Genomic DNA, 44,929 nt, shown 5'->3' with positions numbered 1-44,929 from the left:
CGGGGTCAGGGCCGGGGAGATCTCGGCCAGCTCGGCATCGGTGAGCTCGTGCAGCTCGATCCCCCGCTCCTCGCAGCGTCGTACGCAGGCACCGGCCAGCTCGTGCGCGACCCGGAACGGGACGTTCTGGCGCACCAGCCACTCGGCGATGTCGGTGGCCAGCGAGAACCCCTCCGGAGCGAGCTCGGCGAGCCGCTCGCGGTCGAAGTCCAGCGTCGCGACCATGCCGGTGAACGCCGGCAGCAGCACCTCGAGGGTGTCGACGGAGTCGAAGACCGGCTCCTTGTCCTCCTGGAGGTCGCGGTTGTAGGCCAGCGGCAGCGCCTTGAGGGTCGCGAGCAGCCCCGCCAGGTTGCCGATCAGCCGCCCGGCCTTGCCGCGGGCGAGCTCGGCGATGTCGGGGTTCTTCTTCTGCGGCATGATGCTCGACCCCGTCGACCAGGAGTCGTGCAGCGTCACGAACCCGAACTCGCGGGTGGACCAGAGGATGACCTCCTCGGCCAGCCGGCTGACGTCGACGCCGACCTGGGCGGTCACGAACGCGAACTCCGCGACGAAGTCGCGCGCCGCGGTGCCGTCCAGGGAGTTGGCGGTCGACCCGGTGAACCCGAGCTCGGCGGCCACGCCGGTCGGGTCCAGGCCGAGGCTCTGACCGGCCAGCGCCCCGGAGCCGTACGGCGAGTCCCCCGCGACGCGGCGGTCCCAGTCGGCCAGCCGGTCGACGTCGCGCAGCAGCGGCCAGGCGTGCGCCATCAGGTGGTGGGCGAGGAGCACCGGCTGCGCGTGCTGGAGGTGCGTGCGCCCCGGCATGATCGTCGGCCGGTCCCCGAGGTGCTCCCCCGCGGACGTCGCGAGGACGTCGACGAGGTCGAGCACCTGCCCGGCGATCACCGCCGCGTGGTCGCGCAGGAAGACCTTGAACAGCGTGGCGATCTGGTCGTTGCGGCTGCGCCCGGCCCGCAGCCGGCCACCGATGTCCGGCCCCACCTCGTCGAGCAGCAGTCGCTCCAGCGCGCCGTGCACGTCCTCGTCGGAGGGGTCCGGGTGCAGCTCGCCGGCGGCGTACCGCTCCCCGAGGACGTCCAGGCCACGACGCAGCTCGGCGTGGTCGGCGTCGGTGAGCAGGCCCGCACGGTGCAGCGCGTTGGCGTGCGCCCGCGACCCGGCGAGGTCGTAGGGCGTCAGCCGCCAGTCGAAGTGCGTGGACCGCGAGAGCGCGTCCAGCTCCGGGGACGGGCCGCCGGCGAACCGGCCGCCCCACAGCTTCCCGGTGTTCGTGCCGCCCGTGCCCGGCCCGGCGGAGGTCTGCTCGCCCATCAGTCGGTCCCGAACTCCATCGCGGCCGCGTCCAGCGCCTCGTCGTCGAGGTCGCCCGGCAGCACCGGGTTCTCGGCGATCCGGTCGCCGCCGCCCGCCGGGAGCGCGCCGAACAGGGTGCCGTGCTCGACCAGCACCTGGCCCTGGTCCAGCGGCTGGGAGGCGTAGCGCTCGAGCATCGAGCGGGAGTCGGCGATGTCCAGGTTGCGCATGGTCATCTGGCCGATCCGGTCCAGCGGCCCGAACGCGGCGTTCTCGGTGCGCTCCATCGACAGCTTGTCGGGGTGGTAGGAGAACATGTCGCCCTCGGTGCGCAGGATCGTGTAGTCCTCGCCGCGGCGCAGCCGCACCGTCACCTCGCCGGTGACGACCGAGGCCACCCAGCGCTGGAGCGACTCCCGCAGCATCAGCGCCTGCGGGTCCAGCCAGCGGCCCTCGTAGAGCAGCCGGCCCAGGCGGCGCCCGCTCTGCGCGTAGCTGGCGGTGGTGTCCTCGTTGTGGATCGCGTTCAGCAGCCGCTCGTAGGTCAGCCACAGCAGCGCCATGCCCGGTGCCTCGTAGATGCCGCGCGACTTGGCCTCGATGATCCGGTTCTCGATCTGGTCCGACATGCCCAGGCCGTGGCGCCCGCCGATGGCGTTGGCCTCCATCACCAGCTGCACCGGGTCGTCGTACCGAACGCCGTTGATGGCGACCGGGCGGCCCTGCTCGAAGGCGACCGTGACGTCCTCGGCGTCGATCTCCACCGACGGGTCCCAGAACTTCACGCCCATGATCGGCTCGACGACCTCCAGGGAGGTGTCCAGGTGCTCGAGCAGCTTGGCCTCGTGCGTGGCGCCCCAGATGTTGGCGTCGGTGGAGTAGGCCTTCTCCTGGCTGTCGCGGTAGGGCAGGCCGTGCTCGGTGAGCCACTGGCTCATCTCGGCCCGGCCGCCGAGCTCCTGGACGAACTCGGCGTCCAGCCACGGCTTGTAGATGCGCAGGTCCGGGTTGGCGAGCAGGCCGTAGCGGTAGAACCGCTCGATGTCGTTGCCCTTGAACGTCGAGCCGTCGCCCCAGATGTCCACGCCGTCCTCGTGCATCGCGCGGACCAGCATCGTGCCGGTCACCGCACGCCCGAGCGGGGTGGTGTTGAAGTACGCGCGGCCCCCGGACCGGATGTGGAAGGCGCCGCACGCGATCGCGGCCAGGCCCTCCTCGACCAGCGGCAGCCGGCAGTCCACGGCGCGGGCGATCTCGGCGCCGTACTCCTTGGCCCGGGCCGGCACCCCGGAGATGTCGGGCTCGTCGTACTGCCCGATGTCGGCGGTGTAGGTGCACGGGATCGCACCCTTGTCGCGCATCCAGGCGACGGCCACCGAGGTGTCCAGTCCTCCGGAGAACGCGATGCCGACGCGCTCGCCGGCGGGGAGGGAGGTCAGGACCTTGCTCACGAGATGTCTTCTTCCTGTTCGGGGGTGGTGGGGTGACCGGCGGACCGGTCGGAGTCTGGCTCGGTGGGTGCTCCGGGCGGGAGGTCGCCGGGGCCGGCCTCGCGCAGCTGGTGGGGCGAGGGCGCCTCGTCGACCGCGTGTGTCTCGGCGAGACCGAGGAAGCGGCGGGCCAGCGCCGGGCCGCCGGCCGGGTCCCGGCCGATCACCAGCAGCGTGTCGTCGCCGGCGATCGTGCCGAGGACGTCGGCGAGCTCGGCCTTGTCGAACGCCGAGGCGAGGAACTGCGCAGCCCCCGGAGGAGTGCGGAGCACTACCAGGTTGGCGCTGGAGTCCGCGCTGACCAGCAGCTCACCGCAGAGCCGGGCCAGCCGGCTGACGGCCGCCGCGGTGTCGCGCGGTGCCCGCGGGCGCCGGTCGCCGCCCTCGCCCGGGACGGCGTACACCAGGGCGCCGGACTGGGCGCGCACCTTGACCGCGTCCAGCTCGACCAGGTCGCGCGAGAGCGTGGCCTGGGTGACGTGCACGCCGTCGCCGGCCAGCAGGTCGGCGAGCTCGGGCTGGGAGCGCACCTCGTGGCTGGAGACCAGCTCGATGATCCGCTGGTGCCGGGCGTTCTTGGTGGCCGGGCGGACCGCCGTGTCGCGGCTGGTGGTCACGGGCGCTCCCCGGCGTGGCGGAGCAGGAACGCGAGCACCGCCTTCTGGGCGTGCCGCCGGTTCTCCGCCTCGTCCCACACCACGCTCTGGATGCCGTCGAGCACCTCGGCGTCGATCTCCTTGCCGCGGTAGGCCGGCAGGCAGTGCATCGCGATCGCGTCGGGCCGCGCCAGCTCGAAGAGCGACTGGGTCAGGGAGTACGGCCCGAAGACCTCGGTACGGGCCTGGGCCTCCTCCTCCTTGCCCATCGAGATCCAGGTGTCGGTCACCATCACGTCGCAGCCCTCGGCCGCCGCCCGCGGGTCCTGCTCCCAGACCGCGGTGCCGCCGGTCTCGGCGCCGATCTCCCGGGCCCGGTCGAACACCTCCGGCGCGGGCGTGTAGCCCGCCGGCGCGCTGATCCGCACGTGCATGCCGGCTAGGGCACCGGCGAGCAGCCAGGAGTTGCCCATGTTGGAGGCGCCGTCGCCGAAGAACCCGACGGTGAGCCCGGCCAGCTGCGGCTTGTGCTCCAGGACCGTCATCAGGTCCGCGAGCAGCTGGCAGGGGTGGAAGTCGTCGGTGAGCGCGTTGACGACCGGGACGCCGGCGTGCTCGGCCATCTCCGCGAGGTCGGCCTGGGCGTAGGTGCGCCAGGCGATCGCCGAGACCTGCCGGCCCAGCACCCGGGCCACGTCCGCGACCGACTCGCGCTTGCCGATGCCGGCCAGCTGGCCGTCGACGAGCATCGGGTGGCCGCCGAGCTCCGCGATGCCCGCCGCGAAGGACGCCTGGGTGCGCAGCGTGGGCTTGTCGAAGATCATCGCGACCGACTGCGGGCCGGCGAGCGGCTTCGCGTCGTACGGCGCGGCCTTCATGGCCGCCGCCAGCTCGAGGACCTCGGCCTGCTCGGCCGGGCCCAGGTCGTCGTCGCGCAGGAAGTGGCGCAGGTCGGGGAGCATCACTGCACCCCCGCCGCGTCCAGGATGCCCGGCCACGCCGCGAGCAGCGCCTCGGCGTCGTCGGTGGTCAGCACCAGCGGTGGCGCGAGCCGGATCCGGCTCGGCGTCGGGGCGTTGAGGATGAACCCGCGCTCCTGGGCCGCGGCGACGACCTGCGCCGACGACTCCGAGACCAGGTCCAGCCCGATCAGCAGACCCTCACCGCGCACCTCGGCCACCCGGGAGTCGGCCGCCAGCCCGTCACGCAGCTTGTGGCCCAGCACGGTGACGTGCTCGAGCAGACCCTCGTCCTCGATCGTCGCGATCACGGCCAGGGCCGCGGCGCACGCGACCGGGTTGCCGCCGAACGTGGTGCCGTGGTTGCCGGGCTGGAGCAGGTCGCCGGCCGCGCCGAGGCCCAGGCAGGCCCCGATCGGGAAGCCCCCGCCCAGCCCCTTGGCGACGGTCAGCACGTCGGCGCGCACGCCCTCGCTGGCGAACCAGCGCCCGACCCGGCCCAGGCCGGTCTGCACCTCGTCGATCCACAGCAGCGAGCCGTGGTCGTCGGCGATCGCGCGGGCCGCGGCCAGGTAGCCCTCGGGCGGCACCACGACCCCCGCCTCGCCCTGCATCGGCTCCAGGAGGATCGCGGCGGTCCGGTCGGTGACCGCGGCGGCCAGGGCCTCGGCATCGCCGTACGGCACGAACGTGACCTCACCGGGGAGCGGCTCGAACGGCGCGCGGTAGGCCTCCTTGGAGGTCAGCGCCAGGGCGCCCATCGTGCGGCCGTGGAAGCCGCCCTCGGCGGCGACGATGTGGGTCCGCCCGGTGCGCCGGGTCAGCTTGAACGCGGCCTCGTTGGCCTCGGTCCCGGAGTTGGTGAAGAACACCTTGCTCCCGGCGGGCGCGTCCGCCAGCGCGAGCAGCCGCTCGGCCAGCTCGACCTGCGGCACGGTGGCGAAGAAGTTCGACACGTGGCCCAGCGTCGAGAGCTGGGTGGTCACGGCGTCGACCAGCGCGGGGTGGGCATGCCCGAGGGCGTTGACGGCGATGCCGCCGAGGAAGTCGACGTACTCGGTGCCGTCGGCGTCCCAGACGTGCGCCCCCGCGCCGCGGGTCAGCACCAGCTTCGGCGGCCCGAAGGTGTTCATCAGGGCGCCGGGATAGCGCTCGAGGTAGTCGGACATCCCGGACATCCCGATCTGTCCGGTCGCGTCGCTCGTTGCGGAACTGGTCACTGCGAGTCCCTCACCTTCCGGGTCTTGGTCTCCACTCCGGGCAGCACCTGGGTGCCGACCCCCTCCTGGGTGAACAGCTCCAGGATGACCGCATGCGGCTCCCGGCCGTCCACGACGGTCGCCCGGGGCACTCCCCCGCGGACCGCCTTCAGGCAGGCGCCCATCTTCGGGATCATCCCGCTGGCGAGGCCCGGGAGGATCTCCTCGAGTGCCTCGGGGCTGATCTCGCCGATGACGTCGGTCGGGTCCGGCCAGTCGAGGTAGAGCCCCTCGACGTCGGTCAGCACCAGCAGCTTCTCGGCCCCCAGCGCGACCGCGAGCGCGGCGGCGGCGGAGTCGGCGTTGACGTTGTAGACCTCGCCGTTCTCGTCCGGCGCCACGCTCGAGACGACCGGGATCCGGCCTGCCTCGATCAGGTCGAGCACCGACTCCGGGCGCACCGAGGTGACCTCGCCGACCAGGCCGAGGTCGACCTCCTCGCCGTCGACGACCGTCCGGGCGGGCTCGGCGGTGAACAGGCCGGCGTCCTCACCGGAGCAGCCGACCGCGAGCGGGCCGTGCTCGTTGATCAGCCCCACGAGCTCACGCTGGACCTGGCCGACGAGCACCATCCGGACCACGTCCATGGCCTCGGGGGTGGTCACCCGCAGCCCGCCGCGGAACTCCGAGTCGATGCCGAGGCGGTCCAGCATCGTGGAGATCTGGGGCCCGCCGCCGTGCACGACGACCGGCTTGAAGCCGGCGAAGCGCAGGAACGCGACGTCCTCGGCGAAGGCCCGCTTGAGGCCGTCGTCGGTCATCGCGTTGCCGCCGTACTTCACCACGACGATCTTGCCGTGGTACTGCTTCAGCCACGGCAGGGCCGCCGCGAGCGTGCGGGCCTTGGCCTGGTCGGGGCGGCTGGTGTCGAAGGTGCCGTCGAGGGCGCCGGTGCTGGAGTCGTTCATGAGGAGTACGCGCTGTTCTCGTGGACGTAGGCGTGGGTCAGGTCGTTGGTCCAGACAGTGGCCCGCTCGGACCCGGACTTCAGGTCGATGGTCACGCTGACCTCGCGGGCGGTCAGGTCGACCTCGGCCGGGTCGGCGTGCGGGGTGGACTGGCGGCAGACCCACACGCCGTTCATGGCGACGTCGAGGTCGGCGGGGTCGAAGGTCGCGTCGGTGGTGCCGATGCTGGCCAGCACCCGGCCCCAGTTCGGGTCGTTGCCGAAGATCGCGGCCTTGAACAGGTTGCTGCGGGCCACGCTGCGGCCGACCTGGACTGCCTCGTCCTCGGTGGCGGCGTTGAGGGTCGTGATCGCGATCTCGTGGTCGGCGCCCTCGGCGTCCTTGAGCAGCTGCATCGCCAGGTCGGTGCAGGCCTGGGTGAGCGCCTCGGTGAAGTCGTCCAGCGAGGGGGTGATGCCGCTCGCCCCGCTGGCCAGCACCGTGACCGTGTCGTTGGTCGACATGCAGCCGTCGGAGTCCAGCCGGTCGAAGGACACCCGGGTGGCCGCACGCAGCGCCCGGTCGAGGTCGGCCGCGTCGACCACCGCGTCGGTGGTGAGCACGACCAGCATCGTCGCGAGCTGCGGGGCCAGCATCCCGGCGCCCTTGGCCATCCCGCCGATGCTCCAGCCGGCGCCCTCGACCACCACCTGCTTGCTGACGGAGTCCGTGGTCATGATCGCCTCGGCGGCCTGCGGGCCGCCGTCCTCGGCCAGCCCGGCGTACGCCGCGTCGACGCCCGCGAGCACCTGGTCGCGGTCGTTGACCAGCCCGATCAGGCCGGTGGAGCAGACGACCACGTCGATCGCGCCGACGCCCAGGTGGTCGGCGACCCGCTCGGCCACGGCGTGGGTGGTCTGGAAGCCCTCCGGGCCGGTGTAGCAGTTCGCGCCGCCGGAGTTCAGCACCACCGCGCGGACGGTGCCGTCCTTGACGACCTCCTGGCTCCACAGGACCGGGTTCGCCTTGCAGCGGTTGGCGGTGAACACGGTGGCGGAGTCGTGGTGCGGCCCGTCGTTGACGACGAGGGCGACGTCCTTGCCGCCGCTGGCCTTGAGGCCGGCCTGGACGCCGGCGGCCCGGAAGCCCCGGGGAGTGGTGACTGTCATTTGCTCTTCTTCTGCTTTCGAGACGGTGCGCCCTTGGCGGACGCGGCACGGGCGGGCTTGGCGGGGACGGCGGCGGCCACGGTGTGTCCGCGTCGTCGCCAGGCCTCGGCCGCCTTCTCCGCGTCGCGCTGCGGGACCAGGATCCAGTCGGTGTCGAAGGTCGAGAGCGTGAAGACGCTGATCCGGGCCTCCGCGAGCGGGGCCAGCAGCTCGGCGAGCACGCCGACCAGCTCCAGGTCCAGGGGGCCCTTGACCGCGAAGCCGGTCAGCGGCTTGTGGGACACCGCCTTGGTCGGGACGTTGCGCCCGGCACAGACCACCGAGGTCTCGGTGGCGGTCGCCGTGACCGAGAAGATCGAGGACGACTCCGCCCAGGCCGGGATCTCCGAGCCCGGCGCGAGCCGGACCACCGCGAGCCGCTCCGGGAACTCCTGGAGGGTGTACGTCGGCCGGTCGGCGGAGGTCGGGGCCTCGGCGCCGGACTGGTCGGCCACCTGCGGGGACTCCTGCTCCGGGGTGCTCACGGCGCCAGCCCGACGGTGGAGAGGCCGGTGGTCTCGTCGAGGCCCAGGGCCAGGTTCATGCACTGCACAGCGGCGCCGCCGGTGCCCTTGGCGAGGTTGTCGACGGCCCCGACCGCGACCAGCCGGCCGGCGTCGGCGTCGACGGCGACCTGGAGGTGGACGGCGTTGGAGCCGGTCACCGCCTGGGTCTGGGGCCATTGGCCCGGCGGCAGCAGGTGCACGAACGGCTCGTCGGCGTACGCCTTGGCGTAGGCGGCCCGGGCGTCCTCGGCGCTCACGCCGTCGACGACGCGCGCCGAGCAGGTGGCCAGGATGCCGCGGGACATCGGGACCAGCAGCGGGGTGAAGCTGACGCCCACCCGGGCGTCGGTGAGCTGGGAGAGGTTCTGGGTGATCTCGGGGGTGTGCCGGTGACCGCCGCCCACGCCGTACGCGCTGGCGTTGCCGAGGATCTCGCTGCCGAGCAGGTGCGGCTTGGGGGCCTTGCCGGCGCCGCTGGTGCCGGAGGCGGCGACCACGACCACGTCGGGCTCGACCAGGCCGGCAGCGACCGCGGGAGCCAGGGCGAGGGTGGAGATCGTCGGGTAGCAGCCGGGCACCGCGATCCGGGTCGCCCCGGCGAGCTGCTCGCGCTGGCCCGGGAGCTCAGGCAGGCCGTAGGGCCAGGTCCCGGCGTGGGCGCCGCCGTAGAAGCGCTCCCACTCCCCCGCGTCCCGCAGCCGGAAGTCGGCGCCGCAGTCGATGACGACAGTGCCGGGGCTGACCTCCTCCAGCTGCGCGGCGAGCGCCCCGGACTGGCCGTGGGGCAGGGCGAGGAAGACCAGGTCGTGGCCGGCGAGCACCCCGATCTCGGTGGGTTGGAGGGTCCGCTCGGCGAGCGGCAGCAGGTGCGGCTGCAGGCTTCCGAGGAGCTCTCCGGCGTTGGATCCGGCGGTGAGCGCCCCGATCTCGACCTCTGGGTGGCCCAGGAGGAGACGGAGGACCTCTCCTCCGGCGTACCCGCTGGCTCCGGCGACGGCGACGGTGTGCGGCATGTGCATGATCATACATGGCACTGCATGACCATGTGCGACCGGGCGTCGGGGTGGCGGCCGTCACATCGCCGGCCTAGATTCTCGTCATGGGAACCAAGGAGACCTCGCTCGGCGCGAGCACGCTGCTGGAGTACCCGGCGTACCTCGATCACATCCGTCGTGACTCCCGCCGGTTCCGCGAGGTGCTGACCGACTGCGACCCCGCGACGCCCGTGCCGGGCTGTCCGGACTGGACGGCCGCCGACCTGCTCTGGCACCTCACCGAGGTGCAGTCGTTCTGGGCGCAGACCGTCCGCTCCCGTCCGGCCGCTCCCCCGCAGGAGGGCCCAGGGCCCGCCCGGCCGACGGCGTACGCCGACCTGCTCGCGACGTTCGACGAGCGCTCCGCGGCGCTGGTCGACGAGCTCGCCGCCGCCGACCCCCGGGACCCCGCCTGGCACTGGGCCCCCGAGCAGACCGTCGGCACCTCCTACCGCCGCCAGGCCCACGAGGCGCTGATCCACCGCCTCGACGCGGAGCAGACCGCCGGCGCCGTCACCCCGCTGGACCCGGTGCTCGCGGCCGACGGCGTCCACGAGGCGCTCGACGTGATGTACGGCGGCAAGCCGCCCGCGTGGGGACGCTTCGAGCCGGGGCCGCACCACGTCCGGCTGGACCTGGTGGACCAGGGCACGTCGATCTGGGCCCGGCCGGGCAGCTTCCACGGCACCGACCCGGAGTCCGGTCGCCGCTACGACGACCCCCACCTGCAGGTCGTCCCCGCGCCGGACGCCCCGCCCGCCGCGGTGATCTCCGGCCGCGCGGCGGACGTCGACGCCTGGCTGTGGCACCGACTCGGCGAGCACGTGGTCGGCCCGGTCCTCAAGGTCACCGGGGACCGGGCCGCCTACGACGCCCTGCTGACGGCGGTCAGCGAGTCGGTGGACTGAGCTCTCCTCAGGTGCGCTGGACCGCGCCGGTCCGCTCGGCGGCCAGCCGCACCGCGGCCTCGCGGGCGGCGGCCGTCTCCTCGTCGGTGAGGGTCCGGTCCGGCGCCCGGAAGCGCAGCGCGAAGGCCAGCGACTTGTGGCCGGCACCCACCTGCTCGCCGGTGTAGACGTCGAAGAGCCGCACGGACTCCAGCAGCTCGCCGGCACCCTCGCGCAGCGCCGCCTCGACCCGCACCGCGGGCACGTCGGCGTCCACGACCAGCGCGACGTCCTCCTTCGCGACCGGGAACGAGGAGAAGGCCGGCCCGGGGACCACAGGGGCGGCCGCGCGCATCAGCACGTCCAGGTCGATCTCGACGGCGACCGCCCGGGCCGGGAGCCCGAACGCGGCGCAGACCTTGGGGTGCAGCTCGCCGGCGTGCCCGAGCACCTCGCCCGCGACCGAGAGCTCCGCACAGCGTCCCGGGTGCCACGGCTCCCGGGAGCTGGAGGCGACCTCCAGCGGCACGCCGAGCTCGCCGGCGAGGCGGCGCACGACGTCGATCGCGTCGGCCCAGTCGGCCGCGCGTCCGGCTCCCCACCAGCCGGAGCGCACCCGCTCTCCGGCCAGGACGACCGCGAGGTGCAGGGGCTGGGCCGGCAGCGCAGCGAGCAGTGCCGCGAGCTCGTCGTCGCTCGGACGGTGGTCCACGCCGTAGATCGGGGCCGAGCCCGCGCCGGTCGGGAAGGCGACGGTGCCGGTCTCGAACAGCGCGACGCCGCCGGCGCCGCGGCCGAGGTTGCGCCCGGCGGCGCGCAGCACGCCGGGCAGCAGCGTCGTGGTGTACGACGGCTCCTCGGTCGAGAGCGGGTTGGCGAGCCGGACGGTGCGGCGCCGGCGGTCGTCGGCCGGCAGGCCGAGGGCGTCGAGGGCGGCCTCGCCGACGAACGGGAAGCTCACCACCTCCACGCAGCCGGCGCCGGCCAGGGTCCGGCCGATCCGGCGGCGCAGCCGCTGGTCGCGGGTCAGGCCGCGGCCGGCGGGCGGCGTCGGCAGCACCGAGGGGACCTCGTTGTAGCCGACGATCCGCGCCACCTCCTCGACCAGGTCGAAGGGGTCGGTGAGGTCCGGACGCCACGGCGCCGGCGTCGCCAGCACGCCGGTGTCCTCCTTGATCAGCGCGCAGCCGACCGCCTCGAGGTGCGAGACCACGAGGTCCGCGCCGATCTCGAGCCCGGTCACCCGGGCCGGCAGCTCGTAGGCCATCGCGATCTCCACCGGCGCCGGCGGGGCGCCGACGACCGTCACGTCGGGGTCGGCGGTGCCGCCGCCCAGCGTGGTCAGCAGCTCGACGACCCGGTCGGCCGCGGCCTCGCAGATCGTCGGGTCCACGCCGCGCTCGTTGCGCCGGCCGGCCTCGGAGGAGATCTTGTGGCGCTTGCCGGTCCGGAACATCGAGGTGGCGTCCCAGTGCGCGGACTCCACGAGGATCCGGGTGGTGGTGGCCGAGATCTCCGTGGTCGCGCCGCCCATCACCCCGCCCAGGCCGATGATGCCGGAGTCGTCGGTGACGACCAGGTCCTCCGCGGCGAGCTCGCGGTCGGTGCCGTCGAGCGTGGTGAGCCGCTCGCCGGCGACCGCGCGGCGTACCCGCACGGTGCCCTGGAGCTTGTCGGCGTCGTAGCCGTGGATCGGCCGGCCGAGCTCGAGCATCACGTAGTTCGTCACGTCGACGGCCAGCGAGATCGGGCGCATGCCGGCCTGGGTCAGCCGGCGGGCCATCCAGCCCGGCGTGGGCGCGGCGGGGTCGAAGCCGCTGACGGTGCGCGCCACGAAGACCGGGCAGCCGACGGGGTCGTCGATCTCGACGGGGAACCCGCGGCGGCTGGCGCGCGGGACGTCGCGCAGCGCCGGGTCGCGGTACGGCGCGTCGTAGGCGAGCGCCGCCTCGCGGGCGATGCCGCGCAGCGAGAGCGCGTAGGCGCGGTCGGGGTTGATCTCGAACTCGATGACCTCGTCGTCGAGGCCGAGGAGACCGAAGGCGCTCTGACCCGGCTCCCCCGCGTCCGGCGCCAGCACCATGATGCCGTCGGCCGAGCCCAGGGCGTCCTCGGCGAGCCCGACCTCGCGGGCCGAGCAGATCATGCCGGTCGAGACGTGGCCGTAGGTCTTGCGCGCCGAGATCGCGAAGTCGCCCGGCAGCACGGCGCCGGGCAGCACGACCACGACGAGGTCGCCGGGGGCGAAGTTGTGGGCACCGCAGACGATGCCGACCCCGTCGGCGGGCTCGCCGCTGCCGTGCGCGGCGTTCAGCTCCGGGCCGACGTCGACGGTGCACCAGTTGATGGTCTTGCCGTTCTTCTGCGGCTCGGGGCTCATCGTGAGCACCCGGCCGACCACCAGCGGGCCGGTGATCTGGTCGGCGCCGCGCTCGATGCCCTCGAGCTTCAGCCCGAGGTCGGTCAGGCGGCCGGTGAGCTGCTCGGTGGTGACGTCGGCCGGGAGGTCGACGTACTCGGTGATCCAGGAGATCGGGGCCTTCATTGCTCTACAGCTCGCTTCCGAATGCCGTGGTGAACCGGACGTCGCCCTCGAAGAACCCGCGCAGGTCCTCGACCCCGTGGCGGAACATCATGATCCGGTCGATGCCGAACCCGAACGCGAAGCCGGTGTAGCGCTCCGGGTCCACCCCGCAGGCGGTCAGCACGCGGGGGTTGACCATCCCGCAGCCGCCCAGCTCGATCCAGCCCTCGCCGCCGCAGGTGCGGCAGGTCGCGCCGGCGCCGGCCGCCCCACCGGGGGCCGCCAGCCCGGTGCCGCGGCACACGAAGCAGACCATGTCCATCTCGGCCGACGGCTCGGTGAACGGGAAGTACGACGGCCGGAACCGGGTCTCGATGCCCTCGCCGAACAGCGTGGAGACGAGGTGGTCCAGGGTGCCGCGCAGGTGGGCCATGGTCAGGCCCTCGTCGATCGCGAGCCCCTCCACCTGGTGGAAGACCGGGCTGTGCGTCGCGTCGTACTCGTCGGTGCGGAAGACCCGCCCCGGGCAGGCGACGTAGATCGGCGGTTCCTGGCCGAGCATGGTCCGGGCCTGCACCGGCGAGGTGTGGGTGCGCAGCACGATCCCGTTGTCGGACGGCTCGGTCCAGAACGTGTCGTGCATGGTCCGGGCCGGGTGGTCCGGGCCGAGGTTCAGCGCGTCGAAGTTGAGCCACTCCGCCTCGAGCACCGGCCCCTCGGCGATCGCCCACCCCATCGCGACGAAGATGTCGGCGATCAGCTCCGAGCCGGTGGTCAGCGGGTGCCGGGCGCCCGGGACCGTCCGGTCGGTCGGCAGCGTGACGTCGACGGTCTCCTCGACGAGCATCCGCTCCTCGTGCTCGGCCTCGAGCACGGCCTGACGCTCGGCGATCGCCTGGTTCACCGCACCGCGGGCCTGGCCGATGCGCTGCCCGGCCTCCTTGCGGGCCTGCGGCGGGAGCGCCCGGATCTCGCGGTTGGCCAGGGCCAGCGCGGAGCGGTCGCCGGCGTGCTCGAGGCGCGCCTGCTTGAGCTGCTCGAGGTCGCCGGCCGCGGCCACGGCCGCCAGCGCGGCGTCCCGTGCGGCCGCCACCTCCTCGGGCTTCAGCGGGGTGACCTCGACGGGGTCGTAATCGGTGTTCGGTCCCGACATGACTGCCTTTCCAGCTCAGGGCGTCATCCGCAGCGCGGGCGACCGGGCAAGTCTAGGAAGCCCCTCGCGAGCGGGGCGAACCGGTTCGGCATCCGGCCCTGCTCAGCCCGGCTGCCGGGGCGCCGAGGCGCTCTCGCGCACCACCAGCCGGTGCGGGACGACGAGGCTGCGCCCGGGCAGGGTCCGGTCCCGCACCCGAACGCCGCGCCGGGCGCAGGACCGCAGGGCGGCCAGGGCGAGCTGGTCGGTGAAGCAGAACAGCGCGCCGGGGCCGGCGGCGCGCCAGGCCCACGGCGAGCCGTTGCACCTCCCGCTTTCAACGTTGCAACATGGGTGGTCCAGGTCCCGCGCAGGAGGAGGCCCCATGAGCGCCGCAGCACTCGACGTCCCGATCGACCGCGAGCAGATCCGGACCGCTCTGGAGACCGACGGCATCCTCGGCTGCCGGCAGGCGTTCTCCCGCGCCTGGGTCGAGCAGCTGCGCGAGGACGTCGAGGCCGCCTTCGAGGAGGCCCGCTCCCGGGAGGGCGGCGCGGTGGGCCGGGGCCCGAACCGCTACTACGTCGAGATCCACCCCGAGGCGCTGCGCGGGTTCGTGGACCTCGTCGACCACCCGTGGGTGCGCGCCGTGTGCGAGACAGTGCTCGGCCCGGCGTACACGATCGTCGAGGTGGGCTTCGACATCCCGTTCGCGGGCGCCGTGAACCAACCCTGGCACCGCGACTTCCCGAGCCCGCGGGAGACCACCGAGGAGCACCGCCTGACCTCGCTGGCCTTCAACGTGACCTGCGTGGACACCGCCGAGGACATGGGCCCCTTCGAGGTCGCTCCCGGCACCCACTGGGACCCCGGCACTCACTTCGAGCACGGCATGTTCCCGGCCCGGTCCGACTATCCGCGCTTCGAGGAGCGGGCCGTGCGCAAGTACCCGCAGATGGGCGACATCTCGGCCCGCTCGGCGCTGACCGTCCACCGGGGCACCCGCAACGACTCGGCGCTGTCCCGGCCGGTGCTGGTCCTCGGCGTGGACGCCCCCGGTGCGGGCAACGACGAGAAGCACGACCTCGCGGTCACCCGGGCCTGCTGGGACCGGCTTCCGCCGCGGGTCCGCGACCACCTCGCCTGTCCGGTGGTGGACCAGCTCACGCCGATCACCCAGAAGCACACGATCGAGGGCCTGGTGATGGGTGAGGCCTGAGGGGCGGGGGGCGGGGCCGAGGATCCCCGGTACACCGAGGATCCTCAGGGTTCTCGGCCACTGCACGGCCCCGGAAGCGCGGGGACTGCCCCAGGAGTCGGACCCGTCGACGGGTCCGCGAACGGTACGCCGGCGCCGCGCGGCTTTGCCCGGAGGATCGGTCCCGGGTCAGGATGGGCGCCCAGCGGCCGGCGTCCACCGCTGCCTGCGTTTCCGCGCGGGACCGACCCGGCCCACGAACCCGAGGGGAGCCGGTCGTGAGTGACGGCGGCGCCGAGCACCTGCTGACCCACGGCCCCTACCGGGCCGTCGCGACCGAGGTCGGCGGCGGGCTGCGGCTGCTGAGCCACGAGGGACGCGACCTGATCCGGCCCTACGAGCCCGGCGAGGTCCGGCCCCGCTTCCGCGGCGCGATCCTGGCGCCGTGGCCGAACCGGGTGGCCGACGGCCGCTACCGCTTCGAGGGCGCCGAGCACCAGCTGCACCTCTCCGAGCCCGAGCGGGCCAACGCCCTGCACGGCCTGGTCTGCTGGGCCCGGTTCGCGGTGGTCGAGCAGACCGAGGCCGCGGTGACCGTGCGCCACGACCTGGTGCCCCAGCCCGGCTACCCGTTCGCGCTCCGGCTCACCGTGCGCCACGAGCTGGGCGACGACGGCCTGACCACGACCGTCACCGCCCGCAACGACGGCCGGCGGGCCGCGCCGTACGGCGTGGCGCCGCACCCCTACCTGGTCGCCGGGCCCGGCCGGCTCGACGCGTGGACCCTGCGGCTGCCCACCACGACCATGCTGGAGGTCACGCCGGACCGGCTGCTGCCCACCGGCCGGACGGACGTGGAGGGCACCCAGCGGGACTTCCGGTCCGCCAGGACGATCGGGACCACCGAGCTGGACCACGCCTTCACCGGGCTGCGGGCCGACGCCGACGGGCGCGCCCGGGTCCAGCTGCACGACGACAGCGGCCGGGGCGCCGAGTGCACCTGGGACCCCGCCGTGCTGCCCTGGCTCCAGGTGCACACCGGCGACCTGCCCGAGGAGCCGGAGAACACCCGGCGCGGGCTGGCCGTGGAGCCGATGAGCTGCCCGCCGGACGCGTTCCGCTCCGGCGAGGACCTGGTCACGCTGGCCCCGGGGGCCGAGCACGTCGCCTCCTGGACGCTCGCCGCGCTCTGAGGCCGACCGGTCCCTCCGAGCCCGCTGGCGCCGGTCAGTGCGGTCAGTGGGGCGTGGGGCGGTAGACCAGCTCCTGGGTGCGCCCGTCGAGGGTCCGGCTCTCCAGCAGCTCCAGGTCGAAGTCCCCCGCACCGCCGAAGACCGGCGCCTCCCCGGTCCGGCCGGTGAGCACGGGGAAGATCGTCACCTGCACCCGGTCGACGAGCCCGGCGGCCAGCAGCGCCCAGTTGAGCGCGAGGCTGCCGTGGGAGCGCAGCGGCACCGTGGACTCCTCCTTCATCCGGGTGACGATCTCGACGGCGTCGCCGGCCTCGATCGTCGTCTCCGCCGTCGACCAGTCGAGCGGCTCCCGCAAGGTCGAGGACAGCACGGTGGTCGGCATGCTGCGCATCCGGTCGACCCAGAGATCGCCGATCCCGGACTCGGCGGTGCTGGAGGCCAACAGCTGCGCGAACTCCCGGTAGGTGGTCGCCCCCAGGAGCATCCGCTGCTCGTCGCCGAACGAGTCCAGCCTGCGCTCGAGCAGCTCGGGGCCCTGCTTGCCCCAGTAGCCGCCCCAGTCGCCGGTGCTGCCGTAGGACCCGTAGCCGTCGAGGCTGGAGAAGACGTCGAAGGTGTAGGTGCCGGTCATGGCGATCCCTTCCGAGGTGCGGCGTCGGTCAGGGAGAGGGACCGGCGCGGTCCGGGGAACTCATCGCCTGGGCCGGCCGCCGCTCAGCCGGGCTGGGTGCCGACCGCCGGCCAGGTCACGCTGATCCGCGCCCCGCCGCTCGGGGCGTCGCCGATCGTGACGGTGCCGCCGTGCGCGCGCACCAGCCCGTGCACGATGTAGAGCCCGAGACCGGAGCCGCCGCGCGCCCCGCCCTTCCAGAACTTCGTGAAGACCCGCTTGCGCAGCTCCACCGGGATGCCGCCGCCCTCGTCCTCGACGGTGATCCGGACCCCCGTGGTCTCGAGGTCGGACTCCAGCCCGGTCTCGAGGTGGGCGGGGGTGACCTCCACCCGCACCGTGCCATCGCCGTGGCGTACGCCGTTCTCGACGAGGTTCGTGACCACCTGCGTGAACTTGTCCGGATCCACCTCGACCTGCGGCAGGTCGGTCGCGACCACCAGCTCCACGGGCCGCGAGGTGCCGGCCCGCACCGACTCCACGATCCGGGTCGTCAGCACCGCCACGTCGGAGGGCCGGGGATAGAGCTGGAGCCGCCCGGTGTCGATGCGCGCCACGTCGAGCAGCTCGGCGATCAGCCGGCTGAGACGGTCGGCGTCCACGCTGACCGTGGTGAGCATCAGCTTCTTCTGCTCGTCGTTGAGCTTGTCCCAGCGGTTGAGCAGCGCCTGCACGAACCCCTTGACGCCGGTCAGCGGCGAGCGCAGCTCGTGCGCGACCGTGGCCACCAGGTCCGAGCGCTCCCGGTCCAGGCGGGCCCGGCCCCGGCCGGAGCGGATCGTCACCGCGACCGACCGGACCGGCTGGTCGAGCGCCGGACGGTGCACGCGGGCCACGGTCAGCACCTCGGTGCCGTCGGGAAGCAGCCAGGACTGCTCGGGCACCCCGGTACGGGTCGCCAGGCCCTCGTAGGGCCGGTTCACCGAGCACCAGGTGCGCCCGTCGTTGTCTTGGAGGGCGAGCACCTCGCCCAGGTCGCGGCCCAGGCAGTCGTCGGCGTCGAGGCCGAGCATCGCGGCCGCCCCCGCCGAGATCAGCGTGACGGTCCGGTCCGGTCCGGCGAGCACGACGCCGTCGGGCAACGCGTCGGCCAGCTGCTGCGCAGTGAGAGGCACGGCGGTCACCCTACGGCCTGCGCGCCCGCGCGTGCCGGACCGTCTGGAGGCTAGGAACGCCGGTGCGCGCGGGCGCTCGCGTAGAGGCACAGCGCGGCGGCGGTGGAGAGGTTCAGGCTCTCGGCGCTGCCGTGGATCGGGATCCGCACCCGGTGGTCGGCCAGCGCGGCCAGGTCGTCGGGCAGCCCGTGCGCCTCGTTGCCGAGCAGCCACGCGGTCGGCCCGGCGAGCAGCTGGTCGGCCTCGAAGAGGTCCACCTCTCCCCCGCCGTCCGCCGCGAGGACCACCAGGCCGGCGGTCTGGAGGGCGCGGACCGCGGCCGCCGGGTCGGCCTCGACCGCCACGGGAAGGTGGAACAGGCTGCCGACGGTCGCCCGGACGGTCTTGGGGTTGTAGGGGTCCACCGAGCTGCCCGCGATCACGACCGCGTCGGCGCCCGCGGCGTCGGCGCTGCGGATCACGGTGCCGGCGTTGCCGGGGTCACGGACGTCGGCGCAGAGCGCCACCAGTCGTGGCGCGCGGTCCAGCAGGTGCGCCAGGGGCCGGTCCAGGAACCGGCACACCGCGACCACGCCGGCCGGCGTGACGCTGTCGCTGAGCGAGGCCAGGGCCCGGTCGTCGACCAGGGTCCAGGGCGCGCCGGCGGCCTGACCCGCCCGGGCGAGCCCGGCGTACTGGTCGGTGGCGGCGGGGGTGGCGAAGACCTCGAGCACGCAGCCCTCGACCGAGAGCGCGCCCTCGACAGCCTTCGGGCCGTCGGCAAGGAACAGCCGCCGCTCGGAACGAACCGAGCGGCGGCTGAGCTTGCGTGCTTCCTTGACCCGGCTGTTCCCCGTGGTCAGGGGCGTGCCGGTGCTCAGGGCAGCGTGCGGGGTGGTGTTCAGGCCGAGGCCTCGGCCTTGGGCGCGTTGACGTCGTCCGGCAGCGCGGCCTTGGCGGTCTCGACGAGCGCGTTGAACGCGGCGATGTCGTTGACGGCCAGCTCGGCCAGGATCTTGCGGTCGACCTCGACGCCGGCCAGGTTGAGCCCCTGGATGAAGCGGTTGTAGGTCATGCCCTGCGCACGCGCGGCGGCGTTGATGCGCTGGATCCACAGGCGCCGGAAGTTGCCCTTGTTCTTGCGCCGGTCGTTGTAGCTGTAGACCAGCGAGTGGGTGACCTGCTCCTTGGCCTTGCGGTACAGCCGCGAGCGCTGGCCGCGGTAGCCGGCGGCGCGCTCGAGGGTCGTACGGCGCTTCTTCTGGGCGTTGACTGCCCGCTTGACGCGTGCCACGTGTTACTCCTTGGTGCTTGGGTGGAAGTTCTGGTGCGGGCGGTGGGTCAGAGACCCAGCATCTTCTTCGCGCGCGGGACGTCGGCCTTGGCCAGCTCGACGGTGCCGGTCATGCGCCGGGTGACCTTCGAGGGCTTCTTCTCGAGGTTGTGGCGCTTGCCTGCCTTCTCGCGCAGGATCTTGCCCGAACCGGTGACGCGGAAGCGCTTGCTGGCACCGGAGTGGCTCTTGTTCTTCGGCATCGTGATCTCTCTCTCGTTGCTGCAGGTCGTGCCTGACCGAGGTCTCGACAGGCCCGACCGGCGTGGTCGGCGGGGTGCTCAGGCCTCGATCTCGGGGTCGAGGTTCTCGGAGCGGCCACGCTCCTTCTTCTGGGCGACCGGTCCCGCTGCGTGGGCGGCGTCGCGCTCGGCCTGCTCCTCGGCCTGGACCGCGGCGCGCTCGGTGGCCTTGGCCTCCTTGGCGGCCTGAGCCTCGACCTTGGCGTCGGCCTTCTTCTTGTGCGGGCCGAGCACCATAATCATGTTGCGCCCGTCCTGCTTGGGCGAGGACTCCACGAAGCCGAGCTCGGCGACGTCCTCGGCGAGGCGCTGGAGCAGCCGGAAGCCCAGCTCGGGGCGGTGCTGCTCGCGGCCGCGGAACATGATCGTGATCTTGACCTTGTCGCCGGCCTTGAGGAACCGCACCACGTGACCCTTCTTGGTCTCGTAGTCGTGCGCGTCAATCTTGGGACGAAGCTTCATCTCCTTGATGATCACGTTCGTCTGGTTGCGCCGCGCCTCACGAGCCTTCTGGGCGTTCTCGTACTTGAACTTCCCGTAGTCCATGAGCTTGCAGACCGGCGGGCGGGCCATGGGGGCGATCTCGACGAGGTCGAGGTCGGCTTCCTGCGCAAGGCGCAGCGCGTCGGCGGTGGGAACGATGCCGACGGTCTCTCCACTGGGTCCAACGAGGCGGACCTCGGAAACCCGGATCCGGTCGTTGATACGAAGCTCGGTGCTGATGTGTCCTCCTGGTGGGCATGTGGCCGGGTGTCGCGCCGCGTTCGGGCGAGTGCCCGAAATGACGAAAAGCTCCCGCTGTCGCAAGCGGAAGCCAGTCACGCCACGTCCCCCACGAGGGGTTCGCACCACCGAGGGAAAGTCTCGAGCACCACGTGCGTGCCTGGTTCTCACCTTCGGGACCGGGACCCGACGACCTGTGCTGCACAAACCCTTGCGGGGCGGTCGATGCGGGTGGGAGACGATGGAGCTGGTCCCCGCTTGTGGGACCGGCACCTGCGTGCGAGCACGAGGCACCGATCGGTCAACACCGAACCTTAGCCGAGGATTCCGTCCGGGCGCGAATCCGGTGCGATCCAGACGGCCTCGCCGCCCATCCGACCCAGCTGCCAGCCGAGCGCGACCGCCCGGAGGTCCTCGCCCTCGACCACGAACGGCACCGGGCCGGCCACGTCGACGACGAGGGCCGCGGCCCCCTCCTGGATCGCCGACTGGGCGGCCGTCCGGGTGGTCACCGGCACCGGCCGGGCCTCGGGGTTCCAGGCGGCCAGCGAGGCGGTGCCGGTGAACGCCAGCAGCGCGAGCCGACCGTCGGCGCCGGTGAGCAGCACGGCCGCCATGTCGCTGGACTTCTCCCGGGCGAGGCCGTCGGGGCCGATCTCCGCCTCGCCGAGGACGGCCACGACCGGGACCAGTACCCGCGTGTCGCCCAGCGCGGCGAGCACGCCGGCCCGGTCGCCGGCGCCCCCGGCGTACGCCGCGAGCGCGGCCGCCACCTCGGCGGGCGTCTCGCCGGTGTCGTCGGGGAAGGCGGGTCCCAGGAGCTGGCGCGGTCCCTGGTCCAGATGATCCATGGCGTCCAGTGTGGCGGCCGCTGCACGGGAGGGCCAAACCACCCGACGCCACGTTGGCATTGTCGAGTGTTTCGCTTGACATTAGTTTGTTACCCCATTAGACATGCCTCCCATGACAGCGACCACCCTGACGGGCTCCCCCGTCCCCACCCGCGCGCCCCGGGCCCGCGCCGGCGCGGTGAACCGCCTGACGTGGCTGAGGCGGTGGATCTCCCCCGTCCTGGTCATCACGCTGTGGCAGCTGCTCAGCAGCGCGGGCGTCATCGACGAGCGCTCCATCGCCGCGCCGCTGGACATCGCCCGCACCGCCGGCGACCTGGTCGCCGACGGCGTCCTGCAGTCCGCCACGCTGACCTCGCTCCAGCGGGTCGGCATCGGCTTCGGCCTCGGCGCGGTCCTCGGACTGGGCCTGGCGGTCCTGGCCGGCCTGTCCCGCTTCGGCGAGGACGCGATCGACCCGCCGATGCAGATGCTGCGCACGCTGCCGCACTTCGGCCTGATCCCGCTGTTCATCATCTGGTTCGGGATCGGCGAGACGCCCAAGATCGCGCTGATCACGATGGGCGTCGTCTTCCCGCTCTACCTCAACACCCTGGGCGGCATCCGCAACATCGACCGCAAGACCATCGAGGCCGCGGACGCCATGGGGCTGACCTGGCCGCAGCGGGTGCGCCACGTGATCCTCCCGGGCGCGCTGCCGCAGACCCTGACCGGACTGCGCCAGAGCCTCGGCATCGCCTGGCTCTCGCTGATCGTCGCGGAGACGATCAGCGCCAGCGAGGGCCTCGGCTACCTGATCAACAACGCCCGCGAGTTCCAGCAGACCGACGTCATCGTCGTCGGCCTCGTCGTCTACAGCATCCTCGGGCTGGCGACCGACGCGATCGTGCGACTCCTCGAGAGGAGGGCGCTGACATGGCGCGCCTGACCACCCCCACCCCCGCACCCACCCGCACCCGCGCCGCCGGCACCGGCCAGCACGCCGAGCAGCCCCGGGAGCACGTCGCCCGGGTGGTCGGCCACAGCCGCTCCTTCGGGAGCACCCAGGTGCTGCGCTCGATCGACCTCGACATCGCGCCGGGTGAGTTCGTCGCCCTGCTCGGGCGCAGCGGCTGCGGCAAGTCCACGCTGCTGCGCAGCCTGGCCAGGCTCGACCCCGCGCCGGCCGAGGAGGTGCAGGTCCACGGGCGCGCCGCGGTCGCCTTCCAGGAGCCGCGGCTGCTGCCCTGGCGCAGGGTCGCGGAGAACGTCGCGCTCGCGCTGCTCAACAGCCCCGAGCGCCGCCAGCGCCACGACCTGGCCCGGCAGACGCTCGAGGAGGTCGGACTCGGCGACAAGCTCGACGCCTGGCCCCGCCAGCTCTCCGGCGGTCAGGCCCAGCGGGTCTCGCTCGCCCGGGCCCTGGTCAGCAACCCGTCCCTGCTGCTGCTCGACGAGCCGTTCAGCGCGCTCGACGCCCTGACCCGCATCGACATGCACCAGCTGGTCATCGACCTGTGGCGACGCCACTCCATGGCGGTGCTCCTGGTCACCCACGACGTCGACGAGGCGCTCGCGCTCGCCGACCGGCTCATCGTCATGGACGAGGGCCACGCCGCGCACAGCTGGCGGATCACCCTGCCCCGCTCGGACCGGGCCCCCTCGCAGCCGGAGATCGCGACCGCCCGGGCCGAGATCCTGCGCAGCCTCGGCGTCCGCCCGGTGGCCCCCAACCCGAACCGCACGGCTCATCCCACAGACGACCAAGGAGCAGCATGAAGCCCCTGCGCACCGCCCGCCCGCACCGATCCCGACTGGCCCTGGGGGCGCTCGGGCTCGTGGCCGCCCTGACCCTCGGCGCCTGCGGCGGCGACGCCACCGGCAACGCCGGCGCGGTGAACGAGGACGGCGAGGTGGACCTCTCGAAGGTCACCCTGATCGTCGGGGACCAGAAGGCCTCCAGCGCGAAGGCGCTGCTGACGGCCGCCGGGCTCGTGGAGACCGAGTACGAGATCAAGTGGCAGGAGTTCACCTCCGGCCCGCCGATGCTGGAGGCGCTCAACGCCGACTCCATCCACGTCGGCCTGGTCGGCAACACCCCGCCGATCTTCGCGGCCGCCGCGAAGGGCACCTTCAAGATCGTCGCCGGCGCCAGCTACACCGGTCAGGGCGACGCGATCCTGGTGCCCGCGGACTCCCCGCTGCAGTCGGTCGCGGACCTCAAGGGCAAGAAGGTGGCGGTGGCCGAGGGCAGCTCGGCGAACTACCACCTGCTGGCCCAGCTCGAGAAGGCCGGCGTGAAGTACTCCGACATCGAGGTCCAGAACCTCCAGCCCGGCGACGCGCTCGCGGCGTTCAAGTCCGGGCACCTCGACGCGTGGACGGTCTGGGACCCCTACACCTCCCAGGCCGTGGTCGGCGAGGGGGCGCGGGTGCTCACCAACGGCGAGGGCGTCGTCAACGGGCTGAACTTCCAGGTCGCCTCGCAGGCGGCGCTGGAGGACGAGGCCACCAAGGCGGCGCTGTCGGACTACCTCACCCGGATCACCAAGGCCCAGCTGTGGTCCTCCGAGCACCGCGACGAGTGGGCCACGGTGTGGGCCAAGCAGACCGGTCTCCCGAAGGAGGTCACGCTCGCGGCCGCCGCCAACCGGCCGGTGACCCCGGTGCCGATCGACCAGGAGGTCGTGGACTCCGAGCAGCAGATGGCCGACACGTTCTTCGCCAACGGGCTGCTGCCGGTGGAGGTCGACGTCGCGGACCACTTCACCGACGAGTTCGCCGAGTACACGACCGGCGAGGCCGTCCAGTGAGCCCCGACGCCATCCCCGGGCGCGGCGTCACGCTGCACTGGTTCCTGCCGACCTCGGGCGACAGCCGGGGCCTGGTGGGCGCCGGGCAGGGCGTCCCGCACGAGGTCCGCTCGGGCCTGCACGAGACGCTGCGCGACGGGTTCCGCGCGCCCACCATCGACTATCTCGCCGAGGTGGCGCGGACCGCCGAGCAGGCCGGGTTCACCGGCGTGCTCACGCCGACCGGCACGTTCTGCGAGGACGCGTGGCTCGCGACCGCGGCCCTGGTCCGGGAGACCTCCCGGCTGAAGTTCCTGGTCGCGTTCCGCCCCGGGGTGATCAATCCCGTCCTCGCCGCGCAGATGGCGGCGGCCTACCAGCGGATCTCCGGGGGCCGGCTGATGCTCAACGTCGTGACCGGCGGCGAGCCGACCGAGCAGGCCCGGTTCGGGGACACCGTGGACAAGGCGCAGCGCTACGCGCGGACCGCGGAGTTCCTGGAGGTGGTCCGCGGCACGTGGTCGGCCGCACCGTTCGACTTCGAGGGTGACCACTACTCGGCGCAGGGGGCGCTGGTCGCCGGCGGCATCGACGCGCCGCCGGTGTACTTCGGCGGCTCCTCGGGGCCGGCCGGCCCGGTCGCGGCCCGGTACGCCGACGTGTACCTCACCTGGGGCGAGCCGCCGGAGCAGGTGAGCGAGAAGATCGCCTGGATCCGGGAGCTGGCGGCGGCCGAGGGCCGCACCGTGCGCTTCGGCATGCGGGTGCACACGCTGTCGAGGGACACCTCCGAGGCCGCGTGGGCGCACGCCCAGTGGCTGCTCGACGGCCTCTACCCGGACACCGTCGCCCGGGCGCAGGCGGCGATGCAGGCCTCGGAGTCGACCGGCCAGCGTCGGATGTCGGCGCTGCGCGACCAGCGCTCGTCGTACGCCTCGGCGCACGACCTGGAGGTCCACCCGGGCCTGTGGGCCGGGGTCGGACTGGTCCGGGGCGGGGCCGGCACCGCGTTCGTCGGCAGCCACGACGAGGTGGCGGGGCTGGTCGCGGAGTACCACGCCCTGGGGATCGACGAGTTCATCCTCTCGGGCTACCCCCACGTCGAGGAGGCGTGGTGGTTCGCCGAGGGCGTGATGCCGCGGCTGCGCGCCCGGGGGCTGCTGGCCCCCCTGCCGGACCCGCGTGAGAACCCCGGGACGGAGCCGGCCCCGCGCCGGGTCGCGGTGAGCGTCTGAGGCTCCCGACCGTCCTGGGGCCACGGCCCGCCCGGCGCTACGCGCTGACCGGGCGGGCCGTGGCGTCTCGCGACTCGGGTCCGTGTGCAAGGCTGGTGGTGTGGACGACGTCACGTGGGGCGCACTGACGCTCACGCTCACCCTGTTCGCCGGCCTGTGGGCCTGGGTGTCCTTCCGCCGCCGCGGCCTCGCCGCCGGGCTGCGCGGCGTCGCGATCGCGCTGCTCCCGCTCGCGGCGTACCTGACCGACACCCTGCGCATGTTCACCCGGATCGCGGACGCGATCGGCGACTGGGCGGTGCGGCTGGTCTTCAGCCCCGTGGTGTGGACCGGCATCGTGCTGGCCGGGGTCGCGGTCGTGCTGTTCCTGCTCGCCGGGGTCCTGGACCGCCGCGGCTCCGCGCCCCGCGAGCGCACCCGCCCCGCGGCGCCGGGCCGCAAGGAGCGCGCCGTCGGCGGCGCGACCGCGGCCCCGCAGGCCGGTGCCGCCGGCGATCCCGAGATGGACGAGATCGAGGCGCTGCTGCGCCGACGCGGCATCTCCTGATGGCGCGCGCCGACGGAGCCGTCGCGCGCAACCGGCTCTGGTGGCGGCTGACCCGCGCCGTCGAGGCGCACGGGGCTCCGCTGGCCACCCCGTTGGTGGTCGTCGACCTCGACGCCTTCGACGCCAACGCGGCCGACCTGGCCCGGCGCGCGGGGGGCACGCCGATCCGGGTCGCGTCGAAGTCGCTGCGGGTCCCGGCCCTGATCTCCCGGGCCCTGCGACACGACGGGTTCGCCGGCGTGCTGGCCTTCACCCTGGCCGAGGCACTGTGGCTGGAGGAGAACGGCATCAGCGACGACGTCGTGGTCGCCTATCCGAGCGTCGACCGCGGTGCGCTCGCTCGCCTCGTGGCCTCCCCCACGGCCGCCGCTCGGGTCACGCTGATGGTCGACGAGGTCGAGCACCTCGACGTGGTGGACGCCGTGCGCTCCTCCAGCGCGGTCCAGGTGCGGGTGGCCCTCGACGTCGACGCCGGGCTGCGGGTCGCGGGGCGCCTGATCGGCCCGCGCCGCTCCCCGGTCCACGACCTCGACGCCGTCCTCGACCTGGCCCGGGCCGTCATGGAGCGGCCCGGCTTCCGCCTGGTCGGCGTGATGACCTACGAGGGGCAGGTCGCCGGGGTCCCGGACGACGTCCCCGGGCAGCGGGCCCGGTCGCTGGCCGTGCGCACCATCAAGTCGCTCTCGCTGACCCAGCTCGCCGAGCGGCGGGCGCGGATCGCGGCGGGCCTCGCGGAGCTGACCGAGCTGGAGTTCTGGAACGCCGGCGGCTCCGGGTCCGTCGCCGGGTCCGCCGCCGACCCCGCCGTCACCGAGGTCGCGGCCGGCTCCGGGCTGCTGGTGCCGACGCTCTTCGACCACTACCGATCCTTCGCGCCCCGCCCGGCCGCCTTCTACGGGCTGCCGGTCGTCCGGCGGCCAGCCCCCGATGCGGTCACCGTGCACGGCGGCGGGCTGGTCGCCTCCGGCCCGGTCGGCAGCGACCGGGCCCCCACCCCGTGGGCGCCGGCCGGGCTGCGGCTCACCGCCCTGGAGGGGGCCGGCGAGGTGCAGACGCCGCTGGTGGGGCCGGCCGCGGGCCTGCTCTCCGTCGGCGACCTGGTCTGGTTCCGGCACGCCAAGTCCGGGGAGCTGTTCGAGCACACCAACACCGCCCACCTGCTGCGCGGCGCCGAGCTCGTCGACCAGGTGCCGACCTACCGTGGCCACGGCCTCGCCTTCTGACGCTGCGGCGCCGGACGTCGCGGCCGCCGTGCTCGGCCTGGCCCGCTCCCGCCCTGCGACCCTCGGCGGGTCCCGGCTGGTCTGCGTCGACGGGCCGTCCGGATCCGGGAAGACGACGCTGGCCGCCCGGATCGCCGGCCGGGCCGGCGCGGACGCCGTGGTCGTGCACACCGACGACCTGCTCGACGGCTGGGACGACCTCCCCGGGCTCCCGGCCCGACTGGCGATCCTGCTCGAGCCGCTGGCCAGCGGCCGCGCCTCGGCGTACCGCCGCTACGACTGGCACGCCGGCGCGTACGCCGAGGAGGTGCCGGTGCCGCCGACGCCGTTGCTGGTCGTCGAGGGGGTCGGGGCGGGGGCTCGGCTGCTGGACCCGTGGCGCACCGTCCTGGTCTGGGTCGGCGCCCGCGAGGAGGTCCGGGTGGCCAGGGGCGTGGCCCGCGACGGCGCGGCCGTCGAGCCCCACCTGCGCCGGTGGCGGCGCGCGGAGGCCGACCACTTCGCCCACGAGGCCACCGCCGCCCGCGCGGACCTGCGGCTGGACACCTCCGGCACCTGAGGCGACTCCCCCAGGACGCGAAAACCCCTCGCCGAGCGAGATCCTTTGCCTAGCCTGTGTGCATGCTCCCCCGACGTCGCGTCCGGCGCGGCCGCCTGCTGGCGCCCGCCGTCGCCGCGGCGGTCGCGGTCGGGCTGCTGGCCTCCGGCACCTGGACGATGCTCGAGCATCCGGGCGCCCGCGAGAGCCGGGCGGCGCAGGCTCCCGGCGCCGGGGCGGAGCCGGCCGGGGCACCGCTGGAGGAAGTGACCGAGGCCCCGCCCGAGCGGGACCGCGACGCCGCCCGGCCCAACGTCGTCGTGGTCATGGCCGACGACATGCGCGTCGACGACCTGCTGTTCGCGCCCCAGATCCGCCGGCTGGTGGCCCGCCGAGGCCTGACCTTCGCCAACTCCTTCTCTCCCTATCCGCTGTGCTGCCCGGCGCGGGCGTCGTTCCTCACCGGCCAGTACGCCCACAACCACCGGGTCTACTGGCACGAGGCCCCCTACGGCTACGGCTCGTTCGACGACTCGCGCACGCTCGCGACCAGCATGAGCGAGGCCGGCTACCGCACCGGGTTCATCGGCAAGTACCTCAACCTCTACGGCGTCCAGCCCTCCCGGGTCAGCGGCGAGCCGTCGCACACCTACGTCCCGCACGGGTGGGACGACTGGCGGGGGGCTGTCGAGAACCCGGGCGACGCCGGCTTCAGCGGCGGGACCTACCACTACCTGAACACGCCGTTCAACATCAACGGCCGCGTCGACGACAGCCACGGCGGCGAGTACCAGAGCGACGTGATCGGCGACTTCTCGGTCGCGATGGCCCGCCGGTTCGCCGCCGGCCGCAAGCCGTTCTTCATGTACGTCAACTACGTCGCCCCGCACTTCGGGGCGCCGGTCGAGCCCGGGGACATCGACCGCGTCCTCGACGACCACGGGCGGCTCCAGGACGTCCGGACCCCGGCCCGGCCGGCCTGGGTCCGCGGCCGGTTCGACCGGCTCATCGACCGCGGCGCCGGCATGCCGCGCGACGGCGGTCCGAGCGAGGCCGACATCTCGGACAAGCCGAAGGCCATGCGTGCCGATCCCGAGCCGAACGCCGCCGAGCGCCACGGGCTGCGCGAGCTCACCCGGCAGCGGGCGGAGTCGATCTTCGTGATGGACCGCCAGGTCGCGCGCCTGGTCCGCACCCTGAAGCGGACCGGGGAGTGGGAGAACACGGTGCTCGCCTTCACCTCCGACAACGGCTACTTCCTCGGCGAGCACCGCCGGCGCTCGGGCAAGGTCCGCGCCCACGAGCCCTCCCTGCGCGTGCCGCTGGTGATGACCGGTCCGGGCATGCGCAGCGGGGAGACCCGCCACGACCCGGTGACGACCATCGACCTGAGCGCCTCGATCCTCGATCTCGGCGGCGCTCGCCCGCCGGTCCCCGCCGACGGGGACAGCCGGGTCCCGACCATGCTCGGCGGCGACCGGGGCTGGGACCGCCCCGTTCTCACCGAGGCGACGCACATCGGCCGCGGGCGCAGCCCCGGGTTCTCGGGACCCCGGTCCTCGATCGGCGTCCGGACCGCGCGCTACTCGCTGATCCGCAGCCGCACCGGCGAGCACGAGCTCTACGACCTGCTCACCGACCCGCTCCAGCAGCGCAACGTCGTGCGCGACCCGGCGTACGCCGTGGTGCTGCGCGACCTGGAGAAGGTCTGGTGGGACCTGCGCAACTGCCGGGCCGCCGGCTGCCGGCCGCAGCTGCCGGAGTCGCTCGCGGCCTCCGCCGAGGAGGAGGCCCGGATCTCCGAGCACTACTGGCGCGAGGTCGACCGGGTCTACGGGTTCGGATCCGGAGCACCCGACCAGACCCCCTAGGGTGTGCGGCGTGCTTCCTCCCAGCGGTGACCAGTTCGAGATCTCGGCCGGCGGCTACCGGGCGGTCGTGACCGAGAGCGGCGGCGCGCTGCGGGAGTTCTGCCACGGCGGTCGGCACCTCGTCGACGGCTTCGCGGTCGACGCGATGTCCTCCGGCGGCCGCGGCCAGCTGCTGATGCCCTGGCCCAACCGGATCCGGGACGGGCGCTACCGCTGGAGCGGGCGCGACCTGCAGCTCCCGCTGACCGAGCCGGGCCGGCACAACGCCTCCCACGGCCTGGCCCGCTGGGTCGCCTGGACCGTGGAGGAGCACACGGCCCACTCCGTGGCGCTGACCTACCGGCTGATGGCGCAGACCGGCTATCCGTGGACCCTGGACCTGCGGGTGGTCTACGACCTCTCGGCCGACGGCCTGACCGTCACCCAGACCGCCACCAACCACGCCGCCGAGGCGGCGCCGTACGCCAGCGGCGCGCACCCCTACCTCGCGGTGGGTTCGGGACCCGTGGACCGGCTGGAGCTCCTCGTCCCCGCGGCGAGCCGGACCCTGGTCGACGACCGGCTGCTGCCGGTCGGCCGCGAGCCGGTGGACGGCACGCCGTACGACTTCCGGGTGCCGCGGCCGCTGCGCCGGCTCCCGCTCAACGACGCCTTCACCGACCTCGAGCGGGACGCCTCGGGCGTGGCGACCGTGGTGCTGCGCGACCCGTCCTCGGGCCTGGGCGTGGCCCTGTGGGTCGACGGGCACCACGGCTGGCTGCAGGTCTACTCCGCCGACGACGTCGCGGGCACCGCCCGGCGCTCCCTGGCCGTCGAGCCGATGACCGCGCCGCCCGACGCGTTCCGGTCCGGGGAGGACGTCGTGACGCTCGGCCCGGCCGGCTCCGCCGACGACGAGCTCTCGACCTGCTGGGGCATCCGGGCCCTGGACTGAGCCCGACCGGATCGGGTCGGGTCCGGCCAGCCCAGCCGGCCAGCCCAGCCGGTCAGCCCAGCCGGTCGGCGAGCGTCCGGATCTCGCGCACGGCCTGCTGGGCGCGGGCCCCGTCGGAGCCCTGGATCCCCATCGCCGAGACGGTCGTCCCATCGCTGAGGTCCAGCGTCGCCCACGGCGCGCCAGGCGGCAGCCGGATCGCGACGACCTCGGCCCAGTCGAGCTCCCGGCGCCGGTAGCCGTTGACGATCACCAGCCGGTCGGGCTCGGCGACGACCCGCGAGCGGACCAGCGCGTAGATCACCGCGTAGCCGAGCGCGGTCAGCACGACCATCGTGCCGATCTGGAACGGCGTGAACTTGGCGCGGTTCTCCGCACCCAGGGTCACCCAGGCGACCCCGAAGACCACGAGCAGCGCGCCGCCGAAGACGATGCCGGCGATCCGTGGCCCCAGCGGTCGCCAGGTGCGCGGCAGCCGCTGCTGCGCGGTCGCGGGGTCCGGACGCTCAGAGTCGGCAGGCATTGATCTCCGTCAGCAGGATGCCGCGGGCGCCGCGCTCCCACAGCTCGTCCATCAGCCGCTGGGAGCCCTCGCGCGGGACCATCGCGCGAACCGCGACCCAGCCCTCGCGGTGCAGCGGGGAGACCGTCGGGCTCTCGATGCCCGGCGTCAGCGCGACCGCCGCCTGCACCCGGTCGAGCTCGATGTCGTAGTCCATCATCACGTAGCTGCGGGCCACCAGGACACCGTCGACGCGGCGCTTGAAGGTCTCGAACCCGGTCGGCACCTCGCCACGGCGGGTGACCAGGACCGCCTCGGAGTCGAGGATCGTCTCCCCGAAGGTCTCCAGGCCGGCCTGGCGCAGGGTGCTGCCGGTCTCGACCACGTCCGCGATCGCGTCGGCGACCCCGAGCTGGATGCTGGTCTCGACCGCGCCGTCGAGTCGCACGACGTCCGCGGCGATCCCCCGCTCGGCCAGGAAGTCCCGCACCACGCCGTCGTAGGACGTGGCGATGCGGGTGCCGGCCAGGTCGGCGACCTCGGAGAACGACCCGCGCGGGCCGGCGAACCGGAACCGGCTGCGGCCGAAGCCGAGCGCGACGACCTCCTCGGCGTCGGCGCGCGAGTCGCGCAGCAGGTCGCGCCCGGTGATGCCGACGTCGAGGGTGCCCCTCCCGACGTACAGCGCGATGTCGCGCGGGCGCAGGTAGAAGAACTCGACGCCGTTCTCGGCGTCGGTCAGGGCGAGCTGCTTGGAGTCGTCGCGCTGGCGGTAGCCGGCCTCGCGCAGGATCTCCTGGGCGGACTGGGACAGCGATCCCTTGTTCGGGACTGCTACGCGGAGCAGGGGCGGGGTGGCAGACACGGGATCCTCAGAGGTGGGCGTAGACGTCGTCGAGCGTGATCCCGCGGGCCAGCATCAGCACCTGGGCGTGGTAGAGCAGCTGGCTGATCTCCTCGGCCGCGCGCTCGGCGCCCTCGTGCTCGGCGGCCATCCAGGACTCGGCGGCCTCCTCGACCAGCTTCTTGCCGATCGCATGGACCCCGGCGTCGAGCTCGCGCACGGTGCCGGATCCTGCGGGTCGGGTCCGGGCCTTCTCGGACAGCTCGGCCCAGAGCTCGTCGAACGTCTTCACGGGCCACCAGCCTAGGTGGTCCCGCGAGCGCCCCGGCCTCCGGGCCAGGGCGCGGACCCACGGCCGCGCGCTGGTAGGTTCACGCCCATGAGCCACGCCGCGCCGTTGGCAGTCCAGCGGCGGCGGTTCGCGAGGGCTGTGCCCTGCTCCGCACTGCTGTGCCTGGCGTTCGCGGTCCTGCTCTCCCCCCTGGTGCCGGCGTCGGTGCGGGAGCCCGCCAGCGGCCTGGGCCTGATCACCTCGGCGGCGGTCGGCATCACCGCCTGCCTGGTGCGGGTCCGCCAGACCCGGGGCCGCCGACGGCGCACCTGGGTGCTGGTCGCCGCCGCCGGGCTCGCCGGCATCGCCAGCAACCTGTGGGTGGCCGGCATGGGCGCCGACCCGGTGGACTCCCCCAGCGGGGTGGGCGACGGCATCATCTGCCTGGCCCTGCTGCTCTCGACCGCCGCCCTGCTCACGTTCCCCACGATCCGCCGGCGCGGCATCGACCGGACCCTGCTGATCCTCGACGGCGCGGTCATCGCGGCGGCCGTCGTGGTGACGACCTCGATCCTGGTCTACCAGCGGGTGCTGGAGAGCGACTCGGCGCACCGCACCGCGCTGACGACCCAGCTGATCCCGGTCTTCGACGTCGTGCTGGTCACCGTGGCGCTGCTGCTGATCGTGCGCAGCACCGGCGCCGACCGGCCGGCGCTCGCCCTGATCTCGGCCGGCTTCGTGATGTACACCGTCGCCGACCTCGCCTTCGCCGTCCTGGTGGCGACCCGGGAGTTCCAGTTCGGCACCCTGGTCGACCTGGGCTGGATGGCCGGCTACCTCCTGATCGGCCTCGCCGCCTGGTATCCCAGCGCCCACGAGGAGGGTCCGTCCCCGGCCCCCGCCAGTCTCTCCGACGCGCGGGCGACAGCCGTCGTGTACGCCGTGGTGCTCGTGGCCGGCGCCGTGCAGGTGCTGGCCCCGGTGGCGGGACGCTTCGGGACCGCCCAGGGCCTGCTGTGGCTGGTGATCGTGGCCGCCGTCGGCGCCCGGCAGACCCTGCTCACCCTGGACCACAGCCGGCTGCGCCGGGGGCTGGAGGAGCAGGTCCGCGCACAGACCGCCGACCTTCGCCGGATGGCCCGCCAGACCGACCTGCTCGTCAGCTCCGTCGGCGACGGGATCTACGGCGTGGACGGCGCGGGCCGGGTCACCTTCGTCAACCCCTCGGCGGCCCGGGCCCTCGGCTGCGCCCGGGAGGACCTGCTCGGCCAGGACGCGCACGAGCGGTTCCACGCGCCGCGCCACGACGGCACGCCGTACCCCTGGGCCGGCTGCTACGTCGCCGAGGCCATCCGTGACGGCCACAGCGCGCTCGCCGAGCAGGACGTCTACGTCCGCGCCGACGGCGAGCGGTTCCCGGTCGAGATCACCGCGAGCCCGATCCACGAGGACGGCGCCTCGGGCCCGGCCAGCGGCGCGGTCGTGGTCTTCCGCGACATGACCCAGCGCCGCGAGATCGACCGGATGAAGAACGAGTTCGTCTCGGTCGTCAGCCACGAGCTGCGCACCCCGCTGACCTCGATCCGGGGCTCGCTGGGACTTCTCGCCGGCGGCGCCCTGGGTGCGCTCGGGCCCCGTGCGCAGGGCATCGCCGAGACCGCGCTCGAGAGCAGCGAGCGGCTGACCCGGCTGATCAACGACATCCTCGACCTCGACCGCATCCAGTCCGGCAGCGGCGACCTCGAGCTGGGGACGCACGACGTGGCGGACCTGATCGCCCGGTCCACCGGCGAGATGGGCGCGATGGCCGACGCGGTCGACGTCACGCTGGTCAACGGCCCCGCCGGCGGCCGGGTCTTCGTGGACGCCGACCGGATCGTGCAGACCCTGACCAACCTGCTCGGCAACGCCATCAAGTTCTCCGACCCCGGCAGCGAGGTCGTCGTGTCCGCGACGCCCGGCGAGAACGAGGTCGTGTTCAGCGTGCTCGACCACGGGCGCGGCATTCCGGCCGACAAGCTGGACGCGGTCTTCGAGCGCTTCCAGCAGGTGGACTCCTCCGACGCGCGCCAGAAGGGCGGCACCGGCCTGGGGCTGGCCATCAGCCGCGGCATCGTCGAGCGTCACGGCGGCCGGATCTGGGCCGAGAGCGGGCCCGGGCTGGGCACGACCGTCTCCTTCAGCATCCCCCGGGCCAGCCGGACCCACCGGCCCGCGCCGCGCGCCGCCGTCGCGGTGGTCGGCGGCACCGACCGGACCGCCGCCACCTGGACCGAGCAGCTCACCGGGCACGGCTTCGACCTCGTGCACGTCGGCCGCGCGGGCTTCGCCGACGCCGGCGACCCGGGAGCACGACCGCCCGCCCTCACCCTGCTGGCCCTGCCGCTCGGCGACGGCGTCGACCCGCTGAGCCTGTGCACCTCGCTCCAGGTCGCCCTGGGCGCCCCGCCGAGCGACGCCGAGGTGCTGCTCATCGAGACCGACCACCAGCTCCGGCGGGCGCTGACCGAGGCGCTGACCGGCCACTGCGCGCGGGTCACGGCTGTCGATCCCGATCAGGACGCGCCGAGCGGTGGTCCGGAACACGAGGCCGGCCCGCGAGTGCTGCTGGTCGACCTCGACGCCCGCGACGCGGTCGCCACCCTGGCGCGGCTGCGCGACCGCCCGGCGCAGCGCGCCGCGCTGGTCGCCGTGCACCGCACGGAGGTCGCCCCAGGCTCGGCGACGCAGGCGCTGGCCCACGACATCCTCGCCGTGGCCACCGGGGTCATGGCACGACAGAACGGAGAACCTTGGTGAACCCCAAGAGTCCGCCCGCGCCGAGTGCCGCAGGTCTGGACATCACGCTGCGCACCGGCGTCGGGGAGGGTCGCACCCACCTGTCGGCGTTCGACCACGCGCTGCTGCGGGCCGGCGTCGGCAACTACAACCTGATCACGCTGTCCTCGGTGATCCCGCCCGCCAGCCGGCTGCACCACGTGGACGACGGCGCTGTGGACCCCGTCGAGGGACGCCACGGCGACCGGCTCTTCTGCGTCCTGGCCGCGGCGTACGCCGACCAGCCGGGCGACACGGGGTGGGCCGGCCTGGGGTGGGCCGTCGACGACGAGACCGGCGCGGGTCTCTTCGTCGAGCACACCGCGACCTCCGAGAAGGCCCTCCAGGAGCTGATCCGCTCCAGCCTCGAGGACCTGGTCGCGCACCGCGGCGGCGGCTTCGAGCGCCTGGAGATGCTCACGGTCTCCGCGACCTGCACCGAGCTGCCGGCCTGCGCGCTCGCGGTCGCGGCGTACGAGACCGTCCCGTGGAGCGTCGGGTGAGCGCCGAGGCGCGGCCCGCGGCACCGGTGCGGGTCACGGTGGCCACCGACCTGGACGCCGCGACCTCCGCGCGCTACTACGAGCTCTACCGGGAGACCTTCGGCGAGCTCGAGCACCGGGCGGTGGCGCGCCAGCTGCTGCACGAGTCGGAGTTCCTCGAGGAGATGCACGACCCGCGGGTCAGCAAGTACCTCGCCTGGGACGGCGACCAGGTGATCGGCCTGACCACGCTCACCCGGCACCTGGAGACGGTGCCCTGGATCAGCCCGGGCTACTTCGCCCACCACTACCCCGAGCAGTCCGCGCGCGACGCCGTCTACTACCTGGGCTTCACGCTGGTGCGGCCCGGTCACCGCCAGCAGCGCGTCTTCGGGGCGATGATCGCCGCGGTCACCGACCTGATCCTCGCCGAGCGCGCCGTGTGCGCGTGGGACATCTGCCTCTACAACGACGAGCTCGGCCTCGGCGCCGGGATCCAGCAGATGCTCAGCGTGCACGCGGCGCTCGACGTGCACCCGATCGACCGGCAGACCTACTACGCGGCCGAGCACGTCGTCCGCTGAGCCGGCCGGCACGGATCGGCGCTAGGCTGCCGGCCAGCCGGTGACAGTCCCTCGGGGGACCCGGGGCGATGAGGAAGAGGTGGTCTCGTGGCGGACGGCGCGGTTCCCACCGTGCTGGTGGTCGACGACGACGACTCGATCCGCGAGATCACCCAGATCGCGCTCGAGCTGGTCGGCGGGTGGCAGGTCCTGCCGGCCAGCGGCGGCGAGGAAGCCGTCCGGATCGCCCGGGAGCAGCGTCCCGACGCGGTGCTCCTCGACGTGATGATGCCCGGCATGGACGGTCCCAGCACGTTCCAGCACCTGCGCGACGACGCGGCCACCCGGGACATCCCGGTGGTGTTCCTGACCGCGAAGATCCGCGGCGACGCGCACGAGGCCTGGGCCGGCCTGGCGGTCGCCGGTGTCATCTCCAAGCCGTTCGACCCGATGTCGCTGGCCACCGAGATGGCCGCCCTGCTGGGCTGGTAGCCCGGGCGGCGCTCAGGCGTCGTACCCGCGCCGGACCCGCTTGAGCGTCTGGGCGGTCAGAAGCGCCGCGGACGCGGCCTCGTAGCCCTTGTCCTCCCGGGACCCCTCCAGGCCGGCCCGGTCCAGCGCCTGCTGCTCGTCGTCGCAGGTCAGCACGCCGAACCCGAGGGCGACCGTGTGGTCGAGCGCGACTCGGGCCAGGCCGTCGGTGGCCGCGGAGCAGACGTACTCGAAGTGCGGGGTGCCGCCGCGGATCACCACGCCGAGCGCGATCACGGCCTCGTACCCGTGGGCCGCGAGCGCGCCCGCCACGACCGGCAGCTCGAACGCGCCCGGCACCCGGACCACCACTGGCGCGTCGACGCGGTAGTCGGCGAAGGCGCGGGCGGCGCCGGCCAGCAGGCCGTCCATCACCTGCTCGTGCCAGGTGGCGGCGACGACCGCGACCCGCAGGTCGTGGCAGTCGACGGGCTGGTGGGTGGGGGCTCCGGCTCCGCTCATCGCGGACCTCCGTTCGTGAGGGTGCTGGCGACCGGGTCCGCGGGGTCGGTGCGCGGGCCGTGGTCCAGGTCCGGCAGCACGTGTCCCATCCGGTCCCGCTTGGTCAGCAGATAGGCGAGGTTGTGGTCGTTGGGGTGCGGGGTGAGCGGTACCCGCTCGGTCACGGTGATCCCGTAGTCCTCCAGGTCGGAGACCTTCCCCGGGTTGTTGGTCAGCAGCCGGACCGCCTCGACCCCGAGATCCTTGAGGATCTGGGTGGCGGTGCCGTAGTGCCGGGCGTCGGCGGGCAGGCCCAGGTCGAGGTTGGCGTCGACGGTGTCGCGACCGCCGTCCTGGAGCTGGTAGGCCTGCAGCTTCCCGACCAGGCCGATCCCGCGGCCCTCGTGCCCGCGCAGGTAGACCACGACGCCCCGGCCCTCGGCCATGATCCGCTCGATCGCCTCGTCCAGCTGCGGTCCGCAGTCACAGCGTCGGCTGCCGAAGACGTCACCGGTCAGGCACTCCGAGTGCACCCGGGTGAGCACCGGCTCGGGCCCGGAGACGTCGCCGTGGACGAGGGCGAGGTGCTCGGAGCCGTCGATCGTGATCCGGTAGCCGTAGGCCGTGAACTCGCCGGCCCGGGTCGGGAGCCGGGTCTCGGCGACCCGCTCCACGTGCTCCTCGTGGCGGCGGCGGTACTTCACGAGGTCCTCGATGGAGATCATCGCCAGGCCGTGCTCGTCGGCGAACTCGCGCAGCTCGGGGGCCCGCTTCATCGTGCCGTCGTCGTTGACGACCTCCACCAGCACCCCCGCCGGGGTCAGCCCCGCCAGCTTCGCGAGGTCCACGGCGGCCTCGGTGTGCCCGCGGCGCACCAGCACCCCGCCCTCGCGGTAGCGCAGCGGGAAGACGTGGCCGGGGCGGGTGATCTCCCAGGGCTCGGTCGCCGAGTCGGCCAGGACCCGGGCGGTGTGGGCCCGGTCCGCGGCGGAGATGCCGGTGCTGACGCCGTCGCGGGCGTCCACCGAGATCGTGTACGCCGTGCGCAGCCGGTCCTTGTTGTGCGGGGTCATCAGCGGGATCTCGAGCCGGTCCAGCATCTCCCCGGGCATCGGCACGCAGATCACGCCGCTGGAGTGCCGGATCGTGAACGCCATCAGCTCCGGCGTGGCCTTGCTGGCCGCGAAGATGATGTCGCCCTCGTTCTCGCGGCCCTCGTCGTCGACGACCACGACCGCCCGGCCGGCGGCGATGTCGGCGACGGCGCGCTCGACGGGGTCGAGCCGGATCCCGCCGTGCTGCGGGCGGCCCAGGGGGTTGCTGGTCATGCGGGAACTCCTTCGTCGACCGGGATGGCCCCCGGCCTGGTGCGAGCGGCCCGCTCCAGACGCCACCAGGCGAACAGCCCGATGACGCAGAACGCGCCGTAGAAGAGGTACATCGCCGCGGTCGGGTAGTAGCCGGCGCGGACCAGGCTGGTGACGCCGACGACGTCGACCGCGATCCAGACCAGCCAGAACTCGACCCACCCGCGGGCCATGCCCCAGGTGGCCAGCAGCGAGCCGGCCAGGATCCAGGCCTCGGTGGCCGGGCCCCAGGAGCCGATCCGGTGCAGGACGGCCCAGGCCACGGCGTACGCCGCGGCGCCGGCGGCGAGCAGCACCAGCCGCTCGGACCAGGTGGCCCAGCGCGGCGCCCAGGCGACGCGGGCGGCGCCCTCTGCCCGGTGCCGCGACCAGCGCCACCAGCCGTAGCCGCCGACGATCGCGAACATCACCTGCCGCCCGGCCTGCCCCCACAGCGGCTCGGCGACGGCGCCGCTGAGCTCGCCGCTGACGAAGACCGTGAACAGCAGCGCGTTGCCGACCAGGCCGACCGGCCAGGCCCACACGACCAGGCGCATCCCGAGCAGCGCGCTGGCGAGCCCGAAGACGTTCCCGACCACCTCGCGGACCGCGAGGTGGCCCTCGCCGACGGCGATCTGCCCGTGCAGGAGCCAGTCCAGCATCAGGAGTCCTCCCCCGTCGCCGACCGGTCCAGGTAGCCGCCGGCCAGCAGCCGCTCGACATGCTTGGCGATCACGTCGGCCTCGAGGTTGACCAGGTCCCCGGGCGCCCGGCGCCCGAGGGTGGTGCGGGCCAGGGTCTCGGGGATCAGGCTCACCGTGAACGAGGCCTCGCCGACGTCGACGACGGTGAGGCTGACGCCGTCGACGGTGATCGAGCCCTTGTCGACCAGGTAGCGCGACAGCGCGGGCGGCAGCCCGATCTCGACGACCTCCCAGTGCTCGCTCGGGGTCCGCGCGAGGATCTCGCCCACCCCGTCGACGTGGCCCTGGACGAGGTGCCCGCCGAGCCGCTTCTCGACGGTGACGGCGCGCTCCAGGTTCACCCGGTCGCCGGGGGCCACACCCCGCAGGCCGGTCTTGTCGAGGGTCTCCTGCATCACGTCGGCAGTCCACGTCCCCTCGGTGCGCGCGGCCACCGTCAGGCAGCAGCCGTTGACGGCGATCGAGTCGCCCAGGCCGGTGCCGTCCAGGGTGACGTCCGCCCGGACGGTGAGCCGGATCGCGTCCCCCTGGTCCTCGACGACGTCGACGGTGCCGAGCTCCTCGACGATTCCGGTGAACATGTCAGGCCTCCTGGGCGGGAACGAGTGTGAGTCGGATGTTCGGCTGCTCGCCGTCGACGCCGGGGAGGACCGTCACGTCGGTGACCAGCGGGCGCAACGCCGCGGCGATCGTGGGAATTCCCAGGTCGCCCACCGCCGCCCGCCCCGCGCCGAGCAGCAGCGGCGCGACGTACGCCACGATCTCGTCGACCAGGCCGGCGCGCAGGAAGGCGGCAGCCAGCGTGGGACCGCCCTCGAGGAAGACGTGCCGGCGCTCGCGGCGGTGCAGCTCGGCGAGCGCCGCGTGCGGATCGCGGGTGCGCAGGTGCACGGTCTCGGCGTCGGGGCCCAGCACCCGGCGGCCGGGGTCGAGGTCGCGCTCGCCCATGACCGCGCGCAGCGGCTGGTGCGCCAGCGGCGTGCCGTGCTCGTCGCGGACCGTGAGCAGCGGGTCGTCGATCGCGACGGTGCCGGTGCCGACCAGCATCGTGTCGCACTCCGCCCGCAGCCGGTGGGTGTCCAGTCGGGCGGCGGTGGAGCTGATCCAGCGGCTGGTGCCGTCGGCGGCGGCGCTGCGCCCGTCCAGGCTGGCGGCGAACTTCCAGGTGACGAGCGGCCGGTCGTGCTCGACGGCGAAGGCCCAGGCCCGGTTGAGCGCGCGGGCGTCGTCCTCGAGCAGCCCGCTCTCGACCTCGACCCCGGCGGCGCGCAGCGTGGCGGCCCCGCCCGCGGCGAGCGGGTTCGGGTCCTGCTGCGCGAGCACGACGCGGCGCACCCCGGCCCCGACCAGGGCCAGCGCGCACGGCCCGGTCCGGCCGGTGTGGTTGCACGGCTCGAGCGTCACGACCGCGGTGCTGCCGCGGGCGGCCTCCCCCGCCCGGGCCAGCGCGTCGACCTCGGCGTGGGCGGTCCCGGCGCCGCGGTGGAACCCCTCGGCGATCGTGCGGCCCGCCGCGTCCAGCAGCACGCACCCGACGCGGGGGTTGGGCCCCCGGGGGATGCGCGGGGTGGCCGCGAGCGCGAGTGCGCGGCGCATCGCGTCGCGCTCGGCGTCGCTGAAGGTCATCGGTGGGCCCCTGGTCCGGTCGCGGTCTCCGGGGCCTGACGGGTCGCCCTGCGCTCGTCCGTGGTCGGACGGCCGGGGTCACCTGCGTGCGTCTTCCCATCCGGACTTTCACCGTCGGTCCAGGAGTTGCACCTGATCAACCGGTCGCTGGCTGCGACCGGGTCGCGGACTTTCACCGCCGGCTCGGAATTACACCGACCCCAGAGCACGCGAGTAGTTAGCTCGTCGGGGACGAGTCTGCCACAGCCGGGCCACGACGGCCGGCTCGGCGGCCCACCAGGCGGAACCGGGAGGCGGCGTCCGTCAGTGGCCCGTCAGTGGCGCGCGGTCTCCGCGGCGGCGCGCAGCTCGGCCACCATCCGGTCCGGGTCGTCGGCGGAGTAGACGGCCGAGCCGGCCACGAACACGTCGGCGCCGGCCTCGGCGCAGCGCTCGATGGTCTCCAGCGACACCCCGCCGTCGACCTGCAGCCAGGTCTCCAGCCCGTGCTTGGCCAGCAGCGCGCGGGCCCGGCGGATCTTCGGCAGCACCAGGTCGAGGAACTTCTGGCCGCCGAAGCCGGGCTCGACGGTCATCAGCAGCAGCATGTCCAGCTCGGGGAGCAGGTCCTCGTACGGCTCGACCGGGGTGGCCGGCTTCAGCGCCATGCTGGCCCGCCCGCCGGCCGCCCGGATCTCACGGGCCAGCCGCACCGGCGCCTTCGCGGCCTCGGCGTGGAACGTGACCGAGCCGCAGCCCGCCTCGACGTACGCCGGGGCGTGCCGGTCGGGGTCCTCGATCATCAGGTGCGCGTCGAGCGGCAGGTCGGTGCTGCGCGCCAGCGCCTCCACCATGGTCGGGCCGAAGGTGAGGTTCGGGACGAAGTGGTTGTCCATGACGTCGACGTGCACCCAGTCGGCGCTGCCGATCCGGGCGACCTCCGCCCCGAGGTTCGCGAAGTCGGCGTTGAGGATGCTCGGCGTGATCTGGATGTGTCCCACGGGGCACGATCCTAGGCGTCGGCGAGCAGGTCGACGCGGCGGCCCGGGGTCACTCCTCGGGGTCCGCCGGCGGCTCGGCGCCCTCGGCCTCGTCCCGCTCGGCCCACTCCAGCAGCGGCGCGATGTCGAAGACGTGCTCGTCGATGTCGGCGTGCAGGTCGCCGAGCCGGGCGAACCGCTCGGGCACGGTCGCGATCGTGAAGTCCCGCGGCTCGCACTCGTCGACCTCCTCCCACCGGATCGGCGTGGAGACCCGGGCGTCCGGCAGGCCGCGCACGGAGTACGCCGCCGCGATCGTGTGGTCCCGGGCGTTCTGGTTGTAGTCCGGGAACACGGCCGCCGGGTCGCGGTCCTTGCGCCACCAGGTCGTCGTCACGTCCTGCGGGGCGCGTCGCTCGACCTCCCGGGCGAACGCGAGAGCGCCGCGGCGTACGTCGGGAAAGCCGTGCTCGGGCTTGATCCGGACGTAGATGTGCAGGCCCTTGCTGCCGCTGGTCTTGGGATAGCCGACCGCCCCGAGCTCGTCGAGGACCTCCTGGGCCACGTGCGCCACCCGCCGGACCGCGGCGTAGTCGGCCGCGGGCCCGGGGTCGAGGTCGATGCGCCACTCGTCGGGCGCCTCGGTGTCCTCGCGGCGGCTGTTCCAGGGGTGGAACTCGACAGTCGACATCTGCACCGCCCAGATGACGCTGGCCAGCTCGGTGACGCAGAGCTCGTCGGCGGTGCGGTTCCAGCGCGGGAAGTGCAGCTGGACCGTCTCCACCCACGGCGGAGCGCCCGCCGGCAGCCGCTTCTGGTGCACCTTCTCCCCCGCCAGCCCCTTCGGGAAGCGGTGCAGCATGCAGGGGCGCTCCCACAGCGCGTTCACGATGCCCGGGCCGACCGCGAGGTAGTACTCGACCAGGTCCAGCTTGGTGGCGCCGCTCTCGGGGAAGTACACCCGGTCGGGGTTGCTGACCCGCACCACCCGGTCGTCGACCTCGATCTCGACCGAGGGCGACTTCGACGCTGCCATGCTGCCAACCTAGCGGCGCCCGGCCCTACGGTGTACGACGTGGACTTCGACCAGCCGCCCGTCATGCGCGTCGAGGTGGTGCCGGGGCCCGGCCTCGAGGACCGGCACTGGCCGATGACGATCCCGGCGGTGGCCCAGCTGGCGCGCGAGGGCCTCGACCTGCCCCGCGGCGTGACCTTCCTGGTCGGCGAGAACGGGTCGGGCAAGTCGACGCTGGTCGAGGCGATCGCCGCGGCGTACGGCCTCAACCCGGAGGGCGGGTCGACCGGAGCCCGGCACCGGACCCGGCCCAGCGAGTCACCGCTGGGACACCACCTGCGGCTGCGGCGCGGGATCGGCGCCGGCCGCTGGGGGTTCTTCCTGCGCGCCGAGACCATGCACGGGCTCTACTCCTACCTCGAGGAGAACGGGGTCGGCGGCGAGGCCGTCCTGCACGAGATGAGCCACGGCGAGTCGTTCCTCGAGGTGCTGCGCACCCGCTTCGACTCCCCCGGCTTCTACTGCCTCGACGAGCCCGAGGCGGCCCTGTCGTTCTCCTCGACCCTGGGGCTGGTCTCGACCCTGCACCGCGTGGTCGAGGACGGCGGGCAGGTGCTCTGCGCGACGCACTCGCCGGTGCTGGCCGCGATGCCGGGAGCCACCGTGCTCGAGGTCGGCGAGTGGGGCTACCGCCCGTCGCGCTGGGAGGACCTCGAGCTGGTCCAGCACTGGCGCGCCTACCTCGACGCCCCGCAGCGCTACCTGCGCCACGTGCTCGACTGAGCCCCCCTGGCGCTCAGGGCGGAGGGAGCAGCACCAGTCGGGGCTCGGCCTCGCCGAGCCGACGGTCGACGGCAGCCCGCAGCGAGCCGTCGTGGACGATCCGGGTCAGGTTCCGGCCCGGGCACGGGGTGCTCGGCTCGTGGTCGCCGTGGCCGGCGATGGTGTCGGTGCCGGCGCCGTGGTGGAAGGCGCCCCAGGCCAGGATCGCGGTCAGCCCGGCGAGCTGGGCCGGCGTGACCGGCTGGGCGTCGAAGTGCCCCAGCAGGCAGACCTGCAGGTGGCCGGCGGTGTCGTACGGCGTGTAGGAGTCGCCCGCCGTACCGCTGTCGCGCCCCTCGTGCACGACGCCGGCGAGGTCGACGAGGTAGTGGTAGGCGATGTCCGGCCACCCCGACCCGAGGTGCTCGCGCTGCAAGGACCGCAGCTGCGCGGCCGCCCGGGCGTTGTCCCGCAGCCGGTAGGCACTGTGGTGGACGGTGAGCCGGGTGACCTCGTGCTCGACAGCACCGTCGCGGGCCGGCACCGCGCCCCAGCCCTCCCGCGCCCGGACCACCACCGCCCCCGGGTCGTCGGGCCCGTACGTCGCCGCCGCGTCCGGCTCCTCGGGCTCCGCGTCGTCCGAGGCGCACCCGGCGACACCCAGCGCGAGCCCGGCGCCGAGCACGGCCCGTCGGGTCAGCGGCTTCGGGGCCATCGCACCGCCTCCCTCCTGACCCGGCCAGCGTCGCCCACCCAGGAGCCCTTGTCGAGAGACGGCCTCGCCCTCGGTCGTCGACGTCCGGGAGCCGCGTCGCGGGACTACTCGGCCAGTTCTCGCGCTTCTCGGCCCGTGCAGACCCCCAGAACCCCGCGGATCCCCGGTACGCCGGGGATCCTCGGCGTCCCCCGGGCGCCGTCAGCGCTTGCGCAGCAGCGCCAGGAACTCAGCGCTTGCGGAGCAGGGCCAGGAACTCAGCGCTTGCGCAGCAGCGCCAGGAACTCAGCGCTTGCGGAGCAGCGCCAGGAACTCAGCGCTTGCGGAGCAGCGCCATGAACATCGCGTCGGTGCCGTGCCGGTGCGGCCACAGCTGGAGGGTCCCGGGGGTGGGGCCGGCGGCGTCGGGGACCTGCGGGAGCAGGCCGGCGGCGTCCTCGAGGACTGCGTCGCGGCGCTGCTCGAGGACCGAGGTGACGACCCCGGAGGTCTCGGCGGTCACCGGCGAGCAGGTCGCGTAGAGCACGACGCCGCCGGGGCGGACCAGGTCCAGCGCGGAGGTCACCAGGGCGCGCTGCAGCAGCACCAGCTCCAGCAGGTCGTCGGGGCGCCGGCGCCAGCGTGCCTCGGGGCGGCGGCGCAGCGCGCCGAGCCCCGTGCACGGCGCGTCGACCAGGACCCGGTCGACGCTGCCGGGCGGCAGCGGCGCGGCGGTGCCGTCGGCGGCCAGGACCCCGAGCAGGCCGGGGGCGCCGTCGCTGCCGGTCACCGCACGGCGTACCAGCCGCGCCCGGTGGGGCTGCCGCTCGATCGCGAGCAGGCGCGCGCCCCGCTGGGCGGCCAGCGCGGCGAGCAGGGCGGCCTTGCCGCCCGGGCCGGCGCACAGGTCCAGCCAGAGCCGGTCCGGCCCGTCGACGGGCGCGGCGGCGAGCGCCTCCGCGACCAGCTGGGAGCCCTCGTCCTGCACGCCGGCGCGTCCCTCGGCCACCGCGGGCACCGCGCCCGGGTCGCCGCCGTCGAGGACGACGCCGTAGGGCGAGTACGGCGTGGGCGTGCCGGGCAGCTCCTCGCGGGTGGCCCGGCCCGGACGGGCGACGAGCGTGACCCGGGGTGCCGCGTTGTCGGCGGCCAGCAGCGCGTCCAGCTC

At 74.0% G+C, this 44,929-nt stretch carries 47 protein-coding genes and 1 riboswitch (2 of these 48 running past the window's edge); of the genes, 17 read left to right on the top strand and 30 right to left on the bottom strand.

What is annotated here, in order from left to right; translation table 11 throughout:
• The 9 genes in view from argH to argC are tightly spaced (at most 38 nt apart) and all read right to left on the bottom strand, a layout consistent with a single transcriptional unit that may run on beyond the window.
• Positions 1-1,317 carry the 5' portion of an argininosuccinate lyase gene (gene argH / locus EBO35_RS08630; RefSeq protein ID WP_122817352.1) on the bottom strand. 144 nt of this gene lie to the left of the window's left edge, so the window shows 1,317 of its 1,461 coding nt (coding positions 1-1,317); its start codon is at positions 1,315-1,317; its stop codon lies off the left edge, out of view.
• Positions 1,317-2,750, bottom strand: coding sequence for an argininosuccinate synthase (gene argG, locus EBO35_RS08625; protein WP_122817351.1), 1,434 nt, complete (start codon positions 2,748-2,750; stop codon positions 1,317-1,319). Before argG ends, argH begins: the two co-directional genes overlap by 1 nt.
• Positions 2,747-3,406 (bottom strand): arginine repressor, encoded by a 660-nt coding sequence (locus tag EBO35_RS08620; RefSeq protein ID WP_122817350.1) that lies wholly within the window; start codon positions 3,404-3,406, stop codon positions 2,747-2,749. The genes argG and EBO35_RS08620 overlap by 4 nt, the downstream gene beginning before the upstream one ends.
• Positions 3,403-4,347: an ornithine carbamoyltransferase gene (argF, locus tag EBO35_RS08615; protein ID WP_122819519.1), complete on the bottom strand. Its 945-nt coding sequence runs from the start codon at positions 4,345-4,347 to the stop codon at positions 3,403-3,405. Before argF ends, EBO35_RS08620 begins: the two co-directional genes overlap by 4 nt.
• Positions 4,347-5,522, bottom strand: a complete 1,176-nt coding sequence (locus tag EBO35_RS08610) for an acetylornithine transaminase (RefSeq protein ID WP_396954396.1) — start codon at positions 5,520-5,522, stop codon at positions 4,347-4,349. The genes argF and EBO35_RS08610 overlap by 1 nt, the downstream gene beginning before the upstream one ends.
• Positions 5,523-5,560: 38 nt before the next feature.
• On the bottom strand, positions 5,561-6,511 hold the full coding sequence (argB, locus tag EBO35_RS08605; RefSeq protein WP_122817349.1) for an acetylglutamate kinase: 951 nt from the start codon (positions 6,509-6,511) through the stop codon (positions 5,561-5,563).
• Positions 6,508-7,659 (bottom strand): bifunctional glutamate N-acetyltransferase/amino-acid acetyltransferase ArgJ, encoded by a 1,152-nt coding sequence (gene argJ, locus EBO35_RS08600; RefSeq protein WP_122817348.1) that lies wholly within the window; start codon positions 7,657-7,659, stop codon positions 6,508-6,510. Before argJ ends, argB begins: the two co-directional genes overlap by 4 nt.
• Positions 7,656-8,183 carry an ACT domain-containing protein gene (locus tag EBO35_RS08595; protein ID WP_122817347.1) on the bottom strand — a complete coding sequence of 176 codons (528 nt, stop codon included), beginning with the start codon at positions 8,181-8,183 and terminating at the stop codon, positions 7,656-7,658. Before EBO35_RS08595 ends, argJ begins: the two co-directional genes overlap by 4 nt.
• Complete coding sequence (argC, locus tag EBO35_RS08590; RefSeq protein ID WP_122817346.1) at positions 8,180-9,217, bottom strand: N-acetyl-gamma-glutamyl-phosphate reductase; 1,038 nt, start codon at positions 9,215-9,217, stop codon at positions 8,180-8,182. The genes EBO35_RS08595 and argC overlap by 4 nt, the downstream gene beginning before the upstream one ends.
• A gap of 86 nt (positions 9,218-9,303) precedes the next feature.
• Between argC and EBO35_RS08585 the strand changes: the two genes are divergently transcribed.
• Positions 9,304-10,146 (top strand): maleylpyruvate isomerase N-terminal domain-containing protein, encoded by an 843-nt coding sequence (locus EBO35_RS08585; protein ID WP_122817345.1) that lies wholly within the window; start codon positions 9,304-9,306, stop codon positions 10,144-10,146.
• Between the two features lie 7 nt (positions 10,147-10,153).
• Here the strand turns inward: EBO35_RS08585 and pheT are convergent, their stop codons facing one another.
• Positions 10,154-12,670: a phenylalanine--tRNA ligase subunit beta gene (gene pheT, locus EBO35_RS08580; protein WP_122817344.1), complete on the bottom strand. Its 2,517-nt coding sequence runs from the start codon at positions 12,668-12,670 to the stop codon at positions 10,154-10,156.
• A 4-nt stretch (positions 12,671-12,674) separates the two neighbouring features.
• Positions 12,675-13,802: a phenylalanine--tRNA ligase subunit alpha gene (gene pheS / locus EBO35_RS08575; protein WP_122817343.1), complete on the bottom strand. Its 1,128-nt coding sequence runs from the start codon at positions 13,800-13,802 to the stop codon at positions 12,675-12,677.
• Between the two features lie 364 nt (positions 13,803-14,166).
• On the opposite strand from pheS, the gene EBO35_RS08570 reads away from it, so the two are divergent.
• The gene (locus EBO35_RS08570; protein ID WP_122817342.1) at positions 14,167-15,000 is read left to right on the top strand and encodes a phytanoyl-CoA dioxygenase family protein; all 834 of its coding nucleotides are present in this window, start codon (positions 14,167-14,169) and stop codon (positions 14,998-15,000) included.
• Between the two features lie 257 nt (positions 15,001-15,257).
• Entirely contained in the window at positions 15,258-16,172 is a 915-nt protein-coding gene (locus EBO35_RS08565) for an aldose 1-epimerase family protein (protein WP_241153933.1), read from the top strand.
• A 43-nt stretch (positions 16,173-16,215) separates the two neighbouring features.
• Here the strand turns inward: EBO35_RS08565 and EBO35_RS08560 are convergent, their stop codons facing one another.
• The 7 genes from EBO35_RS08560 to EBO35_RS08530 all read right to left on the bottom strand — a co-directional run bounded on the left by EBO35_RS08560 (position 16,216) and on the right by EBO35_RS08530 (position 21,085).
• A complete protein-coding gene (locus tag EBO35_RS08560) occupies positions 16,216-16,803 on the bottom strand; it encodes a dihydrofolate reductase family protein (protein WP_122817340.1) in 588 nt (195 codons plus the stop codon).
• Between the two features lie 83 nt (positions 16,804-16,886).
• Positions 16,887-17,957 carry a sensor histidine kinase gene (locus EBO35_RS08555; RefSeq protein WP_122817339.1) on the bottom strand — a complete coding sequence of 357 codons (1,071 nt, stop codon included), beginning with the start codon at positions 17,955-17,957 and terminating at the stop codon, positions 16,887-16,889.
• 50 nt (positions 17,958-18,007) lie between these two features.
• Positions 18,008-18,799 carry a TrmH family RNA methyltransferase gene (locus EBO35_RS08550; protein WP_122819515.1) on the bottom strand — a complete coding sequence of 264 codons (792 nt, stop codon included), beginning with the start codon at positions 18,797-18,799 and terminating at the stop codon, positions 18,008-18,010.
• Positions 18,800-18,837: 38 nt separating this feature from the next.
• Positions 18,838-19,230, bottom strand: coding sequence for a 50S ribosomal protein L20 (gene rplT / locus EBO35_RS08545; protein WP_122817338.1), 393 nt, complete (start codon positions 19,228-19,230; stop codon positions 18,838-18,840).
• 47 nt (positions 19,231-19,277) lie between these two features.
• Positions 19,278-19,472: a 50S ribosomal protein L35 gene (gene rpmI / locus EBO35_RS08540; protein ID WP_122817337.1), complete on the bottom strand. Its 195-nt coding sequence runs from the start codon at positions 19,470-19,472 to the stop codon at positions 19,278-19,280.
• 78 nt (positions 19,473-19,550) lie between these two features.
• Complete coding sequence (gene infC / locus EBO35_RS08535; RefSeq protein ID WP_241153932.1) at positions 19,551-20,333, bottom strand: translation initiation factor IF-3; 783 nt, start codon at positions 20,331-20,333, stop codon at positions 19,551-19,553.
• A gap of 215 nt (positions 20,334-20,548) precedes the next feature.
• On the bottom strand, positions 20,549-21,085 hold the full coding sequence (locus tag EBO35_RS08530) for an SseB family protein (RefSeq protein ID WP_122817336.1): 537 nt from the start codon (positions 21,083-21,085) through the stop codon (positions 20,549-20,551).
• A gap of 112 nt (positions 21,086-21,197) precedes the next feature.
• Between EBO35_RS08530 and EBO35_RS08525 the strand changes: the two genes are divergently transcribed.
• The 9 genes from EBO35_RS08525 (at position 21,198) to EBO35_RS08485 (ending at position 30,204) form a co-directional block, all read left to right on the top strand.
• The gene (locus EBO35_RS08525; protein WP_122817335.1) at positions 21,198-22,013 is read left to right on the top strand and encodes an ABC transporter permease; all 816 of its coding nucleotides are present in this window, start codon (positions 21,198-21,200) and stop codon (positions 22,011-22,013) included.
• Positions 22,001-22,843, top strand: coding sequence for an ABC transporter ATP-binding protein (locus tag EBO35_RS08520; RefSeq protein WP_122817334.1), 843 nt, complete (start codon positions 22,001-22,003; stop codon positions 22,841-22,843). The genes EBO35_RS08525 and EBO35_RS08520 overlap by 13 nt, the downstream gene beginning before the upstream one ends.
• A complete protein-coding gene (locus EBO35_RS08515) occupies positions 22,840-23,877 on the top strand; it encodes an ABC transporter substrate-binding protein (protein WP_122817333.1) in 1,038 nt (345 codons plus the stop codon). The genes EBO35_RS08520 and EBO35_RS08515 overlap by 4 nt, the downstream gene beginning before the upstream one ends.
• Positions 23,874-25,091 carry an LLM class flavin-dependent oxidoreductase gene (locus EBO35_RS08510; RefSeq protein WP_241153931.1) on the top strand — a complete coding sequence of 406 codons (1,218 nt, stop codon included), beginning with the start codon at positions 23,874-23,876 and terminating at the stop codon, positions 25,089-25,091. The genes EBO35_RS08515 and EBO35_RS08510 overlap by 4 nt, the downstream gene beginning before the upstream one ends.
• A 100-nt stretch (positions 25,092-25,191) precedes the next feature.
• Positions 25,192-25,638: a cellulose synthase gene (locus tag EBO35_RS08505; RefSeq protein WP_122817332.1), complete on the top strand. Its 447-nt coding sequence runs from the start codon at positions 25,192-25,194 to the stop codon at positions 25,636-25,638.
• On the top strand, positions 25,638-26,861 hold the full coding sequence (locus EBO35_RS08500; protein WP_122817331.1) for an amino acid deaminase/aldolase: 1,224 nt from the start codon (positions 25,638-25,640) through the stop codon (positions 26,859-26,861). The genes EBO35_RS08505 and EBO35_RS08500 overlap by 1 nt, the downstream gene beginning before the upstream one ends.
• Positions 26,839-27,420: a uridine kinase family protein gene (locus EBO35_RS08495; RefSeq protein ID WP_241153930.1), complete on the top strand. Its 582-nt coding sequence runs from the start codon at positions 26,839-26,841 to the stop codon at positions 27,418-27,420. Before EBO35_RS08500 ends, EBO35_RS08495 begins: the two co-directional genes overlap by 23 nt.
• A 62-nt stretch (positions 27,421-27,482) precedes the next feature.
• Positions 27,483-29,270 (top strand): sulfatase family protein, encoded by a 1,788-nt coding sequence (locus tag EBO35_RS08490; RefSeq protein ID WP_122817329.1) that lies wholly within the window; start codon positions 27,483-27,485, stop codon positions 29,268-29,270.
• A 10-nt stretch (positions 29,271-29,280) separates the two neighbouring features.
• Positions 29,281-30,204: an aldose 1-epimerase family protein gene (locus EBO35_RS08485; RefSeq protein WP_122817328.1), complete on the top strand. Its 924-nt coding sequence runs from the start codon at positions 29,281-29,283 to the stop codon at positions 30,202-30,204.
• Between the two features lie 52 nt (positions 30,205-30,256).
• Here EBO35_RS08485 and EBO35_RS08480 read toward each other — a convergent pair whose 3' ends face one another.
• From EBO35_RS08480 to EBO35_RS08470, 3 genes are read right to left on the bottom strand one after another with little or no spacing between them, the layout of a single operon-like run.
• A complete protein-coding gene (locus EBO35_RS08480; RefSeq protein WP_122817327.1) occupies positions 30,257-30,727 on the bottom strand; it encodes a PH domain-containing protein in 471 nt (156 codons plus the stop codon).
• Entirely contained in the window at positions 30,711-31,553 is an 843-nt protein-coding gene (gene hisG / locus EBO35_RS08475) for an ATP phosphoribosyltransferase (protein ID WP_122819509.1), read from the bottom strand. Before hisG ends, EBO35_RS08480 begins: the two co-directional genes overlap by 17 nt.
• 25 nt (positions 31,554-31,578) lie before the next feature.
• Entirely contained in the window at positions 31,579-31,842 is a 264-nt protein-coding gene (locus EBO35_RS08470; protein ID WP_122817326.1) for a phosphoribosyl-ATP diphosphatase, read from the bottom strand.
• An 87-nt stretch (positions 31,843-31,929) separates the two neighbouring features.
• Between EBO35_RS08470 and EBO35_RS08465 the strand changes: the two genes are divergently transcribed.
• The 4 genes from EBO35_RS08465 (at position 31,930) to EBO35_RS08450 (ending at position 36,175) form a co-directional block, all read left to right on the top strand.
• Complete coding sequence (locus tag EBO35_RS08465) at positions 31,930-34,620, top strand: sensor histidine kinase (protein WP_122817325.1); 2,691 nt, start codon at positions 31,930-31,932, stop codon at positions 34,618-34,620.
• Complete coding sequence (locus EBO35_RS08460) at positions 34,617-35,141, top strand: pyruvoyl-dependent arginine decarboxylase (protein ID WP_206422714.1); 525 nt, start codon at positions 34,617-34,619, stop codon at positions 35,139-35,141. Before EBO35_RS08465 ends, EBO35_RS08460 begins: the two co-directional genes overlap by 4 nt.
• On the top strand, positions 35,138-35,704 hold the full coding sequence (locus EBO35_RS08455) for a hypothetical protein (RefSeq protein ID WP_206422713.1): 567 nt from the start codon (positions 35,138-35,140) through the stop codon (positions 35,702-35,704). The genes EBO35_RS08460 and EBO35_RS08455 overlap by 4 nt, the downstream gene beginning before the upstream one ends.
• An 87-nt stretch (positions 35,705-35,791) precedes the next feature.
• On the top strand, positions 35,792-36,175 hold the full coding sequence (locus EBO35_RS08450; protein ID WP_241153929.1) for a response regulator: 384 nt from the start codon (positions 35,792-35,794) through the stop codon (positions 36,173-36,175).
• A gap of 12 nt (positions 36,176-36,187) precedes the next feature.
• On the opposite strand, the gene ribH is transcribed toward EBO35_RS08450, so the two are convergent.
• The 7 genes from ribH to ligD form a co-directional block, all read right to left on the bottom strand.
• The gene (gene ribH / locus EBO35_RS08445) at positions 36,188-36,676 is read right to left on the bottom strand and encodes a 6,7-dimethyl-8-ribityllumazine synthase (RefSeq protein ID WP_122817324.1); all 489 of its coding nucleotides are present in this window, start codon (positions 36,674-36,676) and stop codon (positions 36,188-36,190) included.
• Positions 36,673-37,983, bottom strand: coding sequence for a bifunctional 3,4-dihydroxy-2-butanone-4-phosphate synthase/GTP cyclohydrolase II (locus tag EBO35_RS08440; protein ID WP_122817323.1), 1,311 nt, complete (start codon positions 37,981-37,983; stop codon positions 36,673-36,675). Before EBO35_RS08440 ends, ribH begins: the two co-directional genes overlap by 4 nt.
• Complete coding sequence (locus tag EBO35_RS08435) at positions 37,980-38,663, bottom strand: nicotinamide mononucleotide transporter family protein (protein ID WP_122817322.1); 684 nt, start codon at positions 38,661-38,663, stop codon at positions 37,980-37,982. Before EBO35_RS08435 ends, EBO35_RS08440 begins: the two co-directional genes overlap by 4 nt.
• Entirely contained in the window at positions 38,663-39,286 is a 624-nt protein-coding gene (locus tag EBO35_RS08430) for a riboflavin synthase (RefSeq protein ID WP_122817321.1), read from the bottom strand. Before EBO35_RS08430 ends, EBO35_RS08435 begins: the two co-directional genes overlap by 1 nt.
• Position 39,287: 1 nt before the next feature.
• Positions 39,288-40,331 carry a bifunctional diaminohydroxyphosphoribosylaminopyrimidine deaminase/5-amino-6-(5-phosphoribosylamino)uracil reductase RibD gene (gene ribD / locus EBO35_RS08425; protein ID WP_241153928.1) on the bottom strand — a complete coding sequence of 348 codons (1,044 nt, stop codon included), beginning with the start codon at positions 40,329-40,331 and terminating at the stop codon, positions 39,288-39,290.
• Positions 40,332-40,413: 82 nt separating this feature from the next.
• Positions 40,414-40,544, bottom strand: a riboswitch (FMN riboswitch).
• Between the two features lie 101 nt (positions 40,545-40,645).
• A complete protein-coding gene (gene rpe, locus EBO35_RS08420; protein WP_122817320.1) occupies positions 40,646-41,311 on the bottom strand; it encodes a ribulose-phosphate 3-epimerase in 666 nt (221 codons plus the stop codon).
• Between the two features lie 49 nt (positions 41,312-41,360).
• Positions 41,361-42,326 (bottom strand): non-homologous end-joining DNA ligase, encoded by a 966-nt coding sequence (ligD, locus tag EBO35_RS08415; RefSeq protein WP_122817319.1) that lies wholly within the window; start codon positions 42,324-42,326, stop codon positions 41,361-41,363.
• A 39-nt stretch (positions 42,327-42,365) separates the two neighbouring features.
• Here ligD and EBO35_RS08410 point away from each other — a divergent pair, with 39 nt between their 5' ends.
• On the top strand, positions 42,366-43,088 hold the full coding sequence (locus tag EBO35_RS08410; protein WP_241153927.1) for an AAA family ATPase: 723 nt from the start codon (positions 42,366-42,368) through the stop codon (positions 43,086-43,088).
• Between the two features lie 13 nt (positions 43,089-43,101).
• Here the strand turns inward: EBO35_RS08410 and EBO35_RS08405 are convergent, their stop codons facing one another.
• A complete protein-coding gene (locus tag EBO35_RS08405; protein ID WP_122817318.1) occupies positions 43,102-43,782 on the bottom strand; it encodes an N-acetylmuramoyl-L-alanine amidase in 681 nt (226 codons plus the stop codon).
• 313 nt (positions 43,783-44,095) lie between these two features.
• Positions 44,096-44,929, bottom strand: the 3' portion of a protein-coding gene (locus EBO35_RS08400; protein ID WP_122817317.1) for an RsmB/NOP family class I SAM-dependent RNA methyltransferase. Its footprint extends 594 nt past the window's final position; the window shows 834 of its 1,428 coding nt (coding positions 595-1,428); the start codon falls outside the window, past its right edge; it ends in the stop codon at positions 44,096-44,098.

The organism is Nocardioides pantholopis, from assembly GCF_003710085.1.
Classification (GTDB): Bacteria; Actinomycetota; Actinomycetes; order Propionibacteriales; family Nocardioidaceae; genus Nocardioides; species Nocardioides pantholopis.
This window is presented reverse-complemented; position numbering and strand designations above follow the sequence as displayed.

Bases quoted from the DNA above. Each gene is read 5' to 3' on its own strand.
- argF (WP_122819519.1), bottom strand. From the start codon at position 4,347: ATGCTCCCCGACCTGCGCCACTTCCTGCGCGACGACGACCTGGGCCCG.
- EBO35_RS08610 (WP_396954396.1), bottom strand. From the start codon at position 5,522: ATGTCCGGGATGTCCGACTACCTCGAGCGCTATCCCGGCGCCCTGATG.
- argB (WP_122817349.1), bottom strand. From the start codon at position 6,511: ATGAACGACTCCAGCACCGGCGCCCTCGACGGCACCTTCGACACCAGC.
- argJ (WP_122817348.1), bottom strand. From the start codon at position 7,659: ATGACAGTCACCACTCCCCGGGGCTTCCGGGCCGCCGGCGTCCAGGCC.
- argC (WP_122817346.1), bottom strand. From the start codon at position 9,217: ATGCCGCACACCGTCGCCGTCGCCGGAGCCAGCGGGTACGCCGGAGGA.
- EBO35_RS08585 (WP_122817345.1), top strand. From the start codon at position 9,304: ATGGGAACCAAGGAGACCTCGCTCGGCGCGAGCACGCTGCTGGAGTAC.
- pheT (WP_122817344.1), bottom strand. From the start codon at position 12,670: ATGAAGGCCCCGATCTCCTGGATCACCGAGTACGTCGACCTCCCGGCC.
- pheS (WP_122817343.1), bottom strand. From the start codon at position 13,802: ATGTCGGGACCGAACACCGATTACGACCCCGTCGAGGTCACCCCGCTG.
- EBO35_RS08570 (WP_122817342.1), top strand. From the start codon at position 14,167: ATGAGCGCCGCAGCACTCGACGTCCCGATCGACCGCGAGCAGATCCGG.
- EBO35_RS08560 (WP_122817340.1), bottom strand. From the start codon at position 16,803: ATGACCGGCACCTACACCTTCGACGTCTTCTCCAGCCTCGACGGCTAC.
- rpmI (WP_122817337.1), bottom strand. From the start codon at position 19,472: ATGCCGAAGAACAAGAGCCACTCCGGTGCCAGCAAGCGCTTCCGCGTC.
- EBO35_RS08530 (WP_122817336.1), bottom strand. From the start codon at position 21,085: ATGGATCATCTGGACCAGGGACCGCGCCAGCTCCTGGGACCCGCCTTC.
- EBO35_RS08525 (WP_122817335.1), top strand. From the start codon at position 21,198: ATGACAGCGACCACCCTGACGGGCTCCCCCGTCCCCACCCGCGCGCCC.
- EBO35_RS08520 (WP_122817334.1), top strand. From the start codon at position 22,001: ATGGCGCGCCTGACCACCCCCACCCCCGCACCCACCCGCACCCGCGCC.
- EBO35_RS08515 (WP_122817333.1), top strand. From the start codon at position 22,840: ATGAAGCCCCTGCGCACCGCCCGCCCGCACCGATCCCGACTGGCCCTG.
- EBO35_RS08500 (WP_122817331.1), top strand. From the start codon at position 25,638: ATGGCGCGCGCCGACGGAGCCGTCGCGCGCAACCGGCTCTGGTGGCGG.
- EBO35_RS08490 (WP_122817329.1), top strand. From the start codon at position 27,483: ATGCTCCCCCGACGTCGCGTCCGGCGCGGCCGCCTGCTGGCGCCCGCC.
- EBO35_RS08480 (WP_122817327.1), bottom strand. From the start codon at position 30,727: ATGCCTGCCGACTCTGAGCGTCCGGACCCCGCGACCGCGCAGCAGCGG.
- EBO35_RS08465 (WP_122817325.1), top strand. From the start codon at position 31,930: ATGAGCCACGCCGCGCCGTTGGCAGTCCAGCGGCGGCGGTTCGCGAGG.
- ribH (WP_122817324.1), bottom strand. From the start codon at position 36,676: ATGAGCGGAGCCGGAGCCCCCACCCACCAGCCCGTCGACTGCCACGAC.
- EBO35_RS08440 (WP_122817323.1), bottom strand. From the start codon at position 37,983: ATGACCAGCAACCCCCTGGGCCGCCCGCAGCACGGCGGGATCCGGCTC.
- EBO35_RS08435 (WP_122817322.1), bottom strand. From the start codon at position 38,663: ATGCTGGACTGGCTCCTGCACGGGCAGATCGCCGTCGGCGAGGGCCAC.
- EBO35_RS08430 (WP_122817321.1), bottom strand. From the start codon at position 39,286: ATGTTCACCGGAATCGTCGAGGAGCTCGGCACCGTCGACGTCGTCGAG.
- ribD (WP_241153928.1), bottom strand. From the start codon at position 40,331: ATGACCTTCAGCGACGCCGAGCGCGACGCGATGCGCCGCGCACTCGCG.
- ligD (WP_122817319.1), bottom strand. From the start codon at position 42,326: ATGGCAGCGTCGAAGTCGCCCTCGGTCGAGATCGAGGTCGACGACCGG.
- EBO35_RS08405 (WP_122817318.1), bottom strand. From the start codon at position 43,782: ATGGCCCCGAAGCCGCTGACCCGACGGGCCGTGCTCGGCGCCGGGCTC.